The 57,671-nt window shown below is 71.8% G+C and carries 53 protein-coding genes, 2 tRNA genes and 1 riboswitch (2 of these 56 running past the window's edge); of the genes, 39 read left to right on the forward strand and 16 right to left on the reverse strand.

Features of this window, described 5'->3' with window-relative positions:
• On the forward strand, positions 1-246 hold the 3' portion of the coding sequence (locus ADK67_RS46595) for a LysE family translocator (protein WP_053723060.1). Its footprint begins 393 nt before the window's first position; the window shows 246 of its 639 coding nt (coding positions 394-639); its start codon lies off the left edge, out of view; its stop codon occupies positions 244-246.
• Positions 247-292: 46 nt separating this feature from the next.
• Here the strand turns inward: ADK67_RS46595 and ADK67_RS46600 are convergent, their stop codons facing one another.
• A complete protein-coding gene (locus tag ADK67_RS46600; RefSeq protein ID WP_231648703.1) occupies positions 293-1,003 on the reverse strand; it encodes an amino acid-binding protein in 711 nt (236 codons plus the stop codon).
• Between the two features lie 224 nt (positions 1,004-1,227).
• On the opposite strand from ADK67_RS46600, the gene gatC reads away from it, so the two are divergent.
• The 7 genes from gatC to ADK67_RS54975 all read left to right on the forward strand — a co-directional run bounded on the left by gatC (position 1,228) and on the right by ADK67_RS54975 (position 10,748).
• Entirely contained in the window at positions 1,228-1,527 is a 300-nt protein-coding gene (gene gatC / locus ADK67_RS46605) for an Asp-tRNA(Asn)/Glu-tRNA(Gln) amidotransferase subunit GatC (RefSeq protein ID WP_015104569.1), read from the forward strand.
• On the forward strand, positions 1,524-3,038 hold the full coding sequence (gene gatA / locus ADK67_RS46610) for an Asp-tRNA(Asn)/Glu-tRNA(Gln) amidotransferase subunit GatA (protein WP_053723061.1): 1,515 nt from the start codon (positions 1,524-1,526) through the stop codon (positions 3,036-3,038). The genes gatC and gatA overlap by 4 nt, the downstream gene beginning before the upstream one ends.
• On the forward strand, positions 3,035-3,226 hold the full coding sequence (locus ADK67_RS46615; RefSeq protein ID WP_053723062.1) for a hypothetical protein: 192 nt from the start codon (positions 3,035-3,037) through the stop codon (positions 3,224-3,226). The genes gatA and ADK67_RS46615 overlap by 4 nt, the downstream gene beginning before the upstream one ends.
• Positions 3,223-4,725, forward strand: a complete 1,503-nt coding sequence (gene gatB / locus ADK67_RS46620; RefSeq protein ID WP_053723063.1) for an Asp-tRNA(Asn)/Glu-tRNA(Gln) amidotransferase subunit GatB — start codon at positions 3,223-3,225, stop codon at positions 4,723-4,725. The genes ADK67_RS46615 and gatB overlap by 4 nt, the downstream gene beginning before the upstream one ends.
• A 469-nt stretch (positions 4,726-5,194) precedes the next feature.
• Positions 5,195-5,476, forward strand: a complete 282-nt coding sequence (locus ADK67_RS46625) for a hypothetical protein (RefSeq protein ID WP_053723064.1) — start codon at positions 5,195-5,197, stop codon at positions 5,474-5,476.
• 92 nt (positions 5,477-5,568) lie between these two features.
• Positions 5,569-8,184, forward strand: a complete 2,616-nt coding sequence (locus ADK67_RS46630) for a CHAT domain-containing protein (protein WP_331459436.1) — start codon at positions 5,569-5,571, stop codon at positions 8,182-8,184.
• A gap of 95 nt (positions 8,185-8,279) precedes the next feature.
• Positions 8,280-10,748, forward strand: a complete 2,469-nt coding sequence (locus tag ADK67_RS54975) for a M14 family zinc carboxypeptidase (RefSeq protein WP_269436187.1) — start codon at positions 8,280-8,282, stop codon at positions 10,746-10,748.
• 105 nt (positions 10,749-10,853) lie between these two features.
• On the opposite strand, the gene ADK67_RS46640 is transcribed toward ADK67_RS54975, so the two are convergent.
• Positions 10,854-12,038 (reverse strand): PQQ-dependent sugar dehydrogenase, encoded by a 1,185-nt coding sequence (locus ADK67_RS46640; RefSeq protein WP_082404868.1) that lies wholly within the window; start codon positions 12,036-12,038, stop codon positions 10,854-10,856.
• 10 nt (positions 12,039-12,048) lie between these two features.
• Complete coding sequence (locus ADK67_RS46645; RefSeq protein ID WP_053723066.1) at positions 12,049-12,918, reverse strand: alpha/beta fold hydrolase; 870 nt, start codon at positions 12,916-12,918, stop codon at positions 12,049-12,051.
• Between the two features lie 30 nt (positions 12,919-12,948).
• Here ADK67_RS46645 and ADK67_RS46650 point away from each other — a divergent pair, with 30 nt between their 5' ends.
• The 3 genes from ADK67_RS46650 (at position 12,949) to ADK67_RS46660 (ending at position 14,949) form a co-directional block, all read left to right on the forward strand.
• Positions 12,949-13,863: a 2-hydroxyacid dehydrogenase gene (locus ADK67_RS46650; RefSeq protein ID WP_053723067.1), complete on the forward strand. Its 915-nt coding sequence runs from the start codon at positions 12,949-12,951 to the stop codon at positions 13,861-13,863.
• Positions 13,864-13,935: 72 nt separating this feature from the next.
• A complete protein-coding gene (locus tag ADK67_RS46655; protein ID WP_082404869.1) occupies positions 13,936-14,664 on the forward strand; it encodes a DoxX family protein in 729 nt (242 codons plus the stop codon).
• A gap of 33 nt (positions 14,665-14,697) precedes the next feature.
• Positions 14,698-14,949 carry a hypothetical protein gene (locus tag ADK67_RS46660; RefSeq protein ID WP_053723068.1) on the forward strand — a complete coding sequence of 84 codons (252 nt, stop codon included), beginning with the start codon at positions 14,698-14,700 and terminating at the stop codon, positions 14,947-14,949.
• Positions 14,950-14,999: 50 nt separating this feature from the next.
• On the opposite strand, the gene ilvD is transcribed toward ADK67_RS46660, so the two are convergent.
• From ilvD to ADK67_RS46675, 3 genes are all read right to left on the reverse strand, one after another.
• Entirely contained in the window at positions 15,000-16,844 is a 1,845-nt protein-coding gene (ilvD, locus tag ADK67_RS46665) for a dihydroxy-acid dehydratase (RefSeq protein WP_053723069.1), read from the reverse strand.
• 79 nt (positions 16,845-16,923) lie between these two features.
• Positions 16,924-17,367 (reverse strand): vitamin K epoxide reductase family protein, encoded by a 444-nt coding sequence (locus ADK67_RS46670; protein WP_053723070.1) that lies wholly within the window; start codon positions 17,365-17,367, stop codon positions 16,924-16,926.
• Complete coding sequence (locus tag ADK67_RS46675) at positions 17,364-17,813, reverse strand: PH domain-containing protein (protein WP_197289938.1); 450 nt, start codon at positions 17,811-17,813, stop codon at positions 17,364-17,366. The genes ADK67_RS46670 and ADK67_RS46675 overlap by 4 nt, the downstream gene beginning before the upstream one ends.
• Positions 17,814-18,099: 286 nt before the next feature.
• Here ADK67_RS46675 and ADK67_RS46680 point away from each other — a divergent pair, with 286 nt between their 5' ends.
• The 11 genes from ADK67_RS46680 to cimA all read left to right on the forward strand — a co-directional run bounded on the left by ADK67_RS46680 (position 18,100) and on the right by cimA (position 33,934).
• Positions 18,100-19,938 carry an acetolactate synthase large subunit gene (locus ADK67_RS46680; RefSeq protein WP_082404871.1) on the forward strand — a complete coding sequence of 613 codons (1,839 nt, stop codon included), beginning with the start codon at positions 18,100-18,102 and terminating at the stop codon, positions 19,936-19,938.
• A gap of 102 nt (positions 19,939-20,040) precedes the next feature.
• Positions 20,041-20,547: an acetolactate synthase small subunit gene (ilvN, locus tag ADK67_RS46685; protein WP_053723072.1), complete on the forward strand. Its 507-nt coding sequence runs from the start codon at positions 20,041-20,043 to the stop codon at positions 20,545-20,547.
• A gap of 31 nt (positions 20,548-20,578) precedes the next feature.
• Positions 20,579-21,592 (forward strand): ketol-acid reductoisomerase, encoded by a 1,014-nt coding sequence (ilvC, locus tag ADK67_RS46690; protein ID WP_053723073.1) that lies wholly within the window; start codon positions 20,579-20,581, stop codon positions 21,590-21,592.
• 63 nt (positions 21,593-21,655) lie between these two features.
• Complete coding sequence (locus ADK67_RS46695; RefSeq protein WP_053723074.1) at positions 21,656-21,925, forward strand: DUF397 domain-containing protein; 270 nt, start codon at positions 21,656-21,658, stop codon at positions 21,923-21,925.
• Between the two features lie 399 nt (positions 21,926-22,324).
• Positions 22,325-23,914 carry a phosphoglycerate dehydrogenase gene (gene serA / locus ADK67_RS46700; RefSeq protein WP_053723075.1) on the forward strand — a complete coding sequence of 530 codons (1,590 nt, stop codon included), beginning with the start codon at positions 22,325-22,327 and terminating at the stop codon, positions 23,912-23,914.
• Between the two features lie 320 nt (positions 23,915-24,234).
• The gene (locus ADK67_RS46705; protein WP_157621632.1) at positions 24,235-27,525 is read left to right on the forward strand and encodes a S8 family peptidase; all 3,291 of its coding nucleotides are present in this window, start codon (positions 24,235-24,237) and stop codon (positions 27,523-27,525) included.
• A gap of 227 nt (positions 27,526-27,752) precedes the next feature.
• The gene (locus tag ADK67_RS46710) at positions 27,753-28,790 is read left to right on the forward strand and encodes a 3-isopropylmalate dehydrogenase (RefSeq protein WP_053723076.1); all 1,038 of its coding nucleotides are present in this window, start codon (positions 27,753-27,755) and stop codon (positions 28,788-28,790) included.
• A 278-nt stretch (positions 28,791-29,068) separates the two neighbouring features.
• Positions 29,069-29,195, forward strand: a riboswitch (cobalamin riboswitch).
• A 169-nt stretch (positions 29,196-29,364) separates the two neighbouring features.
• Positions 29,365-30,423 carry a FecCD family ABC transporter permease gene (locus ADK67_RS46715; protein WP_082404873.1) on the forward strand — a complete coding sequence of 353 codons (1,059 nt, stop codon included), beginning with the start codon at positions 29,365-29,367 and terminating at the stop codon, positions 30,421-30,423.
• Entirely contained in the window at positions 30,423-31,175 is a 753-nt protein-coding gene (locus tag ADK67_RS46720) for a heme ABC transporter ATP-binding protein (RefSeq protein WP_063797948.1), read from the forward strand. Before ADK67_RS46715 ends, ADK67_RS46720 begins: the two co-directional genes overlap by 1 nt.
• Positions 31,172-32,140, forward strand: a complete 969-nt coding sequence (locus ADK67_RS46725) for an ABC transporter substrate-binding protein (protein WP_053723078.1) — start codon at positions 31,172-31,174, stop codon at positions 32,138-32,140. Before ADK67_RS46720 ends, ADK67_RS46725 begins: the two co-directional genes overlap by 4 nt.
• Positions 32,141-32,338: 198 nt before the next feature.
• Positions 32,339-33,934 (forward strand): citramalate synthase, encoded by a 1,596-nt coding sequence (gene cimA, locus ADK67_RS46730; RefSeq protein WP_157621633.1) that lies wholly within the window; start codon positions 32,339-32,341, stop codon positions 33,932-33,934.
• Here the strand turns inward: cimA and ADK67_RS46735 are convergent.
• Positions 33,915-34,547 (reverse strand): S1 family peptidase, encoded by a 633-nt coding sequence (locus ADK67_RS46735; protein ID WP_053723080.1) that lies wholly within the window; start codon positions 34,545-34,547, stop codon positions 33,915-33,917. The two genes, cimA and ADK67_RS46735, sit on opposite strands and share 20 nt — an antisense overlap.
• A 57-nt stretch (positions 34,548-34,604) precedes the next feature.
• On the opposite strand from ADK67_RS46735, the gene ADK67_RS46740 reads away from it, so the two are divergent.
• Positions 34,605-35,375: a fumarylacetoacetate hydrolase family protein gene (locus tag ADK67_RS46740; protein WP_053723116.1), complete on the forward strand. Its 771-nt coding sequence runs from the start codon at positions 34,605-34,607 to the stop codon at positions 35,373-35,375.
• A 4-nt stretch (positions 35,376-35,379) separates the two neighbouring features.
• Here ADK67_RS46740 and ADK67_RS46745 read toward each other — a convergent pair whose 3' ends face one another.
• The gene (locus ADK67_RS46745; protein WP_082404874.1) at positions 35,380-36,630 is read right to left on the reverse strand and encodes an FAD-dependent oxidoreductase; all 1,251 of its coding nucleotides are present in this window, start codon (positions 36,628-36,630) and stop codon (positions 35,380-35,382) included.
• A gap of 87 nt (positions 36,631-36,717) precedes the next feature.
• Between ADK67_RS46745 and gltX the strand changes: the two genes are divergently transcribed.
• The 4 genes from gltX to ADK67_RS46765 all read left to right on the forward strand — a co-directional run bounded on the left by gltX (position 36,718) and on the right by ADK67_RS46765 (position 39,376).
• A complete protein-coding gene (gene gltX, locus ADK67_RS46750) occupies positions 36,718-38,208 on the forward strand; it encodes a glutamate--tRNA ligase (protein ID WP_053723082.1) in 1,491 nt (496 codons plus the stop codon).
• 104 nt (positions 38,209-38,312) lie between these two features.
• Positions 38,313-39,050 carry an HAD family hydrolase gene (locus tag ADK67_RS46755; RefSeq protein WP_231648704.1) on the forward strand — a complete coding sequence of 246 codons (738 nt, stop codon included), beginning with the start codon at positions 38,313-38,315 and terminating at the stop codon, positions 39,048-39,050.
• Positions 39,051-39,151: 101 nt separating this feature from the next.
• Positions 39,152-39,223, forward strand: a tRNA-Gln gene (locus tag ADK67_RS46760).
• A gap of 80 nt (positions 39,224-39,303) precedes the next feature.
• A tRNA-Glu gene (locus tag ADK67_RS46765) sits at positions 39,304-39,376 on the forward strand.
• A gap of 247 nt (positions 39,377-39,623) precedes the next feature.
• On the opposite strand, the gene ADK67_RS46770 is transcribed toward ADK67_RS46765, so the two are convergent.
• Positions 39,624-40,325 carry an IclR family transcriptional regulator gene (locus tag ADK67_RS46770; RefSeq protein ID WP_053723084.1) on the reverse strand — a complete coding sequence of 234 codons (702 nt, stop codon included), beginning with the start codon at positions 40,323-40,325 and terminating at the stop codon, positions 39,624-39,626.
• 71 nt (positions 40,326-40,396) lie between these two features.
• On the opposite strand from ADK67_RS46770, the gene leuC reads away from it, so the two are divergent.
• The 3 genes from leuC to ADK67_RS46785 all read left to right on the forward strand — a co-directional run bounded on the left by leuC (position 40,397) and on the right by ADK67_RS46785 (position 43,311).
• Positions 40,397-41,800 (forward strand): 3-isopropylmalate dehydratase large subunit, encoded by a 1,404-nt coding sequence (gene leuC / locus ADK67_RS46775; RefSeq protein ID WP_053723085.1) that lies wholly within the window; start codon positions 40,397-40,399, stop codon positions 41,798-41,800.
• 15 nt (positions 41,801-41,815) lie between these two features.
• A complete protein-coding gene (gene leuD / locus ADK67_RS46780; RefSeq protein WP_053723086.1) occupies positions 41,816-42,418 on the forward strand; it encodes a 3-isopropylmalate dehydratase small subunit in 603 nt (200 codons plus the stop codon).
• 209 nt (positions 42,419-42,627) lie between these two features.
• Complete coding sequence (locus ADK67_RS46785; RefSeq protein WP_053723087.1) at positions 42,628-43,311, forward strand: HU family DNA-binding protein; 684 nt, start codon at positions 42,628-42,630, stop codon at positions 43,309-43,311.
• Between the two features lie 756 nt (positions 43,312-44,067).
• On the opposite strand, the gene ADK67_RS46790 is transcribed toward ADK67_RS46785, so the two are convergent.
• The 4 genes from ADK67_RS46790 to cofC form a co-directional block, all read right to left on the reverse strand.
• Positions 44,068-44,979 carry an NUDIX hydrolase gene (locus tag ADK67_RS46790; protein WP_082404880.1) on the reverse strand — a complete coding sequence of 304 codons (912 nt, stop codon included), beginning with the start codon at positions 44,977-44,979 and terminating at the stop codon, positions 44,068-44,070.
• A 7-nt stretch (positions 44,980-44,986) separates the two neighbouring features.
• Positions 44,987-47,275, reverse strand: coding sequence for an RNA degradosome polyphosphate kinase (locus tag ADK67_RS46795; protein WP_053723088.1), 2,289 nt, complete (start codon positions 47,273-47,275; stop codon positions 44,987-44,989).
• Between the two features lie 59 nt (positions 47,276-47,334).
• Complete coding sequence (locus tag ADK67_RS46800; RefSeq protein WP_053723089.1) at positions 47,335-47,541, reverse strand: hypothetical protein; 207 nt, start codon at positions 47,539-47,541, stop codon at positions 47,335-47,337.
• A gap of 66 nt (positions 47,542-47,607) precedes the next feature.
• Complete coding sequence (gene cofC / locus ADK67_RS46805) at positions 47,608-48,216, reverse strand: 2-phospho-L-lactate guanylyltransferase (protein WP_053723090.1); 609 nt, start codon at positions 48,214-48,216, stop codon at positions 47,608-47,610.
• 107 nt (positions 48,217-48,323) lie between these two features.
• Between cofC and ADK67_RS46810 the strand changes: the two genes are divergently transcribed.
• The 4 genes from ADK67_RS46810 to ADK67_RS46825 all read left to right on the forward strand — a co-directional run bounded on the left by ADK67_RS46810 (position 48,324) and on the right by ADK67_RS46825 (position 51,753).
• The gene (locus ADK67_RS46810) at positions 48,324-49,025 is read left to right on the forward strand and encodes a lysophospholipid acyltransferase family protein (RefSeq protein ID WP_053723118.1); all 702 of its coding nucleotides are present in this window, start codon (positions 48,324-48,326) and stop codon (positions 49,023-49,025) included.
• Position 49,026: 1 nt separating this feature from the next.
• Entirely contained in the window at positions 49,027-50,031 is a 1,005-nt protein-coding gene (locus tag ADK67_RS46815; RefSeq protein ID WP_053723091.1) for an NAD(P)H-dependent glycerol-3-phosphate dehydrogenase, read from the forward strand.
• The gene (locus ADK67_RS46820) at positions 50,028-51,086 is read left to right on the forward strand and encodes a cystathionine gamma-lyase (RefSeq protein ID WP_082404875.1); all 1,059 of its coding nucleotides are present in this window, start codon (positions 50,028-50,030) and stop codon (positions 51,084-51,086) included. Before ADK67_RS46815 ends, ADK67_RS46820 begins: the two co-directional genes overlap by 4 nt.
• Before the next feature lie 199 nt (positions 51,087-51,285).
• Positions 51,286-51,753, forward strand: coding sequence for a cysteine dioxygenase (locus tag ADK67_RS46825; RefSeq protein WP_053723092.1), 468 nt, complete (start codon positions 51,286-51,288; stop codon positions 51,751-51,753).
• Here ADK67_RS46825 and ADK67_RS46830 read toward each other — a convergent pair.
• Entirely contained in the window at positions 51,737-52,384 is a 648-nt protein-coding gene (locus tag ADK67_RS46830; protein WP_053723093.1) for a pyridoxamine 5'-phosphate oxidase family protein, read from the reverse strand. The two genes, ADK67_RS46825 and ADK67_RS46830, sit on opposite strands and share 17 nt — an antisense overlap.
• Before the next feature lie 67 nt (positions 52,385-52,451).
• Here ADK67_RS46830 and pdxR point away from each other — a divergent pair, with 67 nt between their 5' ends.
• Both pdxR and ADK67_RS46840 read left to right on the forward strand, forming a co-directional pair.
• On the forward strand, positions 52,452-53,846 hold the full coding sequence (gene pdxR / locus ADK67_RS46835; RefSeq protein WP_053723094.1) for a MocR-like pyridoxine biosynthesis transcription factor PdxR: 1,395 nt from the start codon (positions 52,452-52,454) through the stop codon (positions 53,844-53,846).
• Between the two features lie 214 nt (positions 53,847-54,060).
• Positions 54,061-55,128, forward strand: coding sequence for a D-alanine--D-alanine ligase family protein (locus ADK67_RS46840; RefSeq protein ID WP_053723095.1), 1,068 nt, complete (start codon positions 54,061-54,063; stop codon positions 55,126-55,128).
• A gap of 6 nt (positions 55,129-55,134) precedes the next feature.
• On the opposite strand, the gene ADK67_RS46845 is transcribed toward ADK67_RS46840, so the two are convergent.
• Both ADK67_RS46845 and ADK67_RS46850 read right to left on the reverse strand, forming a co-directional pair.
• Positions 55,135-55,704, reverse strand: a complete 570-nt coding sequence (locus ADK67_RS46845; protein WP_053723096.1) for a DUF3515 domain-containing protein — start codon at positions 55,702-55,704, stop codon at positions 55,135-55,137.
• 20 nt (positions 55,705-55,724) lie between these two features.
• Entirely contained in the window at positions 55,725-55,958 is a 234-nt protein-coding gene (locus ADK67_RS46850) for an Lrp/AsnC family transcriptional regulator (protein ID WP_015104517.1), read from the reverse strand.
• 97 nt (positions 55,959-56,055) lie between these two features.
• Between ADK67_RS46850 and ADK67_RS46855 the strand changes: the two genes are divergently transcribed.
• The 3 genes in view from ADK67_RS46855 to ADK67_RS46865 are tightly spaced (at most 53 nt apart) and all read left to right on the forward strand, a layout consistent with a single transcriptional unit that may run on beyond the window.
• Positions 56,056-57,021: a thiamine-phosphate kinase gene (locus ADK67_RS46855; protein WP_053723097.1), complete on the forward strand. Its 966-nt coding sequence runs from the start codon at positions 56,056-56,058 to the stop codon at positions 57,019-57,021.
• A 53-nt stretch (positions 57,022-57,074) separates the two neighbouring features.
• Positions 57,075-57,506 carry a GNAT family N-acetyltransferase gene (locus ADK67_RS46860; protein ID WP_442974262.1) on the forward strand — a complete coding sequence of 144 codons (432 nt, stop codon included), beginning with the start codon at positions 57,075-57,077 and terminating at the stop codon, positions 57,504-57,506.
• Positions 57,507-57,521: 15 nt separating this feature from the next.
• Positions 57,522-57,671 carry the beginning of a gamma carbonic anhydrase family protein gene (locus ADK67_RS46865; RefSeq protein WP_053723099.1) on the forward strand. Its footprint extends 372 nt past the window's final position, so 150 of the gene's 522 nt are visible here — the first part of the coding sequence; the start codon lies at positions 57,522-57,524; the stop codon falls past the right edge of the window.

The raw sequence follows: 57,671 nt of genomic DNA on the forward strand, positions 1-57,671 counted from the left end.
TTCGCCGCCGTGCTGCCGCAGTTCGTGGACCGCGCGCAAGGCGGCGTGGCGGCCCAGATGCTCCTGCTCGGCCTGGTGTTCAACATCATCGCCGTGGCGTCCGACAGCGTCTGGGGCCTGGCCGCCGCCACCGCGCGCACCTGGTTCGCCCGCTCACCCCGCCGCCTGGCCGCGGTGGGCGGCGCCGGCGGCCTGACCATGATCGGCCTGGGCGTCACCATCGCCACCACGGGCCGCCAGCCCTAACCCCCAGCTCCGCGTGTCCTACGTTCGCGTCGCGCGTGTCCTACGTTCAGAACACCCGTGTTGAACGCTCAGAACAAGATCGACTGTTCTGAGCGTTGAACTCGGGGTAGGGGAGGACGACGGAGACGATGCCGGCCAGGTGGGCCAGGCGGGCGACCTCGGCGGCGCGGAACATCGGGCCGCCAGGGCGGCCCACCAGCAGGACGCGGTCCGGCTTGCCGAGAGGGGTGGCGGCCAGTTCGGTGCCCAGTTCCTGCCACGTCTCGGGGACCCACGAGTCCTCGCCGTCCAGGACGGTGGCACGGGCCAGCGGCAGCCACGGCGGGGTGGCCAGCTTGGTCTCGGGAGCGGCCGACGACGAGGTCAGGCGGCGCACGGTGCTGCCGTCCCACGACACCACCACCGCCCACCCCGCACGGATGATCTTCGGCACGCCCTCGGTGAACACCGCGAGCCCGTTGCGCGGGTCCTCGGCGACCTCCTCCACCAGCTCCAGCTCACGGTGGGTGTCCAGCACGCCGGCGTACGGCCGGACCGCGTCCACCTCGACGCCTTCGATGGACTCCGCGGCCGTGATCAGCACGTCGGGCAGCCGCCCGGAGGGCAGCTCGACCACCAGGTCGTCGATGGCCAGGCCCGCCCCGCGCTCCACCACGTCCACGCTGAGGATGTCGGCCCCGATCGCGCCGAGCGCGGAGGCGACCGCGCCCAGGGTGCCGGGACGGTCCGGGAGCTGGACCCGGATCAGGAAGGACACGGTGCACGCCTCCAAGGCTGTGGTGGAGCATCGAGGTGGAAACTCGCCGGTCGATGATTCTCGCAGACGCAGCTTCGCTTTCCGACCCACCAGGGGCGTTGCGCACGGGTAAAATCGCGCACCCCCGCGCGCGAGCGCGGGCAACCCGGTCGGAGGTCGGCCTGACCAGCCAATAGACTCGGCAGGTCCCAAATCCGAAAAACCGACCCACGGGGGTTGACGAGGTGCCCAGCATCTCCCGCGACGAGGTCGCGCACCTGGCCCGCTTGGCGAGGCTCGCCGTCACCGACGACGAGCTGGACCTGTTCGCCGGCCAGTTGGACGTGATCCTGCAGTCGGTGGCCACGGTGGGCGACATCGCCACCGCGGACATCCCGCCCACTTCGCACGCCGTTCCGCTGACCAACGTGTTCCGCGAGGACGTGGTGCGTCCCAGCCTCGGTCAGCAGCAGGCGCTCGCGGGCGCCCCCGCCGCCGAGGACGGCCGCTTCCGCGTGCCCCGCATCCTGGGGGAGGAAGCATGACCGACCTGATCCGCAGCACGGCCGCCGAGCTGGCCGCCAAGATCGCGAGCCGCGAGGTCTCCGCGGTGGAGGTCGCCCAGGCGCACCTCGACCGGATCGCCGAGGTCGACGGCGCGGTCAACGCGTTCCTGCACGTCGACACCGAGGGCGCGCTCAAGGCCGCGCGGAAGGTCGACGACGACATCGCCGCCGGGGCGCACGTCGGTCCGCTGGCCGGCGTGCCGATCGCGCTCAAGGACGTGCTCACCACCGAGGGCGTGCCGACCACGGTCGGCTCGAAGATCCTCGAGGGCTGGATCCCGCCCTACGACGCCACGGTCACGCGCAGGCTGAAGGAAGCCGGCGTGGTGGTCCTCGGCAAGACCAACATGGACGAGTTCGCGATGGGCTCGTCCACGGAGAACTCGGCGTACGGCCCGACCCGCAACCCGTGGGACCTGGACCGCATCCCGGGCGGCTCGGGCGGTGGCTCGGCGGCGGCGCTGGCCGCGTTCGAGGCGCCCCTGTCGATCGGCACGGACACCGGCGGCTCGATCCGCCAGCCCGGCGCGGTCACCGGCACGGTCGGCGTGAAGCCCACCTACGGCGGTGTGTCCCGGTACGGGCTGGTGGCGTTCTCGTCGTCGCTGGACCAGGCCGGGCCGTGCGCCCGGACGGTGCTGGACGCGGCCCTGCTGCACGAGGTCATCGCCGGTTACGACCCGATGGACTCGACCTCGATCAACGCGCCCGTCCCGCCCGTGGTGGCGGCGGCGCGCGAGGGCGCGAACGGCGACCTGTCCGGTGTGCGCGTCGGCGTGGTCACGCAGTTCAGCGGCGAGGGCTACCAGGCGGGCGTGCTGCGCAGCTTCGAGGCGGCCGTGGCGCAGCTCAAGCAGCTCGGCGCGGAGATCGTCGAGGTCTCGTGCCCGAGCTTCGACTACGCGCTGCCCGCGTACTACCTGATCGCGCCGAGCGAGGCGTCGTCCAACCTGGCCCGCTTCGACGCGATGCGCTACGGCATCCGCGTCGGCGACGACGGCACGCGCAGCGCCGAGGAGGTCATGTCGCTGACCCGCGAGGCCGGTTTCGGCCCCGAGGTGAAGCGGCGGATCATGATCGGCACGTACGCGCTGTCGTCGGGCTACTACGACGCGTACTACGGCTCGGCGCAGAAGGTGCGCACGCTGATCAGCCGCGACTTCGACGCCGCGTTCGCCACCGTGGACGTGCTGGTCTCGCCGACCACGCCGACCACCGCGTTCCCGATCGGCGAGCGCACCGGCGACCCGATGGCGATGTACAAGGCCGACCTGTGCACGATCCCGGCGAACCTGGCCGGCAACGCCGCCATGAGCGTCCCGAGTGGACTGTCGGACGAGGACGGCCTGCCGGTGGGGCTGCAGATCATGGCGCCCGCGCTGCAGGACCACCGGATGTACCGGGTGGCGGCGGCGTACGAGGTGGCGCGTGACGCGGCCCTGGGCGCGACGGTGATCAGCGGCGTGCCGCAGTTGGCGGGTGCGCGGTGAAGCGGGCGCGGACGGTCCTCGCGCTCGTGGGCGCCGCGGGTGCGGCCACCAGCGCGTTCTCCACGTTGAAGTCGGCTCGCGGCAAGAACGACAAGCTCGCCCTGGCCAACGCGGTGGCGAGCATCCTGGTGGCGATCACGGGCGCGGCGCTGGCCGTGCGGGGTCTGCGGAAGGACGGGAAGGCATGACGTCGGTGCACGAGCTGATGGACTACGCCGAGGTCATCGAGCGCTTCGACCCGGTGCTGGGGTTGGAGGTGCACGTCGAGCTGCACACCAACACGAAGATGTTCTGCGGCTGCGCGAACGTGTTCGGCGGCGAGCCGAACACGCAGGTCTGCCCGGTGTGCCTGGGCATGCCGGGCGCGCTGCCCGCGGTCAACGGCACGGCGGTGGAGTCGGCGATCCGGATCGGGTTGGCGCTCAACTGCGAGATCGCCGAGTGGTGCCGGTTCGCCCGGAAGAACTACTTCTACCCGGACATGCCGAAGAACTTCCAGACCTCGCAGTACGACGAGCCGATCGCGTTCAACGGCTTCCTGGACGTGACGCTGGACGACGGCTCGCTGTTCCGGGTCGAGATCGAGCGCGCGCACATGGAGGAGGACACCGGCAAGTCGCTGCACGTCGGCGGCTCGGACGGCCGCATCCACGGCGCGGAGCACTCGCTGCTGGACTACAACCGCGCCGGCGTGCCGCTGATCGAGATCGTCACCAAGATGATCCCGGGCACCGGTGAGCGGGCGCCCGAGGTGGCGCGCGCGTACGTGACGGCGCTGCGGGACCTGCTCAAGGCGCTCGACGTGTCCGACGTGCGGATGGACCAGGGCTCGCTGCGCTGCGACGCGAACGTGTCGCTGTCGCCGAAGACCACGGGTGAGCTGGGCACGCGCACCGAGACGAAGAACGTGAACTCGCTGCGCAGCGTCGAGCGGGCCGTGCGGTTCGAGATGACCCGCCAGGCGGCGGTGCTCGCGAACGGCGGTTCGGTCACCCAGGAGACCCGGCACTTCGACGAGTCGACGGGGTCCACCTCGCCGGGGCGCAAGAAGGAGACCGCGGAGGACTACCGGTACTTCCCGGAGCCGGACCTGGTGCCCATCGCGCCGTCGCGCGAGTGGGTGGAGGAGCTGCGCGGCACGCTGCCGGAGCTGCCGTGGGAGCGCCGCAAGCGGGTGCAGGAGGAGTGGTCGCTGACCGACGCCGAGCTGCGGGACCTGGTCAACGCGGGTGCGGTGGACCTGGTGGCGGCCACGGTGGAGGCGGGCGCGACGCCGGCCGAGGCCAGGTCGTGGTGGGTGGCGTACCTGACGAAGGAGGCCAACGCCCGCGGTGTGGAGCTGGCCGAGCTCGGCATCACGCCGGCGCAGATCGCGCGGGTCGTCGGGCTGGTGAACGCCGGTGAGCTGACCAACAAGCTCGCCCGCGAGGTCGTCACCGGCGTGCTGGAGGGCGAGGGCGAGCCCGAGGCGGTCATCGAGGCGCGTGGCCTGAAGGTCGTCTCGGACGACTCCGCGTTGGAGAAGGCGGTGGACGAGGCGCTGGCGGCGCAGCCGGACGTGGCGGCGAAGATCCGCGACGGCAAGGTGGCGGCGGCCGGCGCGATCGTCGGCGCGGTGATGAAGGCGACGAAGGGTCAGGCGGACGCGAAGCGCGTGCGCGAGCTGATCATCGCCCGCTGTTCGTAGGTGTCTGTTCGGCGGTGGGGCGGTGCCGCGGTCGCGGTGCCGCCCCACCGCCGTTTTATGTCCGTGAAACGGTGCGTCCACTCGCGACCGGTCCATTCGCGATTCGTCCTACTCGGACACCGTTGGTCACCATTTCGGGACGGCCCGTGTCCGAACCGGAAATGACCGGAGTGTGATTCCACGTGGGCCGGACCACGTGGACTCGCCTTATTGCGGGCCCTGAGTGCCTGCACTCTGTTAACACGTTCGTCCGTTCGAGTGGTAACACTTTCCGAACGGACGCTCCCGTGCTGGTCAGCGAAGCTCAAGATCGACTTGTTGGTAGCTCTCGGTATATTTCCACCTCCCCAGGTGCGTCCATCTGTGTCAGGCTTGGGCCGTTCGGCAGGGCCGGGGGGCCACCGAAACGACCTGAATCAGCCGCCGAGGATGCCCCGATCAGGGGTTCCGTTGTAGGGGAGGCAACGCCATGACCCGAACTGACCGGAAGCTCGTCGCCGAGATCGACGTCATCGAGGACAAGATCGTCGACGAGGTCGCCGACACCGAGCAGACCACCACCGACCTGGTCGACGTCGGCGGGCTGGAGCCGACGGGCGGCCCGTACAAGCCGACCACCGACGACCCCGAGGTCGAGCGGATCCTGAAGCCGATGGGCGGCCCGTACAAGCCGACCGGCGACCCGGAGACCAACGGTGGCCCGTACAAGCCCACGACCGACGAGCCGGCGGCTGTCACCCAGACGAAGTAATACCGGTCACCGACAATCACGGTGACGTCACACTGAATGCCGTCGGCCACCGGCCGGCGGCATTCCTCTGCCGCTTGTGATCTCATATGACCGTGCCTGGCGAATCGCGTGGCCCCTCCGGACCGGATCACGCCGTCACCCGGGCCCGGCAGTTGCACCGCAGCGCGTTGGACGCGGCCACCGCCGACCGCCACCCGTCCGCCATCCGGCAGATGCGCCGGGGCCTGGCGCTGCTGGAGACCCCCGGGATCGACCCCCAGGAACGGCTCGAAGTCCGCACGCGGCTGCGGAACACGCTCGCGTTCTGCCTCGCCGAGACGGGCAAGGTCGACGACGGCCTCACCCAGCTCGCGGGCGTCGACGCCGAGCTCGCCGGGCTGCGGGACGAGGAGCTGCGCGCGCACCTGTCCACGCTGGTCAACCTCAACCGCGCGGCCCTGCTGTGCCGGGTCGGCCGCATCGACGAGGGCATCGCCCAGCTCGACCGGGAGATCGAGCGCAGCGCGCGCCGCCTGCCCGCGCACGCCGACCCCGAGGCCGTCGACCTGCTCGCGCTGGCCCTGTCCAACCGGGGCAACGCGCACGGCGAGGTGCACCGCTACGACAAGGCCGCGCGGGACCTCGACCGCGCGGTCGAGCTCGCCGACGCGCACGGCCTGCCGCTGCGCGCCGCGATCGCCAAGCACGCGTTGGGCAACGCGGTGCAGCGCGCGGGCGACATCCCGGCCGCCCTGCGCCACTACCACGAGGCCAACCGGGCGTTCCAGGAACTCGAGCCGGGCCTGCTGCTGCGCCTGCGGATCGACCAGGCCGAGGCGATGATCAGCGTCGGCCTGGCCGACGAGGCGGGCCGGCTGCTGGACGAGGTGCTGCCGGAGCTGCGCCGCCAGCGCATCGGGCAGGACGTCGCCGAGGCCGAGCTGTTCCGCGCGGCGGCGGCGTTGCAGGACGGTGACCTCGTGCTGGCCCGGCGGATGGCGACCTCGGCGCAGCGCAAGCTGGTGGGGCGCGGCAGCCCGGCGTGGGCGGCGGTGGCGGGGCTGATCGCGTTGCGGGTGGACGTGGTCCGCACGCTCGGCTCGCGGCGCCCGGTCGCCGGGGTGGTGCGGCGGGCGGTCGAGCTGTCCGCGGAGCTGGCCGGGCTGAAGCTGCACGACCAGGCGGCGTTCGCGCTGGTGCTGGCCGCCCGGTTGGAGATCGGCCGCGGCGACCCGGACCGGGGCGCCGACCTGCTGCGCAGCGTGCCCAAGACGCGCCGGATCACGCCGATCGACCACCGGATGCTGCTGCGGCTGTGCCGGGCGGAGCTGGCGCTGGCCCGCGGCAACCAGCGGGTGGCGTTGGCGCAGGCCAAGGCGGGCCTGGCCGAGCTGGGCCGGATGCGGGACCGGCTCGGCGGGCTGGAACTGGTGTCCGGCACCGCCGTGCACGGCCGTGAGCTGGGCGAACTCGCCGTGCGGCTGGTGCTGGGCGGCCGGGACTCGGCGGCCAACGCCAAGCGCCTGTTCACCTGGCTGGAGCGCACCAGGGCCCAGCTGTACCGGTACGACCCGGCCGCGTCCACTGTGGATTCCGAGCTGGGCGAGCGGATCGCCGAGGTGCGCACGCTGAGCCGGGCGCTGCTGCGGGCCCGCCTCGACGGCCTGCCGACGGCGGAGCTGGAGTCGCGGCTCAAGGCGAGCCAGCGCGCCGCCACCCGGATGGGCTGGAGCGCCAGCCCGTGGGGCACGCCGCGCCCGGTCGTCACGCCGGACGAGGTGCTGTCCCGGCTCGGCGGGCGGGCGATGGTGAGCTTCGCGGTGTCCGGCGACGAGCTGATCGCCGTGGTGTTCGCCGGCGCACGCGTGCGCATGGTGCGCCTGGGGTCGGCCGCCGACGCCACCGAGGGCGCGCGCCGCCTGCACGCCGACCTCAACGCGCTCGCGCCCGACCACCTGCCGTCGCCGCTGGTGGAGGTCATCTCGGCGTCCGCGCGCCGGGAGGCGGAGAAGCTGGACCGGCTGCTGCTGCGCCCGCTGGCGCCGATGATCGGCGACCGGGCGCTCGTCGTGGTGCCGACCGGCGCGCTGTACGTGGTGCCGTGGGGTGTGCTGCCGACGTGCGCGAACCGGCCGACGACCGCGGTGCCGTCGGCCACCGCGTGGGTGTCGGCGATCCGCGAGGAACGCGCCGAGGTCGACGGGGTGCTGCTGGTGCGCGGACCGGGGTTGCAGGCCGCGCAGGGCGAGATCGACCGGCTCGCGGGCTACCACGGCGACGCGAAGCTGCTCGGTGTCGAGGAGGCCAAGGTCGGCGCGGTGCTGGAGGCGTTGGACGGGGTCGAGCTGGCGCACATCGCCGCGCACGGCGAGCACGAGCCGGAGAACGCGCTGTTCTCCCGGCTGGAGCTGGTGGACGGCGCGATGTTCGCGCACGAGATCGGCCGGGTGCGCCGCCCGCCGCACCAGGTCGTGCTGGCCGCGTGCGAGCTGGCGCTGAACCGGGTGCGGCCGGGCGACGAGCCGCTCGGGTTCGCGGGCGCGTTGCTGGCCGGCGGCGCGCGGACGGTGATCGCCGCGTCCAGCCGGGTCGGCGACCAGCCGTCGGCGGCGGCGATGGCCGACTTCCACCGCAACCTCGCGGGCGGCGCGTCGCCCGCGGTGGCGCTCGCCGAGGCGGTCGCCGTCGACCCGCTGCGCCGCCCGTTCGTGTGCCTGGGTTCGGGCTAGTGGAATTGACCAGCCGTTCGACCGGTTGACCGGGATCACCCGCACCCACTAGTCAGGGTGGAGGAGTTCTTCGGCGATCACCCCAAGGGGGCCCGGTGCGCTGGTTGACGCTCACGGTGCTGTTGCTGGCCACGATGACCACCCCCGCGACCGCCGCGCCCGCGGTCGGCCGGGCGCACGAGCCGGGCAACGGTCCCGAGCGCAACCAGGTCGCCGCCGTCGACCCGCCGCTGCACGCCACCGCGCGCGGCGACAACTGGCCCGACGCCAACCCCGGCTACCCGCGCCGCACGCTGCTGCGCGGCTACCCGGAGGACCCGGCCGACCGGGCGATCAAGCTCGGCCTCGCGCCGTACCACGCGCTCGCGCCGCGGCTCAACGACCTGCAACGGCGCAGCGACCGGGTGTCCGTCGAGGTCGTCGGCCGGTCGACGGCGGGCCGCGACCTCTACCTGGTCACGCTCACCGCGCCGGAGAGCCCCGCGGAGACCCGCAGGCAGGACGCGTGGCGCGACAAGATCGAGAACGACCCGACCGCCGCCGCCCGCGACATCTTCCTCCGCACCGGCTACAAGGCGCCGGTGTGGATCAACGCCAACATCCACGGCGACGAGTGGGAGGGCACCGACGGCGCGCTGCGCGTGCTCGAAGACCTCGCCTTCGACCCGGCCGCGCGGGACTTCCTGCGCCGCCACCGGGTCTACGTGAACCTGACCGCGAACCCGGACGGGCGAGTGGCCGGCACGCGCGCCAACGGGCACGGCTTCGACCTCAACCGCGACTTCGTCACGTCGTCGCAGCCGGAGTCGCGGGCGATGCGGGACGTCATTCAGCGCATCCAGCCGCTGCTGGTGCTCGACGAGCACGGGTACGTGGCCAACACGCTGATCGAGCCGACCACGCCGCCGCACGGCCAGAACTACGACTTCGACCTCTACATCCGGCACGGCTACGCGGGCGGCCTGCGCATGGAGGACGCCGTGCGGGCGCTCGGCCACCCCGAGGCGGCCACGCCGGAGATCCCGTTCCGCGACTACGAGCCGGGCGTGTGGGACGGCTGGGCGCCGATCTACACCGCCCAGTACTCGATGTACCACGGCGCGGTGTCCTACACGATCGAGATCCCCATGCGCGTGAACCGGACCGACTACACGACACAGCCGGTGACCGAGCTGCGGCGGCGTTCGGCGATCAACACGGACGTGGTCGAGGCGACGATCCGCAGCGCGCTCGCGTACGTGGGCGAACACCGGTCCGCCATGGTGGACAACCAGATCGAGATGTTCCGCCGCGGCCTGGCGGGGGAGCCGCAGCGGGCCGTGCCGGACGGTTTCGTGCCCGGTTTCGGCCCCGAGGACCGGTACACCACGGAGTTCCCGCGTGCGTACGTCATCCCCGTGGGTGACGGGCAGCGGTCCGGGCAGGCCGCCGCACGGCTGGTCGACCACCTGGTGGCGCACGACGTGCGGGTGAAGCGGGCCGACCGGCCGTTCACGCTGGCCGGCCGCTCGTACCCGGCCGGGTCGTACGTGGTGGACCTGCACCAGCCGAAGCGGGCGCTGGCGAACGTGATGCTGGAGTCCGGTCGGGACATCTCCGACCAGGTGCCGGTCATGTACGACATCAGCGGCTGGAGCCACCGGCTGCTGTGGGGCGCGTCGGTGGACGTCGTACGGGACGGGCCGCTGACCGTGCGCGGGCGCGAGGTGGCGGCGGCGTCACCCACGGGTTCGGTGGACGTGCCCGCCGGCCGTGACCTGGCGCTCGCGTTGGCCGACGGCAAGGACGTGTCGGCGGTGAACGACCTGCTCGCGCGGGGGATCGGGCTGCTCCGGCAGGACGACGGCACGATCGTGGTGCCCGCGTCGGCGCGGTCGGCGGCCGAGGAGGTGTCGGACCGGTACGGCGCGCGGTTCACCCCGGCGGTGCCGGGCGGCGCGCCGCTGCGGCGTCCCGTGGTGGCGGGCGCGGTGGCCGCCGACGAGCTGAAGGCCTTGCGGGACATGGGTTTCGACGTGCGGCCGGTGTCGACGGCGGTGCTGGACAACGGGTTCGACCTGTCCGGGGTCGACGTGCTGCTCGTGTCGTCGGGGTTGCGGTACGACCAGCTCGGCGCGCCGGCCAAGGCTGCGGTGGACGGGTTCCTGGCGCGCGGTGGCGTGGTGACGCGCGGCGCGACGGGCGTGCGGTTCAACGCCGACGCCGGGGTGCTGCCGGTGCGCGCGGTCGCGGGCCGGGAGGACGCGAACGGCGTCGTGTCGGTCGTCGACGAGGCGGGCGCGGTCGGCCACTCGTTCGTCTACGCGCCGTACTGGTTCACCGACCTCGGGCCGGGCGTCGGCGCGCGGCAGCGGTACCAGGGCCTGGTGGCCGGGCACTGGGCGACCCGCCCGGACGGCTCCGGTGGCAGCGCGGCGGCGGCCGGTCAGGCGGCGGTGGTGGCGGGCACGTCGCCGCGGGGCGCGCGGGCGGTGCTGTTCGGCACCGAACCGCTGTTCCGCGACCACCCGAAGGGCCTGTACTGGCAGGTGGCGGACGCCATCTACCGCACCACGGCACCCTGACCCGAGCCCTGACCACTGTCGCCCTGAGGAGACCGCTGCCGCACTGCCCCGCCCAAGGCACCACCGCACTCGTCCCCGGCCGCCACCACGGCGGCCGGGGCCGCGTCAGTCCTTGCCGGGAACGGGGCCGCCCGGGCGCACGATGATCACCACGCGGTCGTCGCTGGAGACCGGCGCGCCGCCCGCGTTCTTGTTCACCGTGCCGGACAGCGCGGTCGTGTCGTCCAGCATCAGCAGCGGTCCCAGGCGGCCGAAGCCGTCGTCGCCGGTCATGCTCGGCTCGGGCTTGCCGGTGAAGCTGCCGTCCGGGTTCATCGGCAGGCTGAGCACGCCCGGGGTGGCGCTCGCGGTCACCATCACCGCGTTCGAGAACGCCGCGCAGCCGGCGACGCCCGGGCGCTCGGGCCACGACCACGCCGGGTCGCCCAGCGCCCGGCCCGGCTCGACCCGGTACAGCAGGTCGGCGGTCGCGCCCGCGTCGGTCACCCACGTCTTCGTGCCGTCGCCGGACACGCACAGCCCACCCGGCGACTTCAGCCCGCTCGCCAGCACCCGCGAGCCCGCCGTCGGGTTGCCGCGCGCGGGCTGCCCCGTGGCGTCGATCCGCAGCACCTTCCCGGCCAGCGAGTTCGGGTCGGCCGCCGCGGCCGGGTTGCCCGCGTCGCCGGTCGCCACCAGCAACGCGCCGGTGCGGTCGTAGGCGAGCACGCCCCGGTTGCCGGTCGGGCCCTTCGGGATGCCGGTCAGCACGGGCTTCGGCACGTCGTCCGGCGCGAGCCGCAGCACCCGGTTGTCGGTCGCGGTGGTCACGTACACGAAGACCAGCTGGTCCTCGCCGTACGTCGGCGACAGCGTCAGCCCGGTGAGCCCGCCGTCGGTTGCCGCGTCCACGTCGAGCTTCGCCACCTCGACCGGGTCGACGTCCTTGGTCACCCTGAGCAGCCGCCCGGTGGCGCGCTCGGCGGCCAGCGCCGTCACCGCGCCGGTGGTCTGGTTGACGTCGGTCAGCGCCACGCCGGAGATCGGGTTCAGGCACGTGCCGACCACGGCGGGGTTGAAGTCCTTGCAGCCCTGCGGCGGTGGCACGGGCGTCGGCTGCTGGCCGGGCTGCTGGCCCTGGGCGGGGCCCTTCGGTAGCTCGCCGGGCAGCTCGGGCACCGGCCCGGCCTGCGGCGTCAGCTGCTGGGCCGCACTCCACCCCGCCGGTCCCGGCTGCTCGGGGAAGCTCGCGCAGCCCGCGGCCAGCAGGCCGAGGGCCGAACCGATCAGCACTCCACGCAGTCGTGACACGGGTCCCAGGTTAAGCGCGCGGCCGTGAACGCGAGGTGAGCGGCCCTTCGACGTCCTCGTGCACGGCCCGCCGCACGGCGTCGGCCCGGTCCAGCAGCAGCTCCAGCTCGTCCACCACCACCTGCGGGTCCTCCAGCGGCAGGAAGTGCGTGTTCGGCAGCACCCGCACCCTGGCCTGCGGCAGGGCGGCGACCGGGCCGAGCACGCCGTCGGAGGAGGCCAGGAAGTCGTAGCGGCCAGCCAGCACCGTTGTGGGGCACGTCACGCCGGTCAGGTCCAGCCGGGGCGTGCGGCCGAGGGCCAGCGCGAGGGTGAAGTACCAGCCCCAGTCGTGCCGGAGGTAGCGGCGCAGCGACCCGACCAGCGGCCCGCCGACGTCCGGCACCGGCACGCGGTGCAGCACGGCGTCCAGCAGCGGCGCGGCGGCCTTCAACGCCGTCACCCCGCCCACGCCGAGCAGCCTGCGCACGGCCGCCGGCACCCCGGGCAGGCCGAGCACGTGCGCGAACGCGTCCCCCGGCGCGCCGGTGACCAGCATCAGGCCGGTCACCCGGTCCGGGTGCCGCAGCGCCATCTCCGCGGCCACCGTCACGCCCATCGACCAGCCCATCACCACGCACCGCTCGACGCCGCCGTCGTCCAGCACGGCCAGCGCGTCGGCGACGTGGTCGGCCACCTCGACGCGGGACGGGTCGGCGGGCCGGTCCGAGTCGAGGGTGCCGCGGTGGTGCCAGGTGTGCACGCGCGCCGACGGCAGCTCCGGCCACACCGCAGGCACCGCGCCGAGGCCCGGGCTGAGCAGCACGTCCGGTCCCTCCGCGTCGGTGCGCCACAACCTGATCCGCGTGCCGTCCGCGGAGAAGACGTCGTGCTCCCGCATGGCGGCAAGTGTGCCGTAACGTGCGGTGCCGTGAGCCTCACCGTTCTGGTCCCCGACGAGCTGGGTGTCCGCGTGCTGTCCGACGTGGAGGGTGTGCGGGCCGTCCGCTACGAGCCGGGGCAGCCGCTGCCCGCCGACGCCGCCGGCGCGGAAGTCCTGGTGCCGAAGTTCCTGCTGGGCACGGACCCGCGTGACGTGTTCGACCGGCTGCCGTCGCTGAAGCTGGTGCAACTGCTGTCGGCGGGCGCCGAGCGGTTCATCGGCGTCGTACCCGATGGTGTGATGCTGTCGACGTGTCGCGGCGCGCACGGCGGCAGCACGGCCGAGTGGGCGATCGGCGCGCTGCTCGCGATCTACCGCGACTTCCCGGTGTTCGAGCGGGCCAGGCAGGAACGCCGCTGGGACTACCACCTCACGGACACGTTGCAGGACAAGAAGGTGCTCGTGGTCGGCGCGGGCGACCTCGGCGAGCAGTTCCGCCGCAGGCTGGAGCCGTTCGACGCGACCGCGACGATGGTCGGCCGCACGGCGCGGCCCGGCGTGCACGGCGTCGACGAGCTGCCCGACCTGCTCGGCGGGTTCGACGCGGTGCTGGTCGTGGTGCCGCTGACCGAGGAGACCACCGGGATGGTGGACGCGAAGTTCCTCTCCCGGATGAAGGACGGCGCGATCCTGGTCAACGCGGCGCGCGGCGCGGTGGTCGACACCGACGCGCTGGTGGCGGAGCTGGCCTCGGGGCGGCTGCGCGCGGCGCTGGACGTGACCGAGCCCGAGCCGCTGCCGTCGGACCATCCACTGTGGACGGCGCCGAACCTGTTCCTCACGCCGCACGTGGCCGGCAGCTGCACGGGGCACGCCGAGCGCGCGTACGCCGTGGTGGCCGCCGAGGTCGCCCGGTTCGCCCGCGGCGAGCGGCCCCGCAACCTGGTCAACGGCGATTATTAGCCCATTCGGGTGAATGAGCGCCACTGAACGGACGCTCGCGGACGTCGTCCGAACCTCCTAACGTGCGGGTGCGTGGCTACTCACGACGACCGCTCGAGGACATCGGGCGGCTACTCCGACGACGGGTTCTACTCGACGAGCGGCGCGGGCGGAGGAGTTCACCACTTCGACGACGGCACGCGGACGATCGACGGCGACGCGTTCGGCAAGGACACGAAGGGCTTCGACGCCTCCGGTTACACCCCGGTGGCAGACCTGGACAAGCCCGCCCACTACGACGCCTTCGAGGACGAGGACGAGCGCAAACCGTTCGGCTGGACCGCCAGTGCCGACATCGGCCTGCTGGTGCTGCGGCTCGCGTTGGGCGGCGCGTTCGTCATGCACGGCCTGCAGAAGGTGTTCGGCCTGTTCGGCGGGCCGGGCATCGACGGGTTCACCCAGTACCTGCAGACCACCGGGTTCCGCGAGCCGCGGATCCTGGCCTGGGTCACCGGCGTGACCGAGCTCGGCGGCGGCGCGCTGCTGATCTTCGGCCTGTTCACGCCGCTCGCGGCGGCCGGTGTGCTCGGCGTGATGGCGAACGTCATCGCGCTGAAGTACAAGGGCGGCTTCTTCGCGCCGAACGGCGTCGAGCTGGAGGCCGTGTACGCGGCGATGGCGTTCGCGGTGCTGTTCGCCGGTCCCGGCCGGGCCGCCCTGGACAACAACCGGAGCTGGTTCCGCCACCCGCTGCTGTCCGGTTTCATCTGCCTCGTGATCGCGGCCGGCGCGACCGCGGCGACCCTCTATGTCTTCCGGTAGCACGGCCCCCGCGCGCCCGCCGCGACCTCGCTCGTGAACGAGCGGGTGGCCGCGGCGGGCGCTCAGCTCGCGCTGGTGGTGGTCGGGGTGCCGGTGGTCTACCTGATCGCGTTCCCGATCGGCCTCACCGCGCGTTCGCTGCTGCCGCCCGTCGGGCTGCTCGCCGGGCTCGTCGTCGGCGGCCTGCTCGCGACCAGGGCGCGAAGACCCGTCACCGGGCCGTTGGCCGGGTGGGCGGTCTTCCTCGCCACCTTGGCCTTGGTCTGTCTGCTGCACCGCCCCTGAACAGCGAAAACCCGGCCGGTGGACGACCGCCGACCGGGTTTCCCGCAGACCTACTTGTTCACGTCCCGCACCGCGCCCGTGGACGCGTCGGTCGCCATCCGGGCGTACGCGCGCAGCGCCGCCGTCACCGGGCGGACCCGGTCCACCGGCTGCCACGGCCGTTCCGACGCCTCCATCTTGGCCCGCCGCTCGGCCAGCACCGTCTCGTCCACCAGCAGCTCCAGCCGCCGCTCGTGGATGTCGATGACGATCCGGTCGCCGTCCTGGACCAGCCCGATCACGCCGCCGCCCGCCGCCTCCGGCGAGACGTGGCCGATGGACAGGCCCGACGTGCCGCCGGAGAACCGGCCGTCGGTGATCAACGCGCACTTGCGGCCCAGGCCCGCGCCCTTCAGGAACGCGGTCGGGTGCAGCATCTCCTGCATGCCCGGCCCGCCCGCGGGGCCCTCGTAGCGGACCACGAGCACGTCACCCGGCTGGATCTCCTTCTTCAGGATCGCCGAGACGGCCTCCTCCTGGGACTCGACCACCCGCGCCGGGCCCTCGAAGTGCCACAGCTCCTCGTCGATGCCCGCCGCCTTGATGATCGCGCCGCGCTCGGCCAGGTTGCCGTGCAGCACGGCCAGGCCGCCGTCCTTCGTGTACGCGTGCGCGACGTCGCGGATGCAGCCGCCCGCCGCGTCCGTGTCCAGCTTCGACCACCGGTTGGACGTGGAGAACGCCTCCGTCGTGCGCACACCGCCCGGCGCCGCGTGGAACAGCTCGACCGCCCGCTCGGAGGGCGCCGAGGCACGCACGTCCCACTCGCCGAGCCACGACGCGATGTCCGGGCTGTGCACGGTGCGCACGTCCTCGTTGAGCAGGCCGGCCCGCCACAGCTCGCCGAGCAGGGCCGGGATGCCGCCCGCCCGGTGGACGTCCTCCATGTGGTAGTCCGAGTTCGGCGACACCTTCGCCAGGCACGGCACGCGACGGCTGAGCGCGTCGATGTCGGCCAGCGAGAAGTCGATCTCGCCCTCCTGCGCGGCGGCGAGGATGTGCAGCACGGTGTTCGTGGAGCCGCCCATCGCCATGTCCAGCGCCATGGCGTTCTCGAACGCCTCGCGGTTCGCGATCGAGCGCGGCAGCACCGACTCGTCGTCCTGCTCGTAGTACCGCCGGCACAGCTCCACGACCGTGCGGCCGGCCTCGGCGAACAGCTCGCGGCGCGCGGCGTGCGTGGCCAGCGTGGAGCCGTTGCCCGGCAGCGCCAGGCCCAGTGCCTCGGTGAGGCAGTTCATCGAGTTCGCGGTGAACATGCCCGAGCACGAGCCGCAGGTCGGGCACGCCGACCGCTCGACCTCGGCCAACCCGGCCTCGTCCACGTCCGGCGAGGCCGACGCGGAGATCGCGGTGATCAGGTCGGTCGGCGCGACGGCCACGCCGTCCACCACGACCGCCTTGCCCGCCTCCATCGGCCCGCCGGAGACGAACACGACCGGGACGTTGAGCCGCATCGCCGCGTTGAGCATGCCCGGCGTGATCTTGTCGCAGTTGGAGATGCACACGATCGCGTCGGCCTGGTGCGCGTTGACCATGTACTCGACCGAGTCGGCGATGATCTCCCGCGACGGCAGGGAGTAGAGCATCCCGCTGTGCCCCATCGCGATGCCGTCGTCCACCGCGATGGTGTGGAACTCGCGCGGCACCCCGCCCGCCTCGCGGATCGCCTCGGCCACGATGTCGCCGAGGTCGCGCAGGTGCACGTGCCCCGGCACGAACTGCGTGTAGGAGTTGGCGATGGCCACGATCGGCTTGCCGAAATCGCTGTCGGTCATGCCGGTCGCGCGCCAGAGCGCGCGTGCGCCCGCGGCGTTGCGGCCGTGGGTGGTGGTGCGGGAACGGAGCGGTGGCACGGCTCCTCCAGAAGTCTTTGCCAAGAAACTCGCGAACGACGCGCGCGGGGTGTGGGGCGCGAAAGGTGGGAGCGGTGCCTCAGAGATTACTCCGCCGCAGCGCGCCGGTGACCAGCACGGCGGCGAGCGCGAGCGTGATGACGTGCACAGCCGTGCACCACAGGCAGACCTTCCCGATCAGCAGGAACTCGGCGGCCACCAGGTACACGACGAACAGCACGCCGACGCCGGCGGACACCAGCCGCGCCCAGTGCAGCGCCTCGTTGCGCCAGGCGAACGGCAGGCACGCGACGGTCAGGAACGCGAAGAACGCGAGCCCCAGCACGGCGACCGGTATGCCGAACAGCTCCGACTGCTCGCTGGTGGTGACCGTGCCGCAGTCGATGACCTCGCCCTCGGCGCACAGCAGCGCGCCCGCGGTGAAGTGGGCGACGGTGAGGTAGGTCGAGACGGCCAGGCCCGCCAGCGACAGCACCAGGCTGACGACGGGCACCCACCCGAGGGTCCGCGTGTTCGAACTCACTCCTCGGACTTTACGGGCGGCGGCGTTGCGTCCCCGTCAGCCTCGGCGGACTCCTCTTCGGCCTCGCCGGCCGCGGACACGGCCGTCGGATCGGCCACCCGACCGCCGCTGACCTGCGACAACATCGGCAGGTGGGCGGCGCGGACGGCGGGCAGCCGGACGAGCGAGTCGTCACCGAGCACCGCCGACAACCACCCCTTCGGGACGACCTTGATCGCCTTCACGTCCGACCACGGCACCTCCCGCTTCCCGAACGTGCTCCGCGCCACGATCCGCTCGCCGTCCACGGTCGTCCGGTTGCGCACCACCCACCAGGCGAACGCCGCCGGGAGCAGGTAGAGGGCCTGGAGGCCGGGCACGCCCCACGCGACGGGCGTCGCGCAGATCGCCGCGGAACCGGCGGCCAGGAGGGCGGGCGTGGGGATGCGGAACACGACTTTCGGCACGGTCCGAGATGCTGTCACTTCTCCTCCGAGCGGGTGACTCCGGCCCACGTCCACGCACGTGGGGCTTCCACCATCCGGGAGTGCCGTCCCGCACAGTTGACGCTCCACCTCCTTGACGGTTAACGTCAGGCCCATGCAGCGCAACCTCGTTCTCGTACTTCCCAGGCGCGTCGACGCCTAGGCATTCGAGCTTGCGTCGACGCGCGACCCTCGTGCGACCCGTTCGGGTTGGCGAGGGTTTTTTCGTGCCCGGACCGTGCATTCTCCTTACCCACGAGGCAGACAGATGACCAGCGCAACCTCGCGACCGGCTCCCGGAGAGTCGTCGTCGCCCCGCCCTGGACCGCGGCCGAAACCGGCCCCGCCGAGCGGCGCTCCCATCCGCGTGACCGGTGCCCAGTCCCTCGTCCGCTCGCTGGAGGCAGTGGGCTGCGAAGTGGTCTTCGGCATTCCCGGCGGCACGATCCTGCCTGCCTACGACCCGCTCCTCGACTCGACCAAGGTGCGGCACATCCTGGTCCGCCACGAACAGGGCGCGGGCCACGCCGCCACCGGGTACGCCCAGGCCACCGGCCAGGTCGGCGTCTGCATGGCGACGTCCGGGCCGGGCGCGACGAACCTCGTCACGCCGCTGGCCGACGCCAACATGGACTCCGTCCCGGTGGTCGCCATCACCGGCCAGCAGTCCCGGCCCCTGATCGGCACCGACGCGTTCCAGGAAGCCGACATCTGCGGCATCACGATGCCGATCACCAAGCACAACTTCCTCGTCACCGACGCCGCGGACATCCCGCGCGCCATCGCCGAGGCGTTCCACCTGGCCTCCACCGGCCGACCCGGCCCCGTCCTGGTGGACATCCCCAAGGACGTGCTGCAGGAGATGACCTCGTTCTCCTGGCCGCCGGAACTGCGCCTGCCCGGTTACCGGCCGACGACCCGGCCGCACGGCAAGCAGGTGCGCGAGGCCGCGAAGCTGATCGCCGCGGCCCGTCGCCCCGTCCTGTACGTCGGCGGCGGCGTGATCAAGGCCGAGGCGTCGGCCGAGCTGCTGGAGCTGGCCGAGTCCACCGGCATCCCGGTGGTGACCACGCTGATGGCGCGCGGCGCGTTCCCCGACTCGCACCCGCAGCACATGGGCATGCCCGGCATGCACGGCACGGTCGGCGCGGTCGCCGCGATGCAGAAGTCGGACCTGCTGATCGCCCTCGGCGCGCGGTTCGACGACCGGGTCACCGGCCAGCTGGCCACGTTCGCGCCGGACGCGCAGGTCGTGCACGCCGACATCGACCCGGCCGAGATCTCGAAGAACCGCCGCGCGGACGTGCCGATCGTGGGCGACTGCAAGGAGATCATCCGCGACCTGGTCGACGCGGTGCGGGCGGAGAAGGAGAACGCGGCCCGCACGGTCGACCTGACGCCGTGGTGGGACCAGCTCAACGCGCTGCGCGAGACGTTCCCGCTGGGCTACGACTGGCCCGAGGACGGCACGCTGTCGCCGCAGTTCGTGATCGAGCGGATCGGCCTGCTGACCCCGCCGGACACCCTGTTCACCGCGGGCGTCGGCCAGCACCAGATGTGGGCCGCGCAGTTCGTGAAGTACGAGCGCCCGCGCACGTGGATCAACTCCGGCGGCCTCGGCACGATGGGCTACGCGGTGCCCGCCGCGATGGGCGCGAAGGCGGGCGTGCCGGACGTCCAGGTGTGGGCGATCGACGGCGACGGCTGCTTCCAGATGACCAACCAGGAGCTGGCCACCTGCGCCATCGAGGGCCTGCCGATCAAGGTCGCCGTCATCAACAACGGCAACCTGGGCATGGTCCGCCAGTGGCAGACCCTGTTCTACGGCGAGCGCTACTCCAGCACCGACCTGGGCACGCACAAGCACCGCATCCCCGACTTCAAGCTGCTCGCCGAGGCCTACGGCTGCGCCGGCCTGCGCGCCGAGTCCCGTGACCAGGTCGACGGGGTCATCCAGCAGGCCATGGAGATCAACGACCGGCCGGTCGTCATCGACTTCGTGGTCGGCAAGGACGCCCAGGTGTGGCCCATGGTGGCGGCGGGCACCGGCAACAGCGAGATCATGGCCGCGCGCGGCATCCGCCCGCTGTTCGACGAGGACGAATGACAGCGCCCGTCCGGCGGGGATCGCAACGACGAGGACGAATGATGACCGTGGACAGTGCCCGAGCGGGCGTTGATCGCAACGACGAGGACGAGTGACCCCGTGATGACTAGGCACACCCTGAGCGTTCTGGTCGAGGACAAGCCCGGTGTCCTCGCCCGCGTGGCGGGCCTGTTCTCGCGCCGCGGCTTCAACATCGAGTCGCTGGCCGTCGGCCGCACCGAGCACCCCGACATCTCCCGGATGACGATCGTGGTGTCGGTCGACGAGCTGCCGCTGGAGCAGGTCACCAAGCAGCTCAACAAGCTCATCAACGTCATCAAGATCGTGGAGCTGGAGCCCGCCGCGTCGGTCCAGCGGCAGCTCCTGCTCGTCAAGGTGCGCGCCGACGCCACGGTGCGCAGCCAGGTCCTCGAGACGGTGCAGCTGTTCCGCGCGAAGGTCGTCGACGTCTCGCCGGAGGCGGTCACCGTCGAGGCCACCGGCACGTCTGAGAAGCTCGACGCGCTGCTGCGGATGCTGGAGCCCTACGGGCTCCGCGAGATCGTCCAGTCCGGCATGGTCGCCATCGGCCGTGGCGCGCGCTCCATCACCGCGACCGCGGTGCGCTGATTTTCCAGTTCCGAGGAAGGAAGTACCACCAGTGAGCGTCGAGATCTTCTACGACGACGATGCCGACCTGAGCATCATCCAGGGGCGCAAGGTCGCGGTCATCGGCTACGGCAGCCAGGGCCACGCGCACGCGCTGAGCCTGCGCGACTCGGGCGTCGACGTCCGGATCGGCCTCCCCGAGGGCTCCAAGTCCCGCGCCAAGGCCGAGGAGGAGGGCCTGCCCGTCGGCACGCCCGCCGAGGTCTCCGCCGAGGCGGACCTGATCATGATCCTGGCGCCGGACACCGCGCAGCGGCACATCTACGCCAACGACATCGCGCCGAACCTGAAGGACGGCGACGCGGTCTTCTTCGGCCACGGCTTCAACATCCGCTACGGCCTGATCACCGTGCCGTCCAATGTGGATGTCGCCATGGTCGCGCCGAAGGGCCCCGGCCACCTGGTGCGCCGCCAGTTCGTCGACGGCAAGGGCGTGCCCGCGCTGATCGCGGTCGAGCAGGACGCGACCGGCGGCGCGCAGGCGTTGGCGCTGTCGTACGCCAAGGGCATCGGCGGCACGCGCGCGGGCGTCATCAAGACGACGTTCAAGGAGGAGACCGAGACCGACCTGTTCGGTGAGCAGGCCGTGCTGTGCGGTGGCGCGTCCGCGCTGGTGCAGGCCGGTTTCGAGGTGCTGACCGAGGCCGGTTACGCGCCCGAGGTCGCCTACTTCGAGTGCCTGCACGAGCTCAAGCTCATCGTGGACCTCATGTACGAGGGCGGCATCGCCCGCATGCGGTACTCGATCTCCGACACCGCCGAGTACGGCGACCTGACCCGGGGCCCGCGCGTGGTCACCCCCGCGGTCAAGGAGGAGATGCGCAAGATCCTGGGCGAGATCCAGGACGGCACCTTCGCCACCGAGTGGGTGAACGAGGACGACGCCGGCCGCGGCAACTACAAGAAGTTGCAGCAGGAGGGCGAGCAGCACCCGATCGAGGAGGTCGGCAAGAAGCTGCGCGGCCTGATGTCCTGGGTCGACCGCCCCATCACTGAAACGGCGTAAGATCAGCGGTTTTTTCGCCGGGGCCCGCGGTTTCGACCGCGGGCCCCGGTATACCTAGGCCCCATGAACGACAGCGCGCCCATCTACGACGACAAGGCCCACGTCCGGGGCAACCTCGACCTCGGCGGCGCCGAGTGGATCCGCAGCGACGAGGGCGCGGAGGACGAGGAGGAGCACGTCGAGATCGCGTTCGTCGAGCACACCGACGGCGTGACGTACACGGCGATGCGCAACTCCGCCCACCCCGACGGCCCGGTGCTGGTGTTCACGCCCGCCGAGTGGGAGGCCTTCATCCTCGGCGTCAAGGACGGCGAGTTCGACGAACCCTGGTGACCGGCCCGCACGCCCGCCACACCGCGTGTCGAACCTTCAAACCGCGCGTGTCGAACCTTCAGACCGCGCGTGTCGAACCTTCAGACCGCGCGTGTCGAACCTTCAGACCGCGCGTGTCGAACCTTCAGACCGCGCGTGTCGCGTGTCGAACCTTCAGACCGCGCGTGTCGAACCCTCAGGGACCCCGAGTTCGACGCCCGGGTCGGCGCGGTGGTCCATGTAGGACGCGCGTACCGTGTTCCAGCAGGTGAAACGGGGCACCCGGGTGTCAACCGCCGGGCGGGCGCTGACTATGCTCGTTAACAACCCGGACACATTGCCGTGGCCGGCCGGCGCGGGTGACGACCTGCTCGACGGCCCCGCGCTCCCCACCCGTTCACACCTCCGGGAGCGACGTCCGTGACCAAGCCCGTTGTCCTCATCGCCGAGAAGCTCGCACCGTCCGTTCTCGACGTCTTCGGTGATGGCATCGAGGTGCGCCACGTCGACGGCACCGACCGTCCCGCGCTGCTCGAAGCCGTCGCCGACGCCGACGCACTCCTGGTCCGCTCCGCCACCAAGGTGAACGCCGAGGTCTTCCAGGCCACCACCAAGCTCAAGGTCGTCGCCCGCGCCGGCGTCGGGCTCGACAACGTCGAGGTGCCCGCCGCCACCGAGCGCGGTGTCATGGTGGTCAACGCGCCCACCTCGAACATCGTCAGCGCCGCCGAGCACGCCGTCGCCCTGCTGCTCGCCACCGCCCGCCAGATCCCGGCCGCGCACGCCACGCTGCAGAACCACGAGTGGAAGCGCAGCAAGTTCAACGGCGTCGAGGTCCAGGGCAAGACCGTCGGCGTGGTGGGCCTGGGCAAGATCGGCCAGCTGTTCGCGGCGCGCATCGCCGCCTTCGGCACCGAGCTGATCGCCTACGACCCGTACGTCAGCGCCGCCCGCGCCGCGCAGCTCGGCATCGAGCTGGTGACGCTGGAGGAACTGCTGGAGCGGGCCGACTTCATCTCCATCCACCTGCCGAAGACCCCGGAGACCAAGGGCCTGATCGGCGCCGCGCAGCTCGCCAAGGCCAAGCGCGGCGTGATCATCGTCAACGCCGCCCGCGGCGGTCTGGTCGACGAGGACGCGCTGGCCGAGGCCGTGAAGGAGGGCCAGGTCGGCGGCGCGGGCATCGACGTGTTCTCCACCGAGCCCACCACCGAGAGCCCGCTGTTCGGCCTGCCGAACGTCGTCGTCACGCCGCACCTGGGCGCGTCCACCACGGAGGCGCAGGACCGGGCGGGCACGGACGTGGCCAAGTCGGTGCTGCTCGCGCTGGCCGGCGACTTCGTGCCGGACGCGGTGAACGTGCAGGGCGGCGGCGTGGTCGGCGAGGAGGTCCGCCCGTACCTGCCGCTGGTGCAGAAGCTGGGCACGGTGGTCGCGGCGCTGAGCGCGAAGGCGCCGACCAGCGTCACCGTCGAGGTGCGCGGCGAGCTGTCCAACGAGGACGTGGCGGTGCTGCCGCTGGCCGCCCTGCGCGGCGTGTTCTCCAGCGTGGTCGAGGAGCAGGTGACCTTCGTCAACGCGCCGGCGCTGGCCACCTCCCTCGGCGTGAGCGTCGACCTGGTCAAGGAGCCGGAGAGCGCCAACCACCGCAGCCTGGTCACGGTGCGCGCGGTGCAGGCGGACGGCGCGGTCATCACGGTGTCGGGCACGCTCACGGGCCTGGACCAGGTCGAGAAGCTGGTCGGCATCAACGGTCGCGGCTTCGACCTGCGCGCCGAGGGCAACGTGCTGCTGCTGGAGTACCCGGACCGGCCGGGCGTCATGGGCGCCGTCGGCACGCTGCTCGGCGAGGCGGGCGTGAACGTCGAGGCCGCCCAGATCAGCCAGACCAAGGACGGCGCGGACGCGTTCATGCTGCTGCGCGTCGACCGCCCGGTGGACACCGCGGTGCTCGACCCGATCGGCGCGGCCGTTGGCGCCCGCACGGTGCGCTCGGTCAACTTCGAGTGATCGGGTAGTCCCCGAAACGGAGTAACGCCGCCGAGGCCTGTCGATGTATATCGTCGCAGGTCTCGGCGGTGTCACAGTTAACCGTTAGTTGTCAAAACTGTGGTTGCCATCACTCGTATGGGCTAACTGATCAGCTCTACCGAGCGATTAGGTTCCTCGCACGAGGTTGACCCGGTGCCGTAGAGGGCACGGCACCACGCGGGCAGTGCCCCCACTGGAGAAGACGCTGCCTGCCCGGTCGAATCCGACCTCGCTTGGGGCACGTTGTGAGCCGATCTCGCGTTGGCGCCAGATCAGCCGTACCGGTGGTGTTGGCCGCGATGCTCGTCGCCGGGTCCACCGCCGGTACCGCGCTGGCCGCGGAAGATCCACTCGCGCCGTCCGTCGCGAACGCGCGCGGGCTGGACGCGGGCAAGTTGCAGTTGAAGGTGTCCGACCGGCTGACGGCCGCCAAGGGCAGGGTCACCGCGTTCGTGGAGTTGGAGGCCAAGCCGGCCGTCGACACGTTCGCCGAGCAGACCAGCCAGGGCGCCACGAAGCAGCAGGCGAAGGACGCCGCCAAGGCGACCAAGAGCGACGCCGGCCGGATCACCGACGTCGTCGTGAACGCCTTGAGGGGCAAGGACTCCGCCACCAAGGAGCTGTTCCGCACCGCCAACGGCGTGCCCGGCGTGGTCGTCCAGGCCGACGCCGCCAAGGTGCGCGAGCTGGCCCAGCGCGCGGACGTGAAGTCCGTGCGCACGGTGGTGCCGAAGACCCGCCAGAACTCCAGCGCCGTGCAGCTGACGAACACGCTCAAGGCGTGGCAGGAGTACGGCAAGCTCGGTGACGACACCCGCGTCGGCATCATCGACACGGGCATCGACTACACCCACAGCGACTTCGCGGGCCCCGGCACCATCGAGGCGTTCCAGGCGATCGACGAGACCAAGGTCGACGCCTCGTACTTCCCGACGGCCAAGGTGGTCGGCGGCTACGACTTCGTCGGCAACGCCTACGACGGCGCCAGCGACGACCCGGAGCTGAACACCCCGAAGCCGGACCCGAACCCGCTCGACTGCAACGGCCACGGCTCGCATGTCGCCGGCACCGCGGCGGGCTTCGGCGTCAACGCCGACGGCACCACCTTCAAGGGTGACTACACCAAGCTCACCCCCGAGGCGCTGGACGCGATGCGCATCGGCCCCGGCACCGCGCCGAAGGCCCTGCTGTTCGCGCTGAAGGTGTTCGGCTGCGACGGCTCGACCAACGTCACCGCTCAGGCCCTGGACTGGGCGCTCGACCCCGACGGCGACGGCGACTTCTCCGACCACCTCGACGTGGTCAACCTGTCGCTCGGCTCCGACTACGGCGCGCCGGACGACCCGGACAGCCTGTTCGTGCGCAAGCTCAACGCCTCCGGCGTGCTGACCGTGTTCTCCGCGGGCAACGGCGGCGACCTGTACGACATCGGCGGCTCGCCGGGCAGCACCCCCGAGGCGCTGACCGTGGCCAGCACCCGTGACGCGTACGTGCTGCGCGACGCGGTCGAGGTCACCGCGCCCGCCGGCTCCGCCGGGTCCAAGCCCGGCCAGTACAGCGTGGCCTACAACTACGAGGGCGCGAACGTCAGCGGCGCCGTCGTGGCGATGAGCGACGCGGCCAACAAGGACGGCTGCCTGCCGTTCTCGGCCGCGGACAAGGCCGCCGTCGCGGGCAAGATGGTGTGGCTCGAGTGGGACGACAACGACGCCACGCGTCGCTGCGGCTCGGTCGGCCGGAGCAACAACGCCACCGCCGCGGGCGCGATCGGCGCGCTGTTCACCTCGAACCTGGAGCACTTCAACGCGGGCATCTCCGGCAACGCGGCGATCCCGGTGTTCCAGCTGACCGGTTCGGCGACCGCGGCGCTGCGCCCGGCGCTGGCCGCGGGCACGCTGGCCGTCCGCCAGGCGGGCGACCTGCGCACCTCGCTGCCCACGTACGACCCGGCCATCAGCGACACCCCGAGCTCGTTCACCTCGCGCGGCGTGCGCGGCCCGGTCGTGAAGCCGGACGTGGCCGCGCCCGGTGACTCCATCGCCTCCGCGCTGGTCGGCTCGGGCAACAAGACGATGGTCAACTCGGGCACCTCGATGGCCGCGCCGCACATCACCGGTGTCGCGGCGCTCGTGCGCCAGGTCCACCCGGACTGGACGCCGGAAGAGGTCAAGGCCGCGGTCATGAACACCGCGGGCCACGACGTGAAGGCCGACGGCGAGACCTACGCGCCCAACCGCGTCGGCGCCGGCCGCGTCGACGGCAAGGCCGCCGTCGAGAACCAGGTCCTCGCCTACGTGCAGGACAACCCGGGCTCGGTGTCGGCGTCGTTCGGCACGGTCGAGGTGGCCGCGCCGGTCAGCCTCACCAAGACCATCAAGGTGGTCAACAAGTCCACCAAGTGGGTGGACTACACCGTGGGCTACGAGGCGCTGACCCAGATCCCGGGCGTGCGCTACGAGCTGTCCGCGAACACCGTGCGGCTCAGCCCGCGCGGCATCGCCCGGATCACCGTCACGCTGAAGATCGACGACCCGGCGGCGCTGCGCAAGACCGTCGACCCGACGATCGAGGCGAACCACCTGGACGTGCCGCGCCAGTACCTGGCCGACGCGTCGGGCCGGGTCGTGCTCACGCCGAAGTCCGGCTCCTCGGTCGCGCTGCGGGTGCCCGTGTACTCGGCGCCGAAGCCGGCGGCCGACATCTCCGTGGCCAACAACGTCCGGGTCAACGGCAAGGGCCAGGGCGTGCTGAACCTGACCGGCCGGGGTGTCGACCAGGGTGCCTACCAGTCCCTGGTGAGCGTGCTGGAGCTGCAGGCGTCCTCGCCGCAGCTGCCGGAGTGCCGCCGCAACGTCACCGACAACTGCGTGCTGAACGACACGGCGAAGGGCGGTGACCTGCGGTACGTGGGCGCCGCGTCGACCGCGCCGCTCGCCAAGGCGCAGGGCAGGCCGGAGGACGCGATGCTCGCGTTCGGTGTCGCGACCTGGGGCAACTGGTACAACCTGGGCAGCAACACCATCCCGTTCATCGACATCGACACCAATGGTGACGGCACGTTCGACTACGAGGTCTACGCGACCAAGCTGACCGACACCGACCTGCTGGTCGCGGCCACGGTGGACCTGAGCACGGGCTCCACGGTCGACCTGCAGGGCGTCAACGGGCAGTTCGGCGACGTCGACACGAACGTGTTCGACACGAACGTGGTGGTCCTGCCCGTGCTGCTGTCGGCGCTGGGCATCGACGCGTCGGCGGACACGTCGCGGATCAGCTACCGGGTCGGCGTGGCCGGGTTCTACGTGGCTCCGGGCGCGTCCAACGGCCTGGTCGACGCGATCCCGAACGCGCTGTCGTTCGACCCGCTCAAGCCGGGCCTGTGGGTGCAGGGCGGTGGCGACCCCGCGCTGTCCTACCGGGCGCGCCCGGCCACCGCGCTGGTGGTCAACCACGACGCCGCGGCCGCCGCGGCCGACGGTGCGGACAGCCTGCTGGTCCTGCACCACCACAACGCCTCGGGTGACAAGGCGGACGTGGTGAGGGTGCGCGCCCAGGCGACGGTCGGCGGTGCCGTCCGCGCAGTGGGCTGATCGACGTGCACCGCTCTGGCCGGTCGGGGTTGCCCCGGCCGGCCAGAGCCGTTTACGCGCATCGGGTGACGACCGAACGGGTGCACTGAACCGTTCGGGTGTCCCGCAGTCCGGGAGATATGGCCACGGAGGGGTGTTCCGAGTGCGGTTTCACGGCCTCGGACCGGTAGCCTTTCGCAATGGAAACTAGTCCCGCGCAATGGGACTGATACCTGGGAGGTGTGTGGATGCGGCTCGCAGTGATCCCAGGAGACGGGATCGGGCCCGAGGTCGTCGCCGAGGCCCTGAAGGTGCTCGGTGAGGTCGTTCCAGCGGCTGAGATCACCCGCTACGACCTCGGCGCGGCGCGCTGGCACGCCACAGGTGAGTTGCTGCCGGAGTCCGTGCTCGGGGAACTCCGCCAGCACGACGCGATCCTGCTCGGCGCCGTGGGCGACCCGTCGGTGCCGAGCGGAATCCTGGAACGCGGCCTGTTGCTGCGGCTCCGGTTCGAGCTCGACCACCACGTGAACCTGCGCCCGGCCCGGCTCTACCCCGGTGTGCGCAGCCCGATCGCCGACCCGCCCGAGATCGACATGGTGGTGGTGCGCGAGGGCACGGAGGGGCTGTACGCCGGCAACGGCGGCCTCCTGCGCAAGGACACGCCGCACGAGATCGCGACCGAGGTGTCGATCAACACGTCGTTCGGCGTGGAGCGGGTGGTGCGCGACGCGTTCGGCCGTGCCGCGAACCGGCCGCGCAAGCACCTCACGCTCGTGCACAAGACCAACGTGCTCACGCACGCCGGGTCGTTGTGGTCGCGCGTGGTGGAGGAGGTGTCGTTGCAGCACCCCGACGTGACGGTGGCTTACCAGCACGTGGACGCGGCGACGATCCACCTGGTCACCGACCCGGGCCGGTACGACGTGATCGTGACGGACAACCTGTTCGGCGACATCCTGACCGACCTGGCGGCGGCCGTGACCGGCGGCATCGGGCTGGCGGCGTCGGGCAACCTCGACGTGACCAGGCGCAACCCGAGCATGTTCGAGCCGGTGCACGGCAGCGCGCCGGACATCGCCGGGCAGGGCATCGCCGACCCGACGGCCGCGGTGCTGTCGGTGGCGCTGATGCTCGACCACCTGGGCGAGTCGGAGGCCGCGCGGCGGATCGAGGCGTCGGTGGCCTTTGATCTGGCGACTCGTGACCACTCGTCGCCGGGCGCCACCTACGCGGTGGGCGACCGCCTGGCCGCCCTGGTCTCCTCGAACGTGAGGACGGCCTGACCTCGAGAGTCCTACCTCCAACCCGCGAGAGTCCTACGTTCAGAACGCGAGAGTCCTACGTTCGGAACGCGAGAGTCCTACGTTCGGAACGCGAGAGTCCTACGTTCAGAACACCTGAGTTCAACGCTCAGGACCGGGGCGACCTGCTCCGAGTGTTGAATTCAGGTCGGCTGAACGTAGGACTCTCGGGGCGCGAACGTAGGACTCTCGCGTTGGAGAACAAGTGATCAGGGCCACCACGGCGATGTCGTGGTGGCCCTGACCGCGTCACGGGCCGTAGGGTCGCCCCTGCCGCCCGTGGGGGAAGTCCGGTCGAATTCCGGCGCTGACCCGCAACGGTAGGCCGAACGTCACGCTGCACGACGCTCGGCGAGCCCGATCACCCGTGGGCGGTGGGAAGAAGCTCCAACTCCTGCCGTGGTCTGCGGGACGGGTGCGCCGGCCTGCCGCGAGCGGGCGGGTGGCCGGTCTGGGCCACCTGTCCGAAAGGCGACCGGTGACCTCACCCAGCAGCCGGGGCACGACCGACCGCACCCCGCCGCCGACACCCGCTCCGACACCGAGTCAGGCACCGGTGCCGAGCCAAACACCGCCGCCGGGGCCGCGTCGGCCGCCCACGGCGGGTCTGTGCGTGGCCCTCACCGTCGTCCTCGCCGCCTCGGTGGTCGCCGGCGTCGCGCTCGGACCGGTGCGCATCCCGTTCGGCGACGTCCTCCGCTTCCTCGCCGCCGCGCTCACCGGCGGCACGATCGACGCCGCCGAAGCGGGCCCCTACCGGATCGTGTGGGACATCCGCCTGCCCCGCGTCCTGCTGGCCGCCGTCGTCGGCGCGGGCCTGTCCACGGTCGGTGTCGCCATCCAGGCCATGGTCCGCAACGCCCTGGCCGACCCGTACGTGCTGGGCATCTCCTCCGGCGCGAGCGTCGGCGCCACCGCCGTCGTCACCACGGGCCTGTTCGCCTCGCTCGGCATCTACGCCCTGTCCACGGCCGCGTTCCTCGCCGCGCTCGCCGCGATGGCCCTGGTCTACGTGGTCGCGGGCCGCGACCTCACGCCGCTGCGCCTGGTACTCACCGGCACCGCCCTGGCCTACGGCTTCTCCGCCGTGGCCATGCTGCTGGTGTTCCAGTCGCCACGCGGCGAGGCGGCACGGGCCGCGATGTTCTGGCTGCTGGGCAGCCTCGGCGGCGTCACGTGGGCGTCACTGCCCATCGCCGCCGTGGTCGTGCTGGCGGGCATCGTCTACCTCCGGACCCGCGCCAAGCACCTCAACGCCCTCTCCATGGGCGACGAGACCGCCACCACCCTCGGCATCGACGTCTCCCGCACCCGCAAGGCGCTGTTCGGCGTCACGGCCGCCATGACCGGCGTGCTGGTCGCGGTCAGCGGCGCGGTCGGGTTCGTCGGCCTCATGCTGCCGCACCTGGTCCGCCTCACGGTCGGCGCGGACCACCGCAAGGTGCTCGCCGTGGCGCCGCTCGCGGGCGCGTGCTTCCTCATCTGGGTCGACGTCGCCGCACGCCTGCTCGCCGCACCCGAGGAGCTGCCGCTGGGCGTCATCACGGCCGCGCTGGGCGTGCCGTGCTTCGTCCTGCTGATGCGCCGCCGCGGCTACGTGTTCGGCGGTCGCTGATGGACGTCCGGCTGGAAGACCTCACCGTGACCGACATCCTCCACGGCGTCGACCTGCACGCCGCGGAGCACGAGGTGCACGGCATCGTCGGCCCCAACGGCAGCGGCAAGTCCACCACGCTGCGCTGCGTGTACCGGGCGCTCGCGCCGTCCGGGGGAGTGGTCCGCCTCGGCGGCCGGGACGTCGCCGGCACGAAGGTCCGCGACACCGCCGAGCACCTCGCCGCGCTCACCCAGGACAGCCACGTCGAGTTCGACTTCACCGTCACCGAAGTCGTCGCGATGGGACGCCTCCCGCACCGGAGCACCCCCCGGCACGACGACGAGGTCGTGGCCGACGCACTGTCCCGGGTGGACGCCTCACACCTCGCCCACCGCGGTTTCCTCAGCCTGTCCGGCGGCGAGCGCCAGCGCGTCCTCATCGCCCGCGCCCTCGCCCAGCGGCCGAAGGTGCTCGTCCTGGACGAGCCGACCAACCACCTCGACATCAGCCACCAGCTCGCGGTCCTCGCGCTGGTCCGGAGCCTGGACGTGACGGTCCTCGCGGTCCTGCACGACCTCAACCTCGCCGCCGCCTACTGCGACCGGCTGCACGTGCTGGACCGCGGCCGGGTGGTGCGCAGCGGCACGCCGGACGAAGTGCTCACCCCCGAGGTGCTGCACGACGTCTTCCACGTCCGCGCGCATGTCGTCCGCCACCCCACCAGCGGTGTTCCCCAACTGCTGTTCGAACACACGGAGCCCAAGTCGTGAAGAAGCTCGTCGCCCTCGCCCTCGTCCTCACGACCGGCTGCGGCGCCCAAATCGCACCGTCCGCCGCCTCCGCCGAGGTCACGGTCACCAACTGCGGTCAGGAGGTCACGTACGCGACACCGTCCCGAGTGGTCACCAACGACACCGGCATCGCCGAGCTGATGTTCGCGCTCGGCCTCGGCGACCGGATGGCCGGGTACGTGATCGGCGGTGGCCAGGCCCGGGACGTCGCCTCGTCACCGTGGAAAGCGGACTTCGACCGCGTGCCGAACCTCGGCGAGCAGATCACCAAGGAACTCGTCCAGGGCGCCAAGGCGGACTTCGTGTTCGCGGGCTGGAACTACGGCTTCTCCGAGGCGACCGGCTTCACCCCGGACGCCCTCGCCGACCTCGGCATCGCCACCTACCAGCTCACCGAGGCGTGCCGGAACGGCGTGGGCAAGCAGCGCGGCATCATGCCGCCGTTGGACGCCCTCTACACCGACCTGCGCAACCTCGGTCGCGTGTTCGGCGTGGAGGAGAAGGCCGAGGAGCTGATCGCGGGCTACCGCAAGCAGGTCGCGGACGCCGAGCAGTTGGTCAAGGGGAACCGGCCGAAGGTGTTCCTCTACGACAGCGGCCTCGACCAGCCGTTCACCTCGGGCCGCAACGCCGCGCCGCACGACATCATCGGCAAGGCGGGCGGCGACAACATCTTCGGCGACCTCGACGACAGCTGGACCACCGTCGGCTGGGAGGCCGTCGTGGACCGCGCGCCGGACGTCGTGCTGATCAACGACTACGCGGACGGCGAGGCGACCACACCGGACGAGAAGCGGGCGTTCCTGGAGTCCTACGCGCCGCTCGCCGACGTGCCCGCCATCAAGGCCAAGCGCTTCTTCGTGCTGCCCTACGCGGCACTGGTGGAGAGCCCGCGCAACCCGGCCGCGATCGAGGCGTTCGCCAGGTTCCTGGCCGCTAGCTGAACTCACAGTGTGGGACAACCCGTCCGTGGCATGGTCTGGGCGGACGGGGTGTGGCACCATCGGGAACGTGGCTCTCCACAGCGTGATCATTATTGCCCAGCGCGTCGGGTAGTGCTCCTCGAAGCACCCGGCGCGCCGACCTCTCGCATCCTGCGGGGGGTCTTTTTGTTTGCCCCCACCTCTCACAGGAGCCCTCTCGTGACCCCCCTCGGCGATTCCTTCCACGTCTTCGACACGACCTTGCGGGACGGTGCCCAGCGCGAGGGCATCTCCTACTCGGTCAACGACAAGCTGGCCGTGGCCCGCCTGCTCGACTCGCTCGGCGTCGGCTTCATCGAGGGTGGCTGGCCGGGCGCCATGCCGAAGGACACGGAGTTCTTCGCCAGGGCGGCGGCGGGGGAGCTCACGCTCAAGCACGCGCAGCTCGTCGCGTTCGGCTCGACCCGCAAGGCGGGCGTCAAGGTCGAGGAGGACGCGCAGGTCAGGGCTCTGCTGGAGGCGCGGACGCCGGTGGTGACGCTGGTCGCCAAGTCCGACCGCAGGCACATCGAACGGGCCCTGCGCACCGACGTGGCGGAGAACTGCGCGATGGTCCGCGACACCGTCTCCTTCCTGGTGAACGAGGGCCGCCGGGTCTTCCTCGACGCCGAGCACTTCTTCGACGGCTTCGCCTACGACCCCGACACCGCGCTGCGCGTGCTGGAGTCCGCAGTGGAGGGTGGCGCGGACGTCGTCGTGCTGTGCGACACCAACGGCGGCCAGTTGCCCCTCGGGCTGGCCGAGACCGTCGCCGACGTGGTCGCCCGCACGGGCTTCCGGGTCGGCATCCACTGCCAGGACGACACGTCCTGCGCGGTGGCCAACACCATCGCCGCGGTGCAGGCGGGGGCGACCCACGTCCAGTGCACCGCGAACGGCTACGGCGAGCGGGCGGGCAACGCGGACCTGTTCGCCGTCGTCGGGAACCTCGTGACCAAGCTCGGCCTGCAGGTGCTACCGCACGAGTCGCTGGCCGAGCTCACCCGGGTCTCCCATGCGCTGGCCGAGATCGCGAACATCGCACCCGACACCCACCAGGCCTACGTCGGGTCGTCGGCCTTCGCCCACAAGGCGGGGCTGCACGCGAGCGCGATCAAGGTTGATCCGGAGCTGTACAACCACATCGATCCGGACACCGTCGGCAACGACATGCGGGTGCTGGTCACCGAGATGGCGGGTCGGGCCAGTCTCGAGCTCAAGGGACGTGAGTTCGGGATCGACCTGACCCGCCGGCCGGACGCGCTCACCAACGTGGTGCGCAAGGTCAAGGAGCTGGAGGCGGGCGGCTGGTCGTTCGAGGCCGCCGACGCGTCCCTGGAGCTGCTCCTCAAGGCGGAGATGTCCGATCTGGACGCGCCACCGTTCGTGCTCGAGTCGTACCGCGTCGTGCTCGACCACCACCAGGACGGCGCGATCGTGTCCGAGGCCACGGTCAAGGTGCACGTGGCGGGCGAACGCGTCATCGCCACCGCCGAGGGCAACGGCCCGGTGCACGCGCTGGACGCCGCGCTGCGCAAGGCGCTCCTGCCCCACCTGTCGTGGTTGGACGCGGTGGAGCTGAACGACTACAAGGTGCGCATCCTGACCGATCAGCACGGCACCGACGCCGTCACCCGCGTGCTGGTGGAGTCCACCGACGGCGAGCGCGAGTGGACCACCGTCGGCGTGCACGGCAACATCGTCGAGGCCAGTTGGCTCGCCCTGTGCGACGCGCTCGTGCACAAGGCGCTGCGGGTCAGCCCGTCACGAGCGTGAGCCGCTCGGCGGCGAGGACGCGGTTGAGCGGCTCGAAGTAGGACGCGCCGCCGGTGGAGCAGTTGCCGCTGCCGCCGAGCGAGTGCCCCTGCGCCTGGGCGCCGGTGAAGAGCGGGGCCCACTGGTCGCCGGGCTCGGTGCACACGCTCGTCCGCGTCAGGCCGTAGACGGTTCCGCCGGGGTAGTTCACGGTCACGTTCTTGGCCTGCACGGCGCCGCACCGCAGCCCGGTGGTGCGGCCCGCCGCGCACACCTGGCCGCCGACGGGCGTCTCCGCCGAGCCGCGGATCGTCGTGCCGGCGTACCCGGCGATGGTGGGCCGCTGGACCCAGGCGGCGGTGTTGGTGATCCGGACGATCGCGTAGGTCTGCCGGACCGCCACGATCGGGCCTATGTCCACCAGGCCGGGACCGCGGACGACGGTGCCGACGATTCCGCACGACGGCGACACGATCAGGAAGCCGCGGGCGTTGAAGCCGTTGGCGCAGCGCAGGCCGTTCGCCGGGTAGAGGGGCGTGCCGGCTTCCAACGGGGTCGGCAGCGCGGCGGGGGCGGCCGTGGCGGGGGTGGCCACGGCGGCGAGCAGGGTCAGTACGAGCAGCAGGGTTCGCATCCCCCCGACGCTAGGCACGCGCGGTGGGGTTTCCAGCCGCCGGTTAGGGTGATCTCCGTGCGCATTGCCCGTATCGCCCAACCCGACGGCCTGGCCTTCGCCGCGATCGAAGGCGACGGCGACGACCTCACCGCCGTCGAGATCGCCGACGACCCCTTCGCCAACCCGACGTTCACCGGTCGACGCTGGCCGCTGGCCGACGTCCGCCTGCTGGCGCCGTTCCTGCCGCCCAAGATCGTGGCCATCGGCCGGAACTACGCCGAGCACGCCGCCGAGCTGGGCAACGAGGTGCCGGCGGAGCCGTTGATGTTCCTCAAGCCCAACACCGCGGTGATCGGCCCGAACGCGGACATCAAGCTGCCCGCCGTGTCCGAACGGGTCGACTTCGAGGGCGAGCTGGCGGTGGTCGTCGGCGTCGGCGGCCGGGACATCTCCGCCTCACGCGCCCGCCAGTCGATCCTCGGCTACACGATCGCCAACGACGTCACCGCGCGCGACCTGCAGAAGACCGACGGCCAGTGGACGCGGGCCAAGGGCTTCGACACGTTCTGCCCGCTGGGGCCGTGGGTCGAGACCGAGTTCGACCCGTCCGACGTGGCCCTCCGCACCGAGGTGGACGGCGTGGTCAAGCAGGACTCCCGCACCTCGCTGCTGCTGCACGACATCCCGGCGCTGATCGAGTACATCTCGTCGGTGATGACCCTGCGGCCGCTGGACGTGATCCTCACCGGCACCCCCGCCGGCGTCGGCCCGCTGACCGCCGGGCAGACCGTTTCGGTGACCGTCGAAGGTCTCGGCACGCTGACGAACACCGTCACCAACCGCTGAGCCGTCAGCTCCGCTCGATGCGCTCGGGCGCGCGCCGCGCGAACTCCGGCGCGTGCTCGGGCCGCAGCCCGATCGCCACCAGGTAGGCGGGCACGACCTGCAGCCGCGGGAACCGCTGCATCAGCCGGATCGGCAGCGGCACCCCGCCCCGCGCCGCGCTCGACGTGCCCGCCAGGGTCGGCTTGAGGAACGAGTCCTGGATCCGCCGCTGGATCGCCTGCGTCACCGCGGTCGGCAGCCACCTCCGGCGGCGCACCTTGGCCAGCACCTTCTCGTCCAGCTCGCCCCGGCGCAGCGGCGCGGCCACGAGCGTCGCGGCGGCCACCGCGTCCTGCACGGCCAGGTTGATGCCGACGCCGCCGATGGGCGACATGGCGTGCGCCGCGTCACCGATGCACAGCGCGCCGTCGGCGTGCCAGCGCCGCAACCGGTCGAGCTTCACGTCGAGCAGCTTCACGTCGTCCAGCGACTCGACGGTCTCCATGCGCTCCTCCAGCCACGGCACGAGCTTCGCCATCCGCCGCCGGAACGCGGCCACCCCCTCAGACCGCAGCAGCTCGTCGGTGCCCTTGCGGATCAGGTACGCGCACTGGAAGTACTCGCCGCGGTTGATCAGCACCAGCCCGTCGCTCTGACCGAACCTGCCGGTGGCGCCGCTCAGCTCGCCCTCCTCGCGCGGCAGCCGGAACCACCACACGTCCATCGGCGCGCCGAACGCGTGCACCGGCAGCTCCAGCTGCTCGCGCACCCGCGAACTGCGACCGTCGGCCGCGATGACCAGGTCCGCCGCCAGCTCGCCGGTCTCGCCGCCCGCCGTGCGGTAGCGCACACCCGTCACCTTGCCGCCGTCCTTGACGAGCCCGGTGAACTCGGTGTTCATCCGCAGGGTGAACGACGGCTCGCGCTTGCCCGCGTCGGCCAGCAGGTCGAGGAAGTCCCACTGCGGCACGAACGCGATGTGCTTGTGCGCCCCGGGCAGCCTGCGCAGGTCGGCCATCGTCTGCGGGCCCGCGTCGAGCAGCACCTGCATCCGGTCCACGAGCTGGTGCGGCACCTCGGCGAACGACGGCCCGAGGCCCAGCTCGTCCAGCAGCGTCAGCGTCGACGCGTGCACCGTGTCGCCGCGGAAGTCACGCAGGAAGTCGCCGTGCTTCTCCAGCACCGTCACCTCGACACCGGCCCTGGCCAGCAACAACCCGGCCACCATGCCCGCCGGGCCGCCCCCGACGACCGCGACACCAGTCCTCTCCACGATCCACCCCTCCTCTTTTCAACGCCGGTTGAATAAGTTCAGGATGCTCCTGCGCGGCCTCCCGGTCAAGCCCGATACGCTGATCGAGTCATGAGCGCATCAGCAGCATCCCCAGAGGTCCGCGTCCGCTTCAGCCCGTCGCCGACCGGCACGCCCCACGTGGGGCTCATCCGCACCGCCCTGTTCAACTGGGCGTACGCCCGCCACACCGGTGGCGCCGTGGTGTTCCGGATCGAGGACACCGACGCGGCCCGCGACTCCGAGGAGTCGTACCTCTCGCTGCTGGAAGCCATGCGCTGGCTCGGCCTGGACTGGGACGAGGGTCCCGAGGTCGGCGGCCCGCACGCGCCGTACCGGCAGAGCCAGCGCCGCGACCTCTACGACGACATCGCCAAGCGCTTGTTCGAGGCGGGCGAGCTGTACGAGTCGTTCTCCACGGCCGAGGAGATCGAGGCCCGGCGCAAGGCCGCCGGCCAGGACCCGAAGCTGGGCTACGACGGCCACGACCGCGGCCTGACCGAGGAGCAGCGGGCCGCGTTCCGCGCCGAGGGCCGCGAGCCGGTGCTGCGCCTGAAGATGCCCGACGAGGACATCACGTGGGTCGACCTGGTGCGCGGTGAGATCACGTTCAAGGCGGGCAACACGCCCGACCCGGTGCTGGTGCGCGCCAACGGCGATCCGCTGTACCCCTTCGTGAACCCGGTCGACGACGCCCTGATGGGCATCACGCACGTGCTGCGCGGCGAGGACCTGCTCCCGTCGACCCCTCGCCAGATCGCGCTGTACCAGGCGTTGACCCGGATCGGCGTCACCACGTTCACGCCGCAGTTCGGGCACCTGCCGTACGTGATGGGCGAGGGCAACAAGAAGCTCTCCAAGCGCGACCCGCAGTCGAACCTGTTCCTCTACCGCGACCGCGGTTTCCTGCCTGAGGGCCTGCTGAACTACCTGGCGCTGCTCGGCTGGTCCATCGCCGAGGACCGCGACATCTTCACCGTGGCCGAGCTGGTCGAGGCGTTCGACCTGGACAAGGTCAGCGCCAACCCGGCCCGCTTCGACCTGAAGAAGGCCGAGGCGATCAACGCCACGCACCTGCGCGCGCTGCCCGTCGAGGACTTCGTCAGCCGCGTGCTGCCCCACCTGATCAAGGACGGCGTGCTGCCCGCCGAGCCCACGCCGGAGCAGGTCGCCCTGCTGTCGGGCGTCGCGCCGCTCGTGCAGGAACGGCTCGTGGTGCTCTCCGAGGCGTCCGGGATGGTGCGGTTCCTGTTCGTCGCGGAAGAGGACTTCACGCCCGAGGAGGACTCCGCGGCGAAGGCGCTCGGCCAGGACGCGCGGCCCGTGCTCGAGGCGGCCATCGGCGCCCTGGAATCGCTTCCGGAGTGGACGACCGCCGCCGTCGAGGAGGCGCTGAAGGTGTCGCTTGTGGACGGATTGGGCCTCAAACCGCGCAAGGCCTACGCCCCCGTGCGGGTCGCCGTGACGGGCCGTACCGTCTCGCCGCCACTGTACGAATCCATGGAACTACTGGGTCAGAGTCGCTCGATCGGGCGATTGCGCCGCGCGCTCGGGGCAATCTGACTGGTTCGTTCGGGCGGTTCAGGGGTGCTTGACCGTGCAAGAACCCCTAGATATCACCTCTCTGGTCGAGTCGGACGAGGGGTGACCGCACCTAGCCTCACGGGGTGACAACCGCAGCCCCGACTTTCACCCCTCGGAGAACCGGCGAGATCCGGGCCGTGTGCCTCGACGTCGACGACACCCTCGTCGACTACAGCACGTCGTCCCGGGCCGCCCTGGCCGCGATGGTCGGCAACGCCGACGCCTGGCCGCTGTGGCAGCGCATCACGGACGAGCACTGCGAACGACTCCTCGCCGGCGAGCTCGAGTACGAGACGATGCGCAACATCCGCACCCGCGCCTTCTTCGCGGCCCTCGGCGAGGAGTTGGACCAGGAGGAGGCGACCCGCCGGGAACTGCGCCGGCAGGAAGTCCTCGCGTCCGGCTGGCGGCTGTTCCCGGACGTCGTGCCGTGCCTGGAGTGGCTGCGGGCCACCGGTCTGCCCATGGCGGCCGTGAGCAACGCCTCAGGGCGTCACCAGCGGGTGAAAATCGCCTCGCTGGGGCTCGCGCAGTACTTCGACACCGTCCTCATCGCCGGCGAGGTCGGCGCGGCGAAACCGGACCGGGTGATCTTCGACACCGCGTGCGCGGACCTGGGCGTCGACCTGGGTGACACGGTGCACATCGGCGACCGCCTGCACGCCGACGCGATCGGCGCGCGCGACGCGGGCATGAGGGGCGTGTGGCTGAACCGCCAGGGCCCCCGCGAAGGCGCGCTGCCCGCCGGCATCTCCGCCATCAGCAGCCTCGCTGAGCTGCCCGAACTCCTGGTCTGCGAGCTCTCGGCCGCCTCGGCGTGACCCCGATTTCCGTTCCGCCGGGTACGTGGTCTAGTATTCCTCCCGGCGGAACGGAGAGGCCCCCTGAGCAAGACCAACAGGGAGTCGGGCCGGGAAACCAATGGGGTATGGTGTAATTGGCAGCACGACTGATTCTGGTTCAGTTAGTCTAGGTTCGAGTCCTGGTACCCCAGCTGCGAAGTGGCAAATCGAGTGTGGTAAGCTACTCGCAACGCAGGACAGCAAGATGATAAAGTGAATACCGAAAGTTCCTGGCCCCGTCGTCTAGCGGCCTAGGACGCCGCCCTCTCAAGGCGGTAGCGTGGGTTCGAATCCCATCGGGGCTACAGATCAGGGAGATCCCTGTTTCGCTGACGCGAAACGGGGATCTTTCGCATTTACACCGGGGGCGCGGCCCCCGGACCCCGCGCAGGAGGGCTTCGCCCCCTGCACCCCCGGGCCGGCTGGCACCGTGGTGAGTTGGCAGCGCCCCCGCCGGATCCAGCGTGGCGGGGGCGAATCGGGCCGGTAGAGCGGTCGGTGGCGGGTGATTGGGCCGGTAGGCCGGTAGGCCGGTTGTGGCGGCGTCGCGGGCTAGAGGCGGGATTGGAGGGCTTCGGCGGCGGCCAGGAGGTCGGCGGCCCAGCGGGCGCCCGGGCGGCGGCCCATGCGGTCGATGGGGCCCGAAACGGAGACCGCGGCGACGACCGAGCCCGTGCTGTCGCGGACCGGGGCGGAAACGGAAGCTACGCCCGGTTCGCGTTCTGCCACCGATTGCGCCCAGCCGCGGCGGCGCACTTCCAACAATGTGCGCTCGCCGTAAACGGCGTCGGCGAGAACGGAGCGTTGGGTGCCCGGATCCGCCCACGCCGCCAATACCTTCGCGCCCGAACCCGCCGTCATCGGCAATCGCGCGCCGATCGGCACGGTGTCGCGCAAACCACTCGGTGGTTCCGCGGACGACACGCAGATCCGCTGCATCCCGTCCCGCCGGTACAACTGGACGCTCTCGCCCGTGATGTCGCGCAACCTCGGCAACACCGAGGACGCCGCGTCGAGCAGCGGGTCGGTGGCCCCGCCCGCCAACTCCGCCAGTGCCGCGCCCGGGCGCCAGCGGCCGTCGGAACCCCGTCGCAGCAACCGGTGCACCTCGAGCCCGACCGCCAACCTGTGCGCGGTAGCCCTCGGCAAGCCCGTCCGGTTGCACAACTCGGCGAGCCCACACGGATCCTTTGCGACGGCGTTCAAGACGGCCACTGCCTTGTCGAGCACGCCGATCCCGCTATGCTGTCCCACAAGCCGATACTAACTTCCCACTGTCTGGGAAGTCCAGATCTATCGACTGTCCAGATCTTGGGAGAGTTGCGATGAGCCGCACGCTTGCGGAGAAGGTGTGGGAAGCACACGTCGTGCGCCACGGCAGTGGCGCGGAGCCGGACCTGCTCTACATCGACCTCCACCTGCTGCACGAAGTGACCAGCCCGCAGGCGTTCGACGGCCTGCGGCTGGCGGGGCGAGGGCTCCGCCGCCCGGACCTCACGATCGCCACCGAGGACCACAACGTCCCGACGATCGACATCGAGCTGCCCATCGCCGACCCGGTCTCGCGCACGCAGGTCGAGACGCTGCGCAAGAACTGCGCGGAGTTCGGCGTGCGCCTGCACCCGATGGGCGACGCCGAGCAGGGCATCGTGCACGTCGTCGGGCCGCAGCTGGGCCTGACCCAGCCGGGCATGACCGTCGTCTGCGGTGACAGCCACACGTCGACGCACGGCGCGTTCGGCGCGCTGGCGTTCGGCATCGGCACGTCCGAGGTGGAGCACGTGATGGCCACCCAGACCCTGCCGCTGCGGCCGTTCAAGACCATGGCCATCACGGTCGACGGCGAGCTCCAGCCCGGTGTCACGGCGAAGGACGTCATCCTCGCGGTGATCGCGAAGATCGGCACCGGCGGCGGCCAGGGCTACGTCCTGGAGTACCGGGGCAGCGCGATCGAGGCGCTGTCCATGGAAGCGCGCATGACCGTGTGCAACATGTCGATCGAGGCGGGCGCCCGCGCGGGCATGATCGCGCCGGACCAGACCACGTTCGACTACATCAAGGGCCGTCCGCACGCGCCGTCCGGCGCGGACTGGGACGCGGCCGTCGAGTACTGGCGGACCCTGCGCACCGACGACGACGCCGAGTTCGACGCCGAGGTCCGCCTCGACGCCGCCGAGCTGACGCCGTTCGTCACCTGGGGCACCAACCCGGGCCAGGGCCTGCCGCTGAGCGCCAGCGTGCCCGACCCCGAGACCATCGTCGACGAGAACGAGCGCGTGGCCGCCGAGAAGGCCCTGACCTACATGGGGCTGGAGGCGGGCACCCCGCTGCGCGACATCCACGTCGACACCGTGTTCCTCGGCTCGTGCACCAACGGCCGCATCGAGGACCTGCGCGCGGCGGCGGACGTCCTGCGCGGCCACCAGGTGGCCGACGGCGTGCGGATGCTCGTCGTGCCCGGCTCCATGCGGGTGCGCGCGCAGGCCGAGTCCGAAGGGCTGCACGAAGTGTTCTTGGCGGCGGGCGCCGAGTGGCGCCAGGCCGGCTGCTCGATGTGCCTGGGCATGAACCCGGACCAGCTCAAGCCCGGCGAGCGCAGCGCGTCGACCTCCAACCGCAACTTCGAGGGCAGGCAGGGCAAGGGTGGCCGCACCCACCTGGTTTCGCCACTCGTGGCCGCCGCCACCGCCGTGCGCGGCACGCTGTCGTCGCCCGCCGACCTGGTCTGAGGGAGTTTCGAGAACATGGATGCGTTCACCAGGCACACCGGGGTCGGCGTTCCGCTGCGCAGGTCCAACGTGGACACCGACCAGATCATCCCGGCCGTCTACCTCAAGCGCGTGACCCGCACGGGCTTCGAGGACGGCCTGTTCGCCGCCTGGCGCGGCGACGAGCAGTTCGTGCTCAACCAGGAACCGTTCCGGGCCGGCAGCGTGCTCGTCGCCGGGCCCGATTTCGGCACCGGGTCGTCCCGGGAGCACGCCGTCTGGGCGCTCATGGATTACGGCTTCCGGGTGGTCATCTCGTCCCGGTTCGCCGACATCTTCCGGGGCAACGCCGGCAAGCAGGGCCTCGTGGCGGCCCAGTGCGAGCAGTCCGATGTCGAATTGCTGTGGAAGCTGCTCGAGAACGAGCCCGGCACCGAGGTGACCGTCGACCTGACCGCGAACACGGTTGTGGCGAAGGACTTCACCGCGCCGTTCACGGTCGACGAGTACACCCGCTGGCGGCTGCTGGAGGGATTGGACGACATCGCCCTGACCCTGCGGCACGCCGACGACATCACGGAGTTCGAGCAGCGCAGGCAGGCTTGGTTGCCGACTACCGATCCGCTGCCCGCGGGGTGACCGGCGAAGGGGTCGGATTCCCTCCGAACAGCGGGAATCCGGCCCCTTCGATCCCTCCGCCGGCCGCCCGGGTGTCCCTCGACAGGTCGTAATTGCCCACGCCACAACAAGAAATCTGGCGTGGCGATTGGTATTTCCTTGCATATGGGCTTACCGTGGGCAATCAGTCGGCCCGACTAGGGCCGTGAGCGTCCTGGGAGGGACTGAAGGTGAACAAGGCCCAGCTCATCGAGGCGCTCGCCGAGCGCCTTGGCGACAAGAAGAACGCCGCTGCCGCTGTCGACGGCATCGTCGACGTCATCGTCCGCAGCGTCCACAAGGGCGAGAAGGTCAACATCACCGGCTTCGGTGTCTTCGAGAAGCGTGCCCGTGCGGCCCGCACCGCTCGCAACCCGCGCACCGGTGAGACCGTGAAGGTCAAGAAGACCAACGTTCCCGCGTTCCGCGCGGGTTCGACGTTCAAGGACGTCATCAGCGGCACGAAGAAGCTGCCGCGCGTCACGGCCGCCAAGCCCGCTGCCGCCGCGGCGGCCAAGCCGGCCGCCGCGACGAAGGCTCCGGCGACCCGCAGCACCACCGCCCGTACCACCACTGCGCGCGCGACGCGCAGCACCGGTACGGCCACGCGTGCGGCTGCGGCAGCCACGAAGGCGCCGGCGACCCGCCGGACCGCCGCGGCTGCGAAGCCCGCCGCCACCGCCACCAAGGCCGCGCCTGCCAAGAGCACCGCGACCAAGGCCACCGCCGCGAAGACGACGACGGCGGCGAAGGCGACCGCGGCGAAGCCCGCGGCGGCGAAGAAGGCCACCACGGCGAAGGCGACGCCGGCGAAGGCCACCACGGCCGCAGCCGCCAAGCCCGCGGCGAAGAAGGCCCCGGCCAAGAAGAAGTGAAACCGGGCCGGGTGATCACCGGCCAGGTACGCAACACACGCTCAGGGCCCGATGCGGACGCGCACCGGGCCCTGAGCGCTTGCTACCCCCGCAACCCCGTTCCGACCCGGCAGAGGCGTTCTCAGCCCCCGTTTCCACGCTTGCCCGCCTCGCCCTTCACCTCGGAACCCCGAACCTCCCCCACCACCGCGTGAGTCGTACCTTCGCGTCGCGCGTGTCCTACGTTCAGAACGCGCGTGTCCTACGTTCAGGACCCCCGAGTTCAACGCTCGGAACGCGCGCGGATGGGTGCTCGGAACGCGCGGGGTGAGTTCGGGGCGTGAGCGATCGGCGCTCTGATCGCGCCGGGCGCGCTTGGTCCGGCCGTTCGGTCAGCGCGAATCGGGCCGCCGTTGCGTCGGTGCCGATACGGCGTCCCGGTGATGGTGAAGATGCTTCGCAGGGGTCCCCGCCGGGGGGATCCCCGGTTTTCATGCTGCCGGCCCGGTCTGACAATTCCGGTGGCGTTCTGGGCGCCTGTGGAGAACTCACCGTGCTCGAACGGACTCCCGGCGTGACCCGACCGGCCTAAGGGCTGTCCTCGAAGTGGGTGCGGCTGGTTGAGCCGTGATCCGCAGGTCGAGTGGACGACGTCGGGTGGCAACGGAATGCCGTTTCAAAGCCTCGCCCACGACGGCCGAGCGGTGGTGTCGACCGGTGGCAACGTCAACGACAGCGCCGTGTTCACCCAGGTCAGGCCGCCTTCGAGCCGGCGGGTCAGGTGGTCGGGGTCGGCAGCGCGGTCGGGAAGTAGTGGGCCGAGACCAGACGCGGCCAGGACGTGTGCGAGTCCGAAGTGGACCACCCCGGCTCCGGCCGGCGGAACGCCAGCAGCCACGCGCTGCCCTTCTTGCACGGCGTGCCGCCCAACGACAGACCGCCCAGGTCGGCGAGGGTGGAGACGATGTCCGGGATCACACCGCCCTGGCTGCACACGACGGGCGTCCCGACGCCGTCCACGATCTCCAGCAGCCGCACCAGCCCGGCCTCGCGGTCCGGCCAGTACCCCTCCTCGGACAACCGCGGCTCCAGCAGCACGCCGACGCCCAAGTCCTCCGCCACCCCCTGAACGGTCTCCACGCACCGCACCCGAGGCGCGGAGTGCACCCGCACCGGCCCCCACAGCGGCAGCATCGACCGCAGCCCACCAGCCTGCCGCCACCCCGCCGAGCTCAACGGCCGCAGGTTGTCGTCACCCGGCCAGTTGTCCCGCTTGCCCGCCTTCGCGTGCCGCACCAGCAACACCGTCGCCAAATCCGCCGGCTCCGCCGTGAACGCCGCCAGCACCGAACGATCCGTGTCCGACGTCACCAGCGAAGCCGCCTCGGCGAACGGCACCCACCGCAGCTCGTCCACCTCGTCGTTCGGCGCGAACGCGCCCGACGCGACCTGCGCGCTGAAGTAGTCCACGACCTTCGGCTTGCCGAAAGCCCGGTACGTCACCTGGCACAGGTACCGACCCAGCACGGCGTGGAAGCCGGTCTCCTCCAGCACCTCCCGCACCGCCGCCGCGGGCACCGTCTCGCCGGGGTCCAGCTTGCCCTTGGGCAGGGACCAGTCGTCATAGCGCGGCCGGTGCACGACCGCCACGGAACCATCGCGCCACAGCACGGCGCCGGCAGCCCGGATCAACGGCTCAGCCGATCGCGCGGTGGTTGCGCAACATCTCGGTCTGGTGGTCGCGCACTCTGGTGCCGTCCGCCGGCGACGCCTCCCACTCGCCGTCCGACTGCAGCACCCAGCACCGCGTGGTCGGTTCCAGCGCCGAGTCCATCATCGCGTCGAGCTGCGCGGTGAGCTTCGGGTCGGTGACCCGCAGCTGCACCTCGACCCGCCGGTCCAGGTTGCGGTGCATCATGTCGGCGCTGCCGATCCAGTGCTCCGCCGAGCCGACGAAGTGGAACACCCGCGAGTGCTCCAGGAACCGGCCCAGGATGGACCGGACGTGGATGTTCTCCGACAGCCCCTTGATGCCCGGCTTCAACGCGCACACGCCGCGCACGACCACGTCGACCCGCACGCCCGCCTGCGACGCCCGGTACAGCGAGTCGATGACCTGCTCGTCCACCAGCGAGTTCACCTTGATGCGCACCCCGGCCGGCGCGCCCGCCCGTGCGTGCTCGATCTCACGCTCGATGCGCTCCACGATCCCGCGCCGCACGCCGTAAGGCGCGACGAGGAGGCTGCGGTAGTGGTCCTGCCGGGCGTACCCGGTGAGCACGTTGAACAGGTCGGTGAGGTCCGCGCCGATGGTCGGCTCGGCGGTGAGGATGCCGATGTCCTCGTACATCCGGGCCGTCTTCGGGTTGTAGTTGCCGGTGCCGATGTGGCAGTACCGCTGGATCCGCGAGCCCTCCTGCCGCACCACCAACGACGTCTTGCAGTGCGTCTTGAGCCCCATCAGGCCGTAGACGACGTGCACGCCCGCCTTCTCCAGCGCACGCGCCCACTTGATGTTCGCCTGCTCGTCGAACCGCGCCTTGATCTCCACCAGCGCCACGACCTGCTTGCCCGCCTCGGCCGCGTCGATCAGCGCGTCCACGATCGGCGAGTCGCCCGACGTGCGGTACAGCGTCTGCTTGATGGCCAGCACGCGCGGGTCGGCCGCCGCCTGCTCGATGAACCGCTGGACGGACGTGGAGAACGAGTCGTACGGGTGGTGCACCAGCACGTCGCCCTCGCGGAGGGTGGCGAAGATGCTCTTGGGCGTCTCGCGTTCGCCGAACGCCGAGTGCGTGGCGGGCACGAAGGGCGCGTCCTTGAGCTGCTTGCGGTCCACGCTGTAGAGCTGCCACAGGCACGACAGGTCCAGCAGACCCGGCACCTGGACGACGTCGTGCGGGTCGACCTCCATCTCCCGCAGCAGCCGCTCCAGCATGTTCTCCGTCATGTCGTCGGCGACCTCCAGCCGCACGGGCGGCCCGAACCGGCGACGCGCCAGCTCCCGCTCCAGCGCCTGCAGCAGGTCCTCGTCCTGGTCCTCCTCGACCTCCAGGTCGGCGTTGCGGGTCACCCGGAACGCGTGGCACTCGATGACCTGCATGCCCGCGAACAGCTCGCCCATGTGCGCCGTGATCAGCTCCTCCAACGGCAGGAACGTCGCCGTCGGGCTGGTCCGGTCGCTCTCCACGCGCACCAGGCGCGGCACGTTGTCCGGCACCTTGATGCGGGCGAACCGCTCCGCGCCGCCTTCCGGGTCGCGCACCGTCACGGCGAGGTTCAGCGACAGGCCGGAGATGTAGGGGAACGGGTGCGCAGCGTCCACGGCCAGCGGTGTGAGCACCGGGAACACCTGGTCGGTGAAGTAGTTGGACAGCCGCAGCTGCTCGAAGTCACTGAGCTGCGCCCAGTTGACGATGCTGATGGCGTGCTTCTCCAGCTCCGGCTGGATGTGGTCGAGGAACGCCCTGGCGTGCTGCTCGACCAGTCCTTGGGCGCGCTTGGACATGTTCGCCAGCTGCTCGCGCGGGGTGAGCCCGTCCGCGCTGCGCACCGACAGCCCCGTCTCGTCGCGGCGCTTCAGGCCCGCGACCCGGACCATGTAGAACTCGTCCAGGTTCGAGGCGAAGATGGCCAGGAACTTCGCCCGCTCCAGCAACGGCTGGGAGGCGTCCTCGGCCAGCGCGAGGACCCTGGCGTTGAAGTCCAACCACGACAGCTCCCGGTTGAAGTACCGGTCGTCGGGCAGGTCGACCTGCGCCTCGGTGGCCGTGACCGCCGGTGGTGAGCTCGGGAACGACCGGGACGCGCCGTCGGCGGGCTGCTGCGCCGCCGTCGTGCCCGCACGCGTGCCGGCGCCGCCGCGGCGGGTGGCCGGTCGCGGTCGGCGGCGGGGGGTGCTCGCGGCCGGCGTGGTCCGCGGCGTCCTCGTCCGTCGCTTGGGCGCGGGCTGGTCGGGAGTGTTGTCCGTGCTCACGATCAGCATTGTTCCCCAATACGGGCGGCTGCGCGCTGAGCGGAGCCGACCAGGAAGTGAACTCCGCGTCACACCGGCCGGAGCACGCCCCGCACGTCACCGGCGGCATCCCGCACGAGGGTGACCCGCTGGCCGGCGCGCAGCGAGCGCCAGCCGCCTTCGGCAACGGCTTCGGCGGACACGTCCACCAGCACGCCGTCGTCGCGCAGCACGGTGGCTGAGCCGTCCGGGTGGTGTGCGCTCACCGTGGCCTGTTCGGCTGCGTGCTCGGTCACACGTCCAAGCTAGTCGATCGAAAGGTGTTGCCACGCTCCGAATCGGGTCGGCTACCGGGAGAAGTCTCAGCAGCCCACGGGTGTGACGGTGGCCGCGGTGCGCGGGCCGAGGCCCAGGTCCGCGGCCAGGCGCAGGTCTTCGGCCGTGTCGACGTCGTGGCGCAGCGACGGCCACGGGCCGAGCAGGGGCGTGGCGCCGGAAGCCGTGTGGGCGCCCGCGGATCCGACGCCGAACGCCGGTGCCAGGTCGCCGCCGGGTGCCGACAGCAGCAGGGTCGTTCCCGTGCCCTGGCGGTCCGGGCAGAACGAACGGCCGCTCACCGTGGCCAGGGCGGCCACGAGGTCCGGGGTGCGGAGGGCGGGCAGGTCGGCTTGGAGGGCGCCGACCACGGAGGCCGGGTCGCGGGAGCGGAGGAGGTCGAAGCCGAACCGCAGCGACTCGTTCAGGCCTTCCGGGCCGGGGATCGACTCGACGCCGAGCGCCCGCAACTCCGCGACCACCGACGGGTCGGACGTGACGGCCAGCACACGGCGGACGGCCGGGAGCGCGGCGGAGATGGTGTCCAACGCGAACGCCAAGGCCAGCGCCGGGCGGTCCAGCCGGGCGCCGACCAACCGCGTCTTGGCCCGGTCCAGGGTCTTGACCGGCACCACCAGGTCCACGTCGGCTCCCACCCCGCCATACTCCCGGATGCCGGCTGGACCTGGCCAGGGCGAGGGCTTGATTGTCGCTCCCGGCGTCGTGAGGAAGACTCCAGGTCCACGACGAAGAGGGAGTGCACGTGGCCAAGGAGAAGGGCGGCTTCTGGGTCGGGCTCGCCGCGGCGGTCTTCTACCCCGCCACCGCGCTGATGGCGCGGCGGCGCAACGAAGGCGCGGAGCGGGTGCCCAGGACAGGCGGGGCGCTCATCGTGATGAACCACGTGTCGCACCTCGACCCCGTGTACGACGCCGTCTTCACGCACAAGCAAGGCCGTGTGCCGCACTTCCTCGCCAAGCACAGCCTGTGGAACGTCCCGGTGCTCGGCGCCGTGGTCAAGGGCGCCCGGCAGATCCCGGTCTACCGCGGCACGGCGGACGCCCAGCAGAGCCTGCGCGCCGCGCACGAAGCCCTGGAGCAGGGCCTCGTCGTGATCATCTACCCGGAGGGCACGATCACCCGCGACCCGGACGGCTGGCCGATGGCCTCCCGCACCGGGGTGGCGCGGCTCGCGTTGGAGCACGACGTGCCGGTGCTGCCCGCGGCGCGCTGGGGCACGCGCGAGGTCTACGACCACTACCGGAAGAAGTTCCGCCCGTTGCCGCGCAAGACCGTGGTGACGAAGGTCGGTCCGCCGGTCGACCTGGACGCCTACCGCGCACGGCCGCAGAACCTGGCGTTGCTGCGCGAGGTCACCGACGTGCTGATGAACGAGGTGAAGGACCTGCTCGCGGACATCCGCGAAGAGCAGGCGCCCGACGGCTTCTACACCAAGAAGGCCTGACGTGGACCGGGTCGCGGTGCTGGGCGCCGGGTCGTGGGGCACCGCGTTCGCCAAGGTGCTCGCCGATTCCGGCACGGACGTGGTGCTGTGGGCACGGCGGGCCGACGTGGCCGACGCCATCTCCACGGGGCGGGTCAACGCCGACTACCTGCCGGGCGTGGCGCTGCCGGCGAACCTGGCCGCCACGTCGGACGCGCGGAAGGCGTTGGCCGGCGCGCAGGCCGTGGTGCTGGCGGTGCCGAGCCAGACGTTGCGGGAGAACCTGACGGGCTGGCGGCCGTGGCTGCCCGCGGGCGCGACGCTGGTCAGCCTCGCCAAGGGCGTCGAGCTGGGCACGCTGAAGCGGATGAGCGAGGTGGTCCGCGAGGTCGCCGGCGTGCCGGAGGACCAGGTGGCGGTGGTGTCCGGGCCGAACCTGGCCAAGGAGATCGCGGCCGAGCAGCCGACCGCGACCGTCATCGCGTGCACCGACCACGATCGCGCGGTGGAGTTGCAGCACGCGTGCTCGAACTCCTACTTCCGGCCGTACACGAACGTCGACGTGGTGGGCTGCGAGCTCGGTGGCGCGTGCAAGAACGTGATCGCGCTGGCGTGCGGCATGGCGGCGGGCATGGGGTTCGGGGACAACACGATGGCCTCGATCATCACCCGCGGTCTCGCCGAGACGGCGCGGTTGGGCGCGGCGCTGGGCGCGGACCCGTTGACGTTCGCCGGGTTGGCCGGGCTGGGCGACCTGGTGGCCACGTGCGCGTCGCCGCTGTCGCGCAACCGGTCGTTCGGGGAACGGCTGGGGCTCGGCGACTCGCTGGCGCAGGCGCAGGAAGCCGCGCACGGCCAGGTCGCCGAGGGCGTGAAGTCGTGCTCGTCGATCCGGGAGCTGGCCGCACGGGTCGGCGTGGACATGCCGATCACCGACGGCGTGCACCAGGTGTGCCACGAGGGGTTGGACCCGCGCGTGCTGACGGCGGCACTGCTCGGGCGCGAGCGGAAGGCGGAACGCCAGTGACCTGGGGTGACGGCACGCGGGTCGTGCACTCGACGCCGGCGGTGCCGGGTGAGCCGTTCCTGGCCGGGCCCGTGTTCGCGTCCGCCTACCACCTGGGCGGCGAGGACACGTACGGCCGGCCGCACAACCCGACGTGGCGGGCGTTGGAGGCGGCGCTCGGCGAGCTGGACGGCGGCACGACCGTGCTGTTCCCGTCCGGGATGGCGGCGATCTCGACGTTCCTGCGGGTCGTGCTCGCGCCCGGTGACGTGGTGGTGGTGCCGAGCGACGGCTACTACCTGACGCGCACGCTGGTCGCGGAGATGCCGGTGCAGGTGGTGGAGGCGCCGACGGCCGGGCCGTACCCGTCGTTCGAGGGTGTGCGGCTGGTGCTGCTGGAGTCGCCGTCCAACCCCGGGCTGGACGTCTGCGACATCGCCGCGCTGGTGGAGGCCGCGCACGCGGCGGGCGCGCTGGTGGCGGTGGACAACACGACCGCGACCCCGTTGGGGCAGCAGCCGCTGCTGCTGGGCGCGGACGCGGTGGTGAGCAGCGACACGAAGGCCGTCGCCGGGCACAGCGACGTGCTGCTGGGCCACGTGTCCACGGCGGATCAGGCGTTGGCGGAACGGGTGCGTGCCGCGCGGACGACCGGTGGCGCGATCCCGGGCCCGTTCGAGGCGTGGCTGGCGCACCGGGGTCTCGGCACGCTGGACCTGCGGCTGAGCAGGCAGGCGGCGAACGCGGCGGCCCTCTACGCCGTGCTGAAGGACCATCCCGCGGTGACCGGTCTGCGGTGGCCCGGCGCGCCCGAGGACCCCGCGCACGAGATCGCGGCGAAGCAGATGCGGCGGTTCGGCGGGGTGCTGACGTTCGTGCTGGCGGACGCGGGCGCGGTGGCGTCGTTCCTGGAGCGGTCGGAGTTGGTGTTCGCGAGCACGAGCTTCGGCGGCCTGCACACCAGCCTGGACCGGCGGGCGCAGTGGGGCGACCCGGTGCCCGAGGGCCTGGTCCGGCTGTCCGCGGGCTGCGAGGACACCGCCGACCTCGTCGAGGACGTGCTCCGGTCGTTGTGACGCGTCCAGCGGGTGAGAGGGGTTGCGTGCCGGCGGGTCGGCTGCCACCCTCGTCAGCATGTCTTTTCGCGCCATGACCGACGGGCGGGGTCACATCGACCTCCGCTTGGTCGCCAGCGCGCTCTGTCCTTCCCGGTGATCGCCTCGCGTCCCGCGAGCCCGTGAGGCTCGCACACTCACCGAGCACCGAGAAGGAACCATGTTCGCCGTTCCGGAGAACACCATCGCCCTGCCCCAGTCGCACGCCGCGCTGCACCCCGTGCGGATCGCGCTCGACACGGCGGCACGGCGTGAGCGCTGGGCCCACCTGCTCCGCTACGACCCCGAGACCCGCTTCGCCGCGCTGGTCGACAAGACGCCCGAGCAGGAGGTGTGGCTGATGAGCTGGTTGCCCGGCCAGCGCGCCGAGCTGCACGACCACGGCGTGACCAGCGGTGCGTTCACCGTGGTCAGCGGCTCGCTGACGGAGGTCGTCACGCCGGGGCCCACCCAGGTGCTGCACCACCTCGTGGCGGGTCAGTCGCGGGTGTTCGGCCCGTCGTACGTGCACCAGGTGCGCAACGACGGCGCCGACCCCGCCGTCACGATCCACGTGTACCGCGACGGCGGGCGCACCGTGCGGCCGGTCCGGTTCGACCCGCTGGACGGGACTACGTCCGCGCGGTGACGTGCGGCGGCACGTCCCACTCGCCGACCAGTGTCGGGTCCGGCTCGGGCTCGCCCCACGCGGTGCGCAGCGGCAGCACGCCCGCCCACTTCGCGTTGGCGGCGACGTCCTCGTCCTCGTCGCCGGGCGGGCCGCTGCGGATCTTCACCGACGCCTCGGCCAGGTCCAGCGACAGCACGGCGGTCGCGGCCAGTTCCTTCGGCGTCGGCGGGCGGGCGTAGTCCCACGAGCCGGGCGCGATGTGCTCGGTGAGCACGCGCAGGGCGTGCCGCTTGGCGTCCGGGTCGGTGACGGGGACGGCGGTGCCGTGCACGACGGCGGCGCGGTAGTTCATCGAGTGGTCGAACACCGAGCGGGCGTAGACGACGCCGTCCAGGATCGTGACGGCGACGCACACGGGCACGCCGGTCGCGGCCTCGCGGAGGCTGCGCGCGCCGGTCGAGCCGTGCAGGTAGAGGGTGTCGCCGTCGCGGCCGTAGCCGGTGGGCAGCACGAGCGGCGCGCCGTCCACGACGACGGCCAGGTGGCAGACGAGGGCGGCGTCGAGGACCGCGTGCAGCGCCTCGCGTTCGGTGACGGCGCGGTTGCGCCCGCGCTTGATGGTGCTGCGGTCCGTCGGTGACAACGTCATGGGACGAGCCTGTCCGGTAAAGTGGCCCTCTTCAAGAGCCAATTCTCGGCGTTTTGAGGAGGCCACTGTGGCGGAGACGGCGTTGGCGGTGGTGCTGGACCGCGACTCGGCCGAACCGCTGGCCGTGCAGCTCGCGGACGCCCTGCGCGCGGCGGCGGCCGACGGGCGGCTGCGCAGCGGCGACCGGCTGCCCTCGACCCGGGCGCTGGCCGAACGGCTCGGCGTGAGCCGGACCGTGACAGCGGCAGCATACGAGCAGCTGCACGCCGAGGGCTGGATCGCGGGACGGCACGGGTCGGGCACCTACGTGACGACCACGCCGCCGGGCGCGTTGAAGGCGCGGACCCGGCGTGCGGCGGCGCCCGCCGTGCCGGTGGACGTGGTGGACCTCGCGCCCGGCGCGCCGTGGGCCGAGGGGCTGGACCGGGCGGCGTGGCGGCGGGCCTGGCGTGCGGCGGCGGACGTGCAGCCGTTGTTCCGGCCGGCGCGGGGCGGGCTGCCGGAGTACCGGGCGGTGGTGGCGGAGCACCTGTTGCGGCACCGGGGGTTGGCAGTGCGCGGCGGGTTGCGGGAGGAGCTGGTGCTGGCGACCGGCGGGACCACGGCGGCGTTGGTGGAGCTGGGGTCGGCCGTGCTGCGGCCGGGTGACGCGGTGGCGGTGGAGGAACCGGGGTACCAGCGGGCGGTGTGGGCGCTGCGTTCGGCGGGGGTGAAGGTCGTGCAGGCGCCCGTGGACGCCGAAGGGCTGTTGGTGGAGGCCGTGCCGCCGGGTGTCCGCGGCGTGTACTGCTCGCCCGCGCACCAGTACCCGATGGGCGGGCGGATGTCGGCGGCGCGGCGGGTGGCGTTGGTGGAGCGGGCGCGGGCGGAGGGGTGGCTGGTCGTCGAGGACGACTACGACGGCGAGCTGCGGTACGACGTGGCGCCGTTGCCGTTGCTGGCGGCGTTGGCGCCCGACGTGGTGGTGCACCTGGGCACGACGAGCAAGATCCTCACGCCTACCCTCGGTGCGGGGTGGATGGTCGCGCCCGAGCCGATCGCCGCCGAGGTGCTGGCGCACCGCGACCGGACCGGCACCAGCCCGTCCGCGGCGGGTCAGCGGGTGCTGGTCGAGTTGGCGCGCAACGGGGACCTGGGGCGGCACCTCCGCAAGCTCCGGCGTGAGCTGTCCGAACGCCGTGCGCTGCTGTCGGCGGCGTTCGCCGACGCCGGGATCCCCGTGCTGGGCGACGACGCCGGCGCGCACATCGTCGTGCCGCTGCCGTCGGCGCAGGCGGAGCGGGACGTGCTGGCCGAGGCGCACGACCGCGGCCTGCGGCTGGACGGCCTCGGCCGCCACCACGCCGGCCGCCCGAAGGTGCACGGCGCCGCGATCGGCTACAGCGCCTGCTCGCGCGACCAGCTGACGGCGGCGATCCCCGACCTGATCCGCATCCTCGCCACCCACGCTCCCTCGTCCTGAGCGTTGAACTCACGCGTCCCGAACGTAGGACACGCGCGTTCCGAACGTAGGACACGCGCGACCTGGAGGTACGACACACGCGACGCGAACGTAGGACTCTCGCGCGTGTCCTACGTCCATCGGAGCGCGAGAGTCCTACGTTCAGGACAGGTGAGTTCAACGCTCGCGGGGCGAAGCGGGTGGCCGGTTACGCCATCCGGGTAGGGTCCGAGCCATGACACAGCGCAAGACCAAGGTCGCCGTGGTGTTCGGCGGGCGCAGCAGCGAGCACATGGTCTCCTGCCTGTCCGCCGGCAGTGTCCTGCCGCACCTGGACCGGGAGCGGTTCGACGTCGTGCCGGTCGGCATCACCGAAACCGGCGCGTGGGTGATCGGCGCCGACGACACCAAGGCGCTCGAAGTGCGGGACCGGCAGTTGCCCACCGTCAACGCGCTGGTCCCCGTGTCCGGCAGCGAACTGGTGCCGGTGGCGCCCAACGACGTGCTCGACGACGTGGAGGTCGTGTTCCCCGTCCTGCACGGCGCGTGGGGCGAGGACGGCACCATCCAGGGCCTGCTGGAACTGGCCGACATCCCGTACGTGGGACCGGGTGTGCTGGCCAGCGCGGTCGCCATGGACAAGGAGTTCACCAAGCGCCTGCTCAAGGGCGCGGGCCTGCCGGTCGGCGAGTTCGCCGTGCTGCGCCGCGAGCAGGAGACCCTGGCCGACGAGGACCGGGAACGGTTGGGGCTGCCCGTCTTCGTCAAGCCCGCGCGCGCCGGGTCGTCCGTCGGCATCTCGAAGGTCGTCGACTGGGCCCACCTGGACAGCGCGATCGCGTTGGCGCGCAAGACCGACCCGAAGGTGATCATCGAGGCCGCCGTGTCCGGCCGCGAGGTCGAGTGCGGCGTGCTGGAGTTCCCGGACGGCCGCGTCGAGGCGTCGCTGCCCGCCGAGCTGCGCATCGTCGGCGGCGAGGTCGACTGGTACGACTTCGACGCCAAGTACCTCGACGACGTGTGCGAGTTCGACATCCCCGCCAAGCTGGACGAGCACGTCACCCGCGACCTGCGCGAGATGGCCGTCGCCGCGTTCCGCGCGTTGGACTGCCAGGGCCTGGCCCGGGTCGACTTCTTCGTCACCGACTACGACGAGCTCGTGGTCAACGAGGTCAACACCATGCCCGGCTTCACGCCGATCTCGATGTACCCGCGGATGTGGGCCGAGACGGGCGTCGACTACCCGACGCTGCTGACCACGTTGGTGGAGACGGCGATCGCCCGCGGCACGGGCTTGCGCTAGACCGCGCTAGCCCCGGGTGTCCACGGGGCCCTTGGCGAGGGTGTCCCGGATCGTGGTCGAGATGTCCTGCAGGGGCCCCGTGCCCGCGTCCGACGGCACGGTCAGCGCCACGTACACGGGCCGGTCCACCACGTACCAGGTGGCCGAACCGCCCTCGGACACCTCCAGCCACTGGACGTCCGAGATCACCCGCAACTGGGAGGTCGGGGTGAGGTCACCGGGACGGTCCAGCCCGCACCGCAGCACCACGGGCTCGTGCCGCGCGTCACCCCACGCCACCGCGCCGGCCGGTGCGGGCGAGGCCAGTTCACGGCGGGGCAACGTGTCGCCGCCGGACACGAGCTGCGCCGGCAGGACGCCCAGCAGCGCCTGGCACTCAGCCGACCCGGCCTTCGGCGCGGGCACCGGCACGAGCGCCAAGGGCCCGGTGTGGACGGCGGACGGGTCCGCGCCGTCACCGTCGTCGAGGAAGAGGCCCGCCGCCGCGACGCCCACCGCGAGCAGCGCCGTCAGCCCGAGGGCGAGGACGAGCAGCGGGCGGGGGAGCAGCGGGGCGGGTTCCGGTTCCTGGGCCACCCGGCTATGACAGCACGGCCCTACAGGTGGACCACCGGGCAGGTCAGCGTTCGCGTGATGCCCTCCACGTTCTGGATGCGGGCGACCACGAGTTGCCCCAACTGGTCGACGGTGTCGGCCTCGGCGCGGACGATGACGTCGTACGGGCCGGTGACGTCTTCCGCGGTGGCCACACCGGGGATGCCGGAGATCTCCGCCGCAACGGCGGCTGCCTTCCCGACCTCGGTCTGGATGAGGATGTATGCGTGCACCACGGCGTGCCCCTTCGTCGCGACAGGTTAGGTCGGGGTAGGAACGTGCACAGCAACGTACCCCAGTTGGGGTTCCGAATGCTCAGAACGGGAGGCAACCTTGCGTCCGGAGCCGCCGCGCAACGCGGACACGGTCGCTGAGGTGGGTGAGTTCGGTCTCATCCGCCGGGTGACGGCAGGTCGGACGCAGCCGCCCACCACCCTGCTCGGGCCGGGTGACGACGCGGCTGTGGTCGCGGCGCCCGACGGCCGCGTGGTGGTGTCCACCGACGTGCTGGTCGAAGGTGTCCACTTCAGACTCGACTGGTCGTCTCCCGAGCAGGTGGGGCGCAAGGCGGCGGCCGTGAACCTGGCCGATGTCGTGGCCATGGGCGCGATTCCGACGGCCCTGCTGATCGGCCTCGCGTGCCCGGCCGACACGCCGTCCTCCGTGGTGGAGGGGATCACCGCCGGGCTGTGGCAGGAGGCGACCGTCGCGGGCGCGGGCGTGGTGGGTGGCGACATGGTGTCGTCCGCGACACTGGTGATCTCCGTTACCGCGATGGGCGACATGAACGGTCTGGAGCCCGTCACCCGTTCGGGGGCGCAAGTGGGTGATGTCGTCGCGGTGTGCGGACGGCTCGGCTGGGCGGCGGGCGGCTTGGCCGTGCTGCAGCGCGGGTTCCGGTCGCCGGTGGCGGTCGTCGGCGCGCAGCGGAACCCCGAACCCCCTTACGAGGCCGGGCCCCAGGCGGCCGCGGCGGGCGCGACGGCGATGATCGACGTGTCGGACGGCCTGCTGGCCGACCTGGGGCACATCGCGGACGAGTCGGGCATCGGCATCGACATCCGCACCGAGCTGCTGGAGGTGCACCCGCGGCTGATCGACGTCGCGGCGGCGCTCGGCGCGGACGCCCGGCACTGGGCGTTGACCGGTGGCGAGGATCACGCGCTGGCGGCGACGTTCCCCGAGCCGGGGGCGGTGCCCGAGGGGTGGCGCACCATCGGCACGGTCCGGCACGGCAGCGGCGTGACCGTCGACGGCCGCGCGTACGAGAAACCCCCTGGCTGGGAGCACTGGCGGTAGGTAGCCTCACGTTTGTGGAACTATGCACGCTGGCGTATGACCATCCAGACTCGGTGAAGTTGATCTCCGACCTCCAGCAGGTCTACGTGGACCGCTACGGCGAGGGCGACGTCACGCCCGTCGACCCGGCCGAGTTCGCCGCGCCGCTGGGGCACTTCGTGGTCGGCTACCTCGACGGCGTGCCGGTGGCGTGCGGCGGGTGGCGCGCGCACGACGTGGCCAAGGACTCGTTGCGCCCCGGCGACGCCGAGATCAAGCGCATGTACGTGGTGGACGGGCTGCGCGGGCGCGGGCTGGCCCGGGTCGTGCTGGCGTCGCTGGAGACGGCGGCCCGGTCGGCCGGGCGCACCCGGATGGTGCTGGAGACCGGGTTGCGCCAGCCGGAGGCCATCGGGCTCTACCGGGCCAATGGATACGCGCGCATCGACAACTTCGGCGTCTACCGGCATCATCCGGAAAGCCTTTGCTTTGCGAAGGATCTCTGAGGCCGGGAGGACCGCATGGCGATCTACGCGTTGGGTGACTACGAGCCGGTGATCCACCCGGACGCCTACGTGCACCCCGACGCGACGGTGATCGGCGACGTGCGGATCGGCGCGCACGCCTCGGTGTGGCCGCAGGCCGTGCTGCGCGGCGACTACGGGCGCATC

It is taken from the genome of Saccharothrix sp. NRRL B-16348, assembly GCF_001280085.1.
Taxonomy (GTDB): domain Bacteria; phylum Actinomycetota; class Actinomycetes; order Mycobacteriales; family Pseudonocardiaceae; genus Actinosynnema.

Excerpts from the sequence above, each read along its gene's own strand:
- gatA (WP_053723061.1), top strand. The coding sequence starts at position 1,524 with ATGACCGACCTGATCCGCAGCACGGCCGCCGAGCTGGCCGCCAAGATC.
- gatB (WP_053723063.1), top strand. The coding sequence starts at position 3,223 with ATGACGTCGGTGCACGAGCTGATGGACTACGCCGAGGTCATCGAGCGC.
- ADK67_RS46625 (WP_053723064.1), top strand. The coding sequence starts at position 5,195 with ATGACCCGAACTGACCGGAAGCTCGTCGCCGAGATCGACGTCATCGAG.
- ADK67_RS46645 (WP_053723066.1), bottom strand. The coding sequence starts at position 12,918 with ATGCGGGAGCACGACGTCTTCTCCGCGGACGGCACGCGGATCAGGTTG.
- ADK67_RS46680 (WP_082404871.1), top strand. The coding sequence starts at position 18,100 with ATGACCAGCGCAACCTCGCGACCGGCTCCCGGAGAGTCGTCGTCGCCC.
- ilvN (WP_053723072.1), top strand. The coding sequence starts at position 20,041 with ATGACTAGGCACACCCTGAGCGTTCTGGTCGAGGACAAGCCCGGTGTC.
- ADK67_RS46695 (WP_053723074.1), top strand. The coding sequence starts at position 21,656 with ATGAACGACAGCGCGCCCATCTACGACGACAAGGCCCACGTCCGGGGC.
- ADK67_RS46705 (WP_157621632.1), top strand. The coding sequence starts at position 24,235 with ATGCTCGTCGCCGGGTCCACCGCCGGTACCGCGCTGGCCGCGGAAGAT.
- ADK67_RS46710 (WP_053723076.1), top strand. The coding sequence starts at position 27,753 with ATGCGGCTCGCAGTGATCCCAGGAGACGGGATCGGGCCCGAGGTCGTC.
- ADK67_RS46720 (WP_063797948.1), top strand. The coding sequence starts at position 30,423 with ATGGACGTCCGGCTGGAAGACCTCACCGTGACCGACATCCTCCACGGC.
- ADK67_RS46735 (WP_053723080.1), bottom strand. The coding sequence starts at position 34,547 with ATGCGAACCCTGCTGCTCGTACTGACCCTGCTCGCCGCCGTGGCCACC.
- gltX (WP_053723082.1), top strand. The coding sequence starts at position 36,718 with ATGAGCGCATCAGCAGCATCCCCAGAGGTCCGCGTCCGCTTCAGCCCG.
- leuC (WP_053723085.1), top strand. The coding sequence starts at position 40,397 with ATGAGCCGCACGCTTGCGGAGAAGGTGTGGGAAGCACACGTCGTGCGC.
- leuD (WP_053723086.1), top strand. The coding sequence starts at position 41,816 with ATGGATGCGTTCACCAGGCACACCGGGGTCGGCGTTCCGCTGCGCAGG.
- ADK67_RS46795 (WP_053723088.1), bottom strand. The coding sequence starts at position 47,275 with ATGCTGATCGTGAGCACGGACAACACTCCCGACCAGCCCGCGCCCAAG.
- ADK67_RS46825 (WP_053723092.1), top strand. The coding sequence starts at position 51,286 with ATGTTCGCCGTTCCGGAGAACACCATCGCCCTGCCCCAGTCGCACGCC.
- ADK67_RS46830 (WP_053723093.1), bottom strand. The coding sequence starts at position 52,384 with ATGACGTTGTCACCGACGGACCGCAGCACCATCAAGCGCGGGCGCAAC.
- ADK67_RS46840 (WP_053723095.1), top strand. The coding sequence starts at position 54,061 with ATGACACAGCGCAAGACCAAGGTCGCCGTGGTGTTCGGCGGGCGCAGC.